Origin of the sequence: Pseudomonas sp. S34 (genome assembly GCF_009866745.1) — a bacterium.
GTDB classification, from domain to species: domain Bacteria; phylum Pseudomonadota; class Gammaproteobacteria; order Pseudomonadales; family Pseudomonadaceae; genus Aquipseudomonas; species Aquipseudomonas jessenii.
This window is the reverse complement of sequence record NZ_CP019398.1, coordinates 4,508,244-4,562,868: the sequence shown is the minus strand read 5'-3', so window position 1 is coordinate 4,562,868 and position 54,625 is coordinate 4,508,244. Positions and strand designations below refer to the sequence as shown.

The window sequence follows — 54,625 nt, the reverse complement described above, 5'->3', positions numbered from 1 at the left end:
CACTGACTGCGCCCAGCAAACCGAACTCGATACGCCGGGCCTTGACCAGCAATTGCCGCTCCGCCCCCAGCGCACGCAACAGCGCGCCCTGGCGAATGCGTTCATCCAGCGTCGCTTGCAGGCCGGAGAACAGCACCGCCATCCCCGCCGCCAACACGAACAACAACACGTACTCCACCGCCAGGGTCACCTGGGCGAGGATGCTGCGCAGTTGCTCCAGCAAGGCTTCGACTTGCAGGATGGTCACCGCCGGGAAGGCGCGGGACAGGTCGACAATCTGTTGGTCGTGACCGGCTGCCAGATAGAAACTGGTCAGGTAGGTCGCTGGCAGATCCTTGAGGGTGCCGGGCTGGAAGATCATGAAGAAGTTCGGCTGGAAGTTGTCCCAGTTGATCTCCCGCAGGCTGGTGACCTTCGCCTCGCGATTGACTCCGCCAACGCTGAATACCAGGTGGTCGCCGAGCTTTATTTTCAAACTCTCGGCGACCTTGCCCTCTACCGACACGCCGGGAACATCGTCCGGCATCTGTTGGTTCCACCAATTGCCGGCCGTGAGTTTGTTGCCCGACGGCAGGTCCGCGGCCCAGGTCAGGCTCAGGTCGCGCTGGATCGCCCGGTCGCCGGCCGATTCCTTGGTGACGATTTGCTGCACAGGCTCGCCGTTGATGCTGATCAAGCGTCCAGGCACTACCGGGTACAGCGTCGCCGATTGCGCCGATACGGTGATCAGGTGATCGGTGAAGGCCTGTTTGTCCGCCGGCAGGATGTTCAGCGCGAAGTAGTTTGGAGCGTTTTTCGGCAGCTGGTTCTGCCAGGTGTCCAGCAACTCGCCGCGCAGCAGCGCAATCAGCGCCATTGACAGCAGAATCAGGCCGAACGCCAGGGACTGGCCTGCGGCAGCGAGCGGATGACGCAGCAGTTGGCCCAGTCCCAGGCGCCAGGGCAAGGACGCACGAGCAAGCATGCGCCGCAGGCTCTTCAACAGCAGCAACAACAAGCCGCCCAGTACCAACGCTGCAATCACGCCGCCGCCGAGCAGGGCAAAGGTCAGCACCAGGTCCAGGCTCAGGCGCCACATGATCAGGGCGAGGGCGCCCAGCGCTGCGCCGTAGACCATCCAGGTGCTGGAAGGGATCGGCAGCATGTCCCGGCGCAGCACGCGCAATGGCGGAACCCGGCCCAGAGCCGCCAGTGGCGGCAAGGCGAATCCGGCCAACGCCACCAGTCCGGTGCCGATCCCGGCAATGGCCGGAAACAGCCCGCCCGGAGGCACGTCGGTCGGCAACAAGTCATGCAGCAGGGCAAACAACCCCAGCTGTGCGAGCCAGCCGAGGAGGGCGCCGCTGATGCTGGCCAGCAGCCCGAGTACAGTCAGTTGCAGGCTGAACAGCACCATGGTTTCCCGACGCGACAACCCGAGGCAGCGCAGCAAGGCACTGGCATCGAACCGTCGGGTGGCGAAGCGGGTTGCCGACAGCGCCACCGCCACGCCGGACAGCAACACCGCCACCAGGCTGGCCATGTTCAGGTAGCGTTCGGCTTTGCCCAGGGCGCCACCGATCTGTCGATTACCGTCGCGGGCGTCTTGCAAGCGCTGGTTGGCGGCAAGCCCCGGTTTGATCAGTTGCCGATACGTCTCGAGTGCCTGAGCGCTGCCTCGCCATAATTCGCGATAGCTGACCCTGCTGCCGGGCTGCACCACGCCGGTGGCTGCAAGGTCGTCGAGGTTGATCAGCACCCGCGGTGTCAGGCTGTAGAAATTGCCGGCGCGATCGGGTTCGTAAGTCAGCACCCGCGCCAGTTTCAGGGTTTTCATGCCGACATCGATGCTGTCGCCGATCTTCAGGTCCAGGGCGGTCAGCAGGCGTGCCTCGACCCAGGCTTCACCGGGTTGCGGTCCGCCACCGACTATTTGCGTGGCAAAGGGGGCGGGCGCGCTTTTCAATTCGCCGCGTAGCGGGTAGGTGTCATCGGCCGCTTTGATGCTGGACAGCTGAATGCTGTTGTCGGTGGCGATGACGCTGGAGAACTCCACCACTTGAGCGTGTTCCAGACCCAGTTCGGTGCCGCTTCTTATCTGTTCGGGGCGCGCAGGCGAACTGCCTTCGAGCAGCAGGTCGGCACCGAGGAATTCGGTAGCGCGCAGCATCATGGCGCCGTTCAGGCGCGCGCCAAAGTAACCGATGGCGGTGCTGGCGGCCACGGCCACCAGCAAGGCGAAAAACAATACGCGCAATTCACCGGCGCGGGCATCGCGCAGCAATTGGCGGATGGCGAGACTGAACAGGCGCAACAGCGGCAGGCGTGCCATCAAGGCTCCAGAGGGGCGACCAGCAGGCCGGCTTCAAGACGGATCAGGCGCCGGCAGCGATGGGCCAGGCGTTCATCGTGAGTCACCAGCACCAGGGTCGTACCGCGCTCCTGGTTGAGCTCGAACAGCAAGTCGCTGATGCGCTCGCCGGTGTGGCTGTCGAGGTTGCCGGTCGGTTCGTCGGCGAACAGCACATCGGGCTCGGCGGCAAACGCTCGGGCAATCGCCACGCGTTGTTGCTCGCCTCCGGAGAGCTGGCGCGGCGAGTGAGTCAGGCGTTGGCCCAGTCCCACCCGTTGCAGCAATTGGGTGGCGCGTTCGCGGGCGTCTTTGCGGCCATCGAGCTCCAGTGGCAACATGACGTTTTCCAGGGCATTGAGACTGTCGAGCAGCTGAAACGATTGAAAGACAAAACCCACGTGCTCGGCGCGGATGCGCGCACGCTGGTCTTCATCGAGGTTGCTCAAGCCTTGCCCGGCGAGTGTGACTTCGCCGCTGCTCGGCAGGTCGAGGCCGGCAAGCAGGCCCAGCAGGGTGGACTTGCCGGAGCCGGAAGCGCCGACGATGGCCAGGCTGTCGCCCTTGTTCAGTTCCAGGCTGAGTTGGTGCAGGATGGTCAGTTCACCTTCCGCGCTGGGAACCACTTTGCTAAGGTCCTTCGCGATGAGAATGCTTGCGCCCATGGAGAGTCCGATGCGTGTCTGGTTTTTGAGTGCTGGCCTGGCCTTGATGTGCATGGCCCAAAACGCAGCGGCGGGTACAGTCCTGATCGTTGGCGATAGTATCAGCGCCGGTTTCGGGCTGGATACCCGGCTGGGGTGGGTGTCGCTGCTTGAGCAACGGCTCAGGCACGAAGGTTTCGACGACAAAGTGATCAATGCGTCCATCAGTGGCGACACCAGTGCCGGAGGCCAGGCGCGCCTGCCCGCGCTGCTTGCAGAGCATAAACCGGAACTGGTGATCCTCGAGTTGGGCGGCAATGATGGTCTGCGCGGGATGTTGCCAACTCAATTGCAACAAAATCTTGCTTCGATGATCGACAGCTCCCGGGCCAGCGGTGCCAAGGTGTTGCTGCTCGGTATGCAATTGCCACCCAATTATGGTGCGCGTTACACCAAGGCGTTCGCCGAGGTCTACAGCACCCTGGCCGAAGAGAAAAAGATCCCGCTGGTGCCGTTTTTCCTCGATGGCGTAGGCGGTCATCCGGACTTGATGCAGGCTGACGGCATACACCCGGCGGCCGGGGCTCAGGACAAGTTGCTGGAAAATGTCTGGCCTACTCTAAAACCACTGTTATGACACTTTTCTAGAAGCAGGCTTTCGGCTAAGGTGGCGCCCCCGATTTGGAGCCCCCGATGCCGCGTCCCGCCTGGTCACTATTTGCCTATCAACTGATCGAGCCTGACGAACAGCTGGATCTGTTCGCCTGCCAGGAAGTGCGGGTGCATCTGGTGACCCGTCAGCTGGAGTTGGGCGGTTCGGCGGACCGGACCCTGTGCGGCAGTCTGTTGCCGGCGCAACCTCGCTGGTCGAGTGTTGATCGCCGGGTGTTTCAGGACCAGCGGCTGTGTTCGTTGTGCCGGGCCATTCTTGAGTCGCAGAAGCGGGGGACGTCGCCGATCTGGCCTGAATTGCGGTTTGAGCTTTGATCTGTCAGGAGTCGTGGCGGCCTTCGAGCCGACCTGTCTTTTGTTGGCCGTGTACATATCCGTTGCTGCGGTAACGGCGGCTTATGGTTTCGCCTTTACGGCCCCTCGCTAAGGCTCGGGGTTCCTTCGCTCCGGTATTCATCAGGGCGCATCGCCTCCGGTCTGCTTCGCGACGACCTCCTCTCGATGTGTTCGACTTCGTCGAACGGCGCTGCGCGCCTGCCCCCTGATGAACACCTCCACTCAGCCTTCCGAGGGGGCGGGTGGATCAAGATCAAAAGCTGCAGGCGAGCTAACGCTCGGCCTGATGAGTGGTGAAGAGCGTGGGGGTACGCGGCCTTGTTTTTGCTCTGCTCTTCTGTGGGAGCGAGCTTGCTCGCGATGGACGTCAACGATAACGCGTGCTGCCTGAATGCCCGCGTTGTCCTGGCGTTTTTCGCGAGCAAGCTCGCTCCTACAGGGAAACGCGTTCAGTTGTGATCAGCCCGGCCAGCAGGCCGCCGCTTTTGCTTTTGATCTTCTTGCCCCGGAGCGAGGCACCGAACGTCAGGGGCAAAAGCCCTTGGTTACTGGGGGCTTTTCCAGGTAACCCGCCTTAAGGGCGGAACCCTCAAAAATCCACACCGCCTGCCCTACAGCCTTCGCGAGCAAGCCCGCTCCCACACGGGATCGAGGATAATATCAATATCGCCTTGCACTGCCTGTAATCGGGCGATCTCCCCGAAATAACGGACTGCAGTGTACAATCGCGTTCTTATACTCTCAGTTGATCATGCATAGGATTTTCCGGATGTTGTCGCGCTTTCCTGCCGTCACCCGCTGCCTGACTCTTGCCGCCCTCTTTGTGGCCGGTCCAGTCGCAGCATTGGAGCTTCCCCTGCCACCGCCCGGTGAGGACATCATCGGCCAGGTGCAGGTGATCAAGGCCAAGTACGAAGATACCTTCGCCGACCTTGGTACCGCCTACGATCTGGGCTACACGGAAATGGTCGCGGCCAACCCGGGTGTCGATGCCTGGTTGCCAGGCGCCGGTACGGAAATCATTCTGCCGACTCGCTTCATCCTGCCACCAGGTCCGCGTGAAGGCATCGTGATCAACCTGGCCGAGTACCGCCTCTACTACTACCCGAAAGGCAAGAACGTGGTGTACACGTTCCCGCTGGGTATCGGTCGTGAAGGCTGGGGCTCGCCGATTGCCCACACCAGCATCACCGCCAAGACACCAAACCCTACCTGGACGCCTCCGGCTTCGATCAAGGCCGAGCACGCAGCAGACGGTGATCCGCTGCCCAACGTCGTGCCGGCCGGCCCTGACAACCCGCTGGGGCCGTTCAAGTTCACCCTGGGCACACCGGGCTACCTGATCCACGGTTCGAACAAGAAGTTCGGTATCGGCATGCGCACCAGCCACGGTTGCTTCCGCATGTTCAACAACAACGTGCTGGAAATGGCGGGCATGGTGCCGGTCGGAACGTCGGTGCGGATCATCAACGACCCGTACAAGTTTGGTCTGAGTGGCGGCAAGGTCTATCTGGAGGCGCATACGCCGCTGGACGACAAGGGCAACCCGTCGGTGGTCGACAAGCACACCGCAGTCATCAATGCGATGCTCAAGCGTGAAGACATCACCAACAACCTGCGTATGAACTGGGATGTGGTGCGTGATGTGGTCGCCGCTGAAGACGGCCTGCCGGTTGAGATCGCTGTGCCGGGCAACGGCGTTGCACCGATGGTATCGAGCATGCCGATCGACCCGCTGCAGTAATGCTGGCAAAGAGCCCGTCGGCGCGGACAGCGTCGACGGGTTTTTTATTGCCTGGAGAAACGCCAGGCAATAAAAAAGCCGACCCAAAAAATGGGTCGGCTTGATAACAATCCCGAAGGATTATTACTTGCGGCTAGCTTTGTCCAGCATGCGCAGAGCACGCTCGTTAGCTTCGTCAGCAGTCTGTTGTGCTTTTTGAGCAGCAGCCAGAGCTTCATCAGCTTTACGGTAAGCTTCGTCTGCACGAGCCTGGGAGCGAGCAGCTGCGTCTTCAGTAGCGGTCAGACGTGCTTCGGTTTCTTTCGATGCGCTGCTGCAACCGGTAGCCAGAACTGCGGCCAGAGCCAGAGCAGAGAATTTCAGAACGTTGTTCATCGTGTTCCCCTTCAAGGACTTTCTATTAAGTAGCTATCTCCTCCGATTGAGGAAAGAGCCGGCGTACATACTACCCATTACTTGTAGTAAGTAAAACTGACGTGACGCAAGAAGCAAAAAAAATTGTAGGCGTTGATTCTTTTTCGAGCAACTTTTAACTGAATTGTTTAAAAAATATCCAGCTACAAGGCCCGTAGCTGAGCGAGCCAATGAGAAAAAGTTCCTGTGGTACAGCGCTGTTTTTCAGTCTGGCTAAAGTCCGCCTACATGGAATCGTCTACACTTTTGTTCGGCTTTTGTGTGGCGCCTCTCAATATCTTTCTCGATGTTCAGGTGACTTTAACAACGGGCGCTCGTCTTAAGTCTCAACATCCGGCAATGTACAGGCTATCGACCCGGAGTGATCTTCGGTCGAGCCAATCCTGCGTGACCCGGAGCAGCACCCGCCAACCCGCACGATGACGAGCGCACCTTGAGCATTTCTGCCAATGGTGCCTACTATTTGTACGTGCTCGGTAGCGCGAGATCGGTGCAGCTCTTCTCGGTGTCCACTCAGGCACGGGGTGGCGTAGATGTTCCTTCGCCGGAAAAACATCGGTAAGGTAGGGGTCGGAATTCCAGACCCGCGAGGAGTAGTGATGAGCGAGGCGTTGTCCATCCACCATGACCAGGCTGGTCATCAGTTCGAGACCAATGTGGACGGTCATCGTGCCTATCTGACCTATATGGATCTGGGGAAACAGACCCTGGATATCTATCGCACCTTCGTGCCCAACGCATTGCGTGGTCGCGGTATTGCGGCAGCCTTGACCGAGAAGGCGCTGGAGTACGCTGACGAAATGGGCTACACCGTCATTCCATCGTGCTCCTACGTCGAGCGCTACATGGAGCGTCACCAGCGGCATGCGGCCAAGCTGAGTCAGTGACCTTCAACAAAACGAACACATAAAAAAACGCCGGGTTCAGCCCGGCGTTTTTTTTGTGTGTGCTTTTTGCACCGCCAAACAGGCGATCAGCTGCGATCGCGTTTAGGCAGCACATCCTTGAGCTTGGTATGCATGCTGCGCAAGGTGTTTTCGGTGGCGGTCCAGTCGATGCAGGCGTCGGTGATCGACACGCCGTATTGCAGGTCGGCGAGGTCTTTCGGGATCGCCTGGGCGCCCCAGTTCAAGTGGCTTTCAACCATCAGGCCGATGATCGACTTGTTGCCTTCGAGGATCTGGTTGGCGACGTTCTCCATCACCAGCGGTTGCAGGGCCGGATCCTTGTTGGAGTTGGCGTGGCTGCAATCGACCATGATGTTCGGCTTGATCTTCGCCTTGTTCAGCGCCTGCTCGCAGAGCGCAACGCTGACCGAATCGTAGTTCGGTTTGCCGTTGCCGCCGCGCAGCACCACGTGACCGTAGGCATTGCCCTTGGTGGTCACGATCGACACGCCACCTTCCTGGTTGATACCCAGGAAACGGTGCGGGCTGGAAACCGATTGCAGGGCGTTGATCGCCACGGTCAGGCCGCCATCTGTGCCGTTCTTGAAGCCGACGGCCGAGGACAGCCCGGAGGCCATTTCACGGTGAGTCTGGGATTCGGTGGTGCGCGCGCCGATGGCCGACCAGCTGATCAGGTCCTGCAAGTATTGCGGGGAGATCGGGTCGAGGGCTTCGGTGGCGGTCGGCAGGCCTTTTTCGGCCAGGTCCAGCAGCAACTGGCGACCGATGTGCAAGCCGTCCTGGATCTTGAACGAGTCGTCCAGATACGGGTCGTTGATCAAGCCTTTCCAGCCGACGGTGGTACGTGGCTTCTCGAAGTACACGCGCATGACCAGATACAGGGTATCGGACACTTCGGCGGCGAGAACTTTCAGGCGCTCGGCATATTCGTGGGCGGCCTTGATGTCGTGGATCGAGCAAGGCCCGATGACGACGAACAGGCGATGGTCGGTGCCATCCAGAATGTTGCGAATGACTTCGCGGCCCTTGGTGACGGTGCGCAGTGCGGCGTCGCTCAGGGGAATATCGCGCTTGAGCTGATCGGGAGTGATCAGTGTCTCGTTGGAGGCGACGTTTAGGTCGTTGATCGGTAAATCAGCCATCGTTTACTCGTCAGGTCACGGGTGCCGGCCGCCAGCGAACCCGCGCGGCGGAGCACAGCAAATTAAGCGCGTCGGGGAGCTGAACCTTAGCGCGTTACACCGTGGCTCGACAATGGGCAGACGCCGGTTTGGTGGGGTTTCGCAGTCAGTTTCCCTGCCGCGAGGGGCAAACCGATCAAGAACGCCTCTATTCCAGCACCGGTTGCGCAAAAGCCTTGCGCACCGAATCGTGAGAGAACTCGTCGGCATGCTCCTGGACCCATTCGAGGGCCAGGGCCTGGATGTCCTGCAAGTCTTCGTGGGCCTCATGCAGGCGGCAGTAGCGTTCGATCTGGCACACCTGTTCGCCCATCCGGGCGCTGAACAGCGTTTGTTCATCGACGAAAGCGATGCCTACCAGATATCCGCGCTTGCGTCGCAGGCACCAGGCGACATAGCCCAGGTAGCGCATGTCCGGGTTCACGGTCGGCATGCGTACTTCCAGCGCCGTGCCGTGACGCCACGCGCGGTGATAATTGCAAGCCATGCCCCCGAGACTGATAGTGTGCAGCTGTCGTCGCGAAAGACACTCAGGTTTCAGCAACGTTAATTCGACGGGCACATCGTCAGGGTGAGGAATGAATCGTCCCATGAACACAGACTCCATGTGTCGGCCATCTGACATTGTTCCTCCCAGTATAGTGGTCGAATTGGAACTGACCGATTTTGACGCCGACCAACGGCTGCTGGCGATGAGCGGTGTATCGCTGGTCATTTTCACCAGTGTCGGCTGCGCCGGTTGCCGTTTTGCCCGCGAGCAATTGCCGACACTCGGCCTGGCAGTCGATCGACTGTGCTGGATCGATGCCGGCAACAACGGCGGGGTGGTCGAGCGTTACCAGGTTTTTCACTTGCCGGCGCTGTTTGTCGTTCGCGACGGTGAATTCTTTGGAGCACTGAAATCGCGCTTGACCCGCACCGAGCTCAATCGGGCCGTGCGCCAGGCGCTGAGTCGAACAGCAGAGGAGTTGCCATGATGGGAGCAGTTGCCAGGCCGACGATCGGCATTATCGGAACCGGCGCAATCGGCGGTTTCTACGGGGTGATGCTGGCGCGTGCCGGTTTTGATGTGCATTTTCTGCTACGCAGCGAGTTCTCCGCGGTGGCCGACCATGGCTTGCGAGTCGATAGCGCGCCCCACGGTGTACTGACGTTGAACCCGGTGCAGGCCTATTCGGACGCGCAAGACATGCCACCCTGCGATTGGCTGCTGGTGGGCGCGAAAACCACCAGCAACGCCGACCTGGCACCTGCCATCCTGCAGGCGGCGGCACCGAACGCCAAGGTACTGCTGTTGCAAAACGGCCTGGACGTCGAAGACAGCCTGCGCGCGTTGCTCCCCGATTCGCTGCATGTGCTTGGAGGGCTCTGCTACATCTGCGTCCATCGCGAGGCGCCGGGTGTCATTACCCATCAGGCGCTGGGCGCGGTGCATGTGGGTTATCACAGCGGTCCTGCCGATGGGCCGGCACGCAGCGCAATTGTCGAGGAGGGCGTCGGGCTGTTTCGCAGCGCCGGCCTCGATTCCCAGGCCATGGCGAATCTGCATCAGGCGCGTTGGCAAAAACTGGTCTGGAATATCCCTTACAACGGTCTCTCGGTTTTGCTGGGGGCGAGCACCACACCGTTGATGGCCGATGCCGACAGCCGCGAGCTGATCAAGGCGCTGATGGCTGAAGTGGTCCAAGGCGCTGTTGCCTGCGGGCACGACGTACCGGCAGGCTATGCCGAGCATTTGTTCATGGTGACCGAAAAGATGCCCGACTACTGGCCGAGCATGTACCACGATTATTTGCACAAGCGACCGCTGGAACTGGCCGCGATCTACGCCCGGCCTTTGGCGGCGGCGAAGGCAGCCGGGTGTGAGATGCCACGCATCGAGGCCTTGTATCGCAGTTTGAGTTTCATTGATCGACGCAACACCTGAGTCGACCGACCTGAGGGGGAAGGGCATGCCAAAGGCAATTGACGACAAGCTGGTGCTGGCGATTTCTTCGCGGGCGCTGTTCGACCTGAGCGAAAGCCACAAGGTCTACCTGTCGAGTGGTGTCGAGGCCTACCGGCAATATCAGATCGAACACGAAGACGAAATCCTCGAGCCCGGCGATGCCTTCCCGCTGGTGCAGAAACTCCTGAACCTCAACAACAGCCTCGGCCGCGCCCGGGTCGAGGTGATTCTGGTGTCGCGCAACAGCGCCGACACCGGGCTGCGGGTGTTCAACTCGATTGACCACTACGGACTGGCCATTTCCCGTGCGGCCTTTGTCGGCGGGCGCAGTCCGTATCCCTACCTCAAGGCCTTTGGCTGCGACCTGTTTCTCTCGACCCACGCCGAAGACGTGCGCAATGCACTGGACGCCGGGTTCGCGGCAGCGACCATTCTGTCGGGCGGTGCCAGTCGTGCGGCCAGCGACGAGTTACGCATTGCCTTCGATGGAGACGCGGTACTGTTTTCCGATGAGTCGGAACGCATTTATCAGGCCGGTGGTCTGGAGGCGTTCCAGGCCAGCGAGCGTGAGGCCGCCCGCGAACCGTTGCGCGGTGGGCCGTTCAAAGGGTTTCTCGCGGCCCTCAACCTGTTGCAGCGTGAGTTCCCGGAGGACACCTGTCCGATCCGTACCGCGCTGGTCACTGCGCGATCGGCGCCGGCCCATGAGCGGGTCATTCGCACGTTGCGCGAATGGGACATCCGTCTCGACGAGTCGCTGTTCCTCGGCGGCCTGACCAAGTCGGCCTTTCTCGAAGCCTTCGCGGCCGACGTGTTTTTCGACGATCAGGCCGGTCACTGCGAGTTGGCCCGAGAAGTCGTCGCCACCGGTCATGTGCCCCATGGCATAAGCAACGAGCAAAAGGTTTAAGCCCACCGTTCAATGCGTTGCGCGGGACGTCGTAGTCGCCAAGGCACTGCTAAGCTGAATCAAATCTCCGCCATGTTGGCAGTCGAGGAGGTCATATGATTCGTTCGATGCTGTATGCCACTGACCTTGGTCTGTACGCGCCCGTGGTGATGCAGCATGCCCTGGAACTGGCCAGGACCTTCAATGCCAGTTTGTATGTCGTGCATGCGGTTGAACCCATGGGGTTGTTTGCCGAATCGGTGCTGCAAAGTTATCTCGATGAACAGGCGCTGAACGAGTTTCACAGCCAGGGCCTCAATACGGTGATTGCCAGTATCGAGCAGCGGGTGCTCGACAGTTTTCGTGAGGAGTTGGGGGATGAAGGGGAGCACGACCTGGAGCGGATTCAGGCAGTACGGGTGCTGCAGGGCGATCCGTCGCAGGTGATTCTGGACCAGGCGCAGAAACTCTCCGTGGATTTGTTGATCGTAGGTAGTCACAGCCATGGTGCTGGTGCGGAAACGCCTCTGGGGCGAACCGCCGCCCGTGTGTTGCAACTGTCCAAGGTGCCGGTCTATCTGGTGCCGCTGGTGCAACGTCGTCGTCAAGGGGATCTCTAGAACACGAATAATGGCAATTTGATAAAAAAGTTCTAGATTTATTCTTCGAGCCATTAATATAGTTATATACCGTCGCTGATGCCCGTGGCGTCTACCTGCTTTGAGGGATTCATATGAAGCTTCAACAATTGCGCTACATCTGGGAAGTGGCGCACCACGACCTCAACGTTTCCGCTACAGCCCAAAGCCTTTACACCTCTCAACCGGGCATCAGCAAGCAGATCCGTCTGCTGGAAGACGAACTGGGCGTCGAGGTTTTTGCCCGTAGCGGCAAGCACCTGACCCGTGTCACCCCGGCCGGCGAGCGCATCATCACCACCGCTGGCGAGATTCTGCGCAAGGTTGAAAGCATCAAGCAGATCGCCCAGGAGTTCTCCAACGAGAAGAAAGGCACTCTGTCGATTGCCACCACTCATACCCAGGCGCGTTATGCGTTGCCGCCGGTGATCAGCAATTTCATCAAGCAATACCCGGACGTGGCCCTGCACATGCATCAGGGATCGCCGATGCAAATCGCCGAAATGGCCGCTGACGGCACCGTGGATTTCGCCATTGCCACCGAAGCGCTCGAGCTGTTCGGTGATCTGGTGATGATGCCGTGCTACCGCTGGAACCGTTGCGTGGTCGTGCCTCAGGGCCACCCGCTGACCAAACTGTCGAAACTGACCCTCGAAGCACTGGCCGAATACCCGATCGTGACGTACGTGTTCGGTTTTACCGGCCGTTCGAAACTCGACGAAGCCTTCAGCCATCGCGGCCTGACGCCGAAAGTGGTGTTCACCGCCGCCGACGCCGACGTGATCAAGACCTATGTTCGCCTGGGTCTGGGCGTAGGCATCGTGGCAAAAATGGCTGTCGACACCAAGCTCGATAGCGACCTGGTGGTACTCGATGCCAGCGAACTGTTCGAGTCCAGCGTAACCAAGATCGGCTTCCGTCGCGGCACCTTCCTGCGGGGGTTCATGTGCGACTTCATCGAGAAGTTCGCGCCGCACCTGACCCGCGAAGTCATGGCCAAGGCCATTCAGTGCCACAACAAGCAGGAACTGGAAGAGCTGTTCGAAGGTGTCGAACTACCCGTTCACTGATAGCGTTTCCTGCCGGTCAAACCACCTCGGTGACAGCGAACTGTTGCCGAGCGCCCGCCACCATGATCTCCACCTCATCGCCCTCGAACTTGCCCAGCAGGCTTTTGCCCAGCGGTGAGCGCGGGGTGATGACGGTGATCAATTGCCCCACCAGATCGACCTTCAACCCTGCTGCATCGGGGGCCAGAAACAGCCATTGTTCGCGCCCCTTTTCGTCCTCCAGCCCCAGCAGCGCGCCCACTTCGATGCCCCGCTGATCGTCATACGGACGCAGGGCGAGGTTCTGGCAGAGGCTCAGTGACTGGCGAATTTCCTCGACCCGCCTGGCTTGCCCGGCCGCGAGATAGGACGCTTCCAGCCCCAGGGTGTCGTACTTGTTCTCGGCGATGTTTTCTTCGTGGGTCGCCGTTTCGTAGGCGGTTTGCGCGGCCCGCTCGGCGATGTCGAGATCGATCCGCAGCCTGTCGAGAATCAGTTGGTGGACGGTTTGCTTATTCATGATCAATCGCAGAGTTGCAGGACGTTGGCGCGGCTTTTTTCGCTGGGTGCAGTCCGGTCCTGTTGCAGCCAGAACTGACAGTTCGGGTTGGCCAGGTTGCGACTGCTGCTGCGTGCCTGATCAAGACGTTGCTGCTGTTCGTTCTTGCGCAGGTTTTCTTCATATTGCTCGAACAGCGGGCTCTGTGGCGGAATGTTCGGCAGCGGTTGAGCCGCTGCGGGTGGTTGGGCCAGCTGCTCAACCGCCGCCGCGACCGGGGCGAGTTGCTCGCTGAAAAGCAGGCGCGACGCGAGCCAGCAGGTCAACACAATGGCAATGAACCCGAGCCACATGCCGAGGGCGATACTGCCGGTCAGTTGCAGGGCGCTGAGGCTGATCGGGAAGGATCGGCGCGGAGTGGGGCGGTGGGGCATGGTTGCCTCCTGGCGAAAGGTCACTGGCGAGTGGCGATTGTCGCATGAAGAATAATCGCCGTCGGCTCTTCTGCACGGGGTAATTTATGCGGACAATCGGCGCCTTTGCCAACGGGAGCCTGGAATGCCTGAAATGAAAACCCGCTGGGATATTTTTTGCACCGTGGTCGACAATTTCGGCGACATCGGCGTGACCTGGCGACTGGCCCGGCAACTGGTGGCCGAACATGGGCTGGCGGTGCGTCTATGGGTCGATGACCTGCGAGCGTTCGAGCGCCTGTGCCCGGAAATCGACATCCATGCTCCCAGGCAGTTGCAGCAAGACGTCGAAGTGCGCCAATGGCCAGCCGAGTGGCAACCGACCGAAGCCGCCGATGTGGTGATTGCTGCATTTGCCTGCCAATTGCCGAGCGCCTATATGGAGGCCATGGCCGAACGGGAGAAGACGCCGCTGTGGATGAACCTGGATTACCTGAGCGCCGAGGACTGGGTCATCGGCTGCCATGGTTTGCCCTCGGTGAAGTACAAAAACGTGCAGAAGTTCTTCTTCTTCCCAGGATTTAAGAAGGGCACCGGCGGACTGCTGCGTGAGCGAGGGTTGCTGGAGCGGCGTCGGCAATTTCAGCAAAACCCGCAGGCTCAAAGAAAATTCCTGCAAGGTTTGGGTGTTGATCCTGCGCCCAGCGCGCAGCTGATCTCATTGTTTGCCTACGAAAACACCGGGCTGGCCAGTTGGCTCGATGCAATGGCCGGCGATTCTACTGCCACTCATTTGCTGGTGCCGGAAGGGCGAATTCTCGGCGACGTCGAGCGTTGGCTCGGTGTGCAGGGTTTGGCGGCCGGTGCCGTGCATGTGCGTGAAGCCTTGACCGTGCAAGTGCTGCCATTCGTCCGGCAGGGCCAATACGACCGGTTGCTGTGGTGCTGCGATTTCAATGCCGTGCGCGGCGAAGATTCCTTTGTGCGCGCCCAATGGGCTGGCCGGCCATTTCTCTGGCACATCTACCGGCAGGAAGAAGATATCCACCTGGACAAGCTCGAAGCCTTCCTCGAACTCTATGTAAAGGGGTTATCTGCGCCTGCGCGGGAGGCGATCAGCGGTCTCTGGCGGGCGTGGAACGCCGGTGAAAAAATGGCCGACCACTGGCAATTCACTCGTAAACACTGGCCAGAGCTGGAAAAACACGCCGAGGCGTGGTGTCTGGAGCAGGCCTTGCAGGCCGATCTTGCCACGGCGCTGGTACAGTTTTATGGAAATTGGATATGATACGCGGCCTAGATTTTTGTAAATCCCATCCAAATTCGGATATTCGCAATGAAAACTGGTAAAGAACTGAAACCCGGGACCGTGATTCGTCTCGAAAACGATCCTTGGCTGGTTCAGAAAGCTGAATTCACCAAGTCCGGTCGTAACAGCGCGATCATGAAGACCAAGCTGAAAAACCTGCTGACCGGTTACAAGACCGAGATCGTTTACAGCGCCGACGACAAACTGGACGACGTAATCCTCGACCGCAAAGAAGCGACCCTGTCCTTCATCAGCGGCGACACCTACACGTTCATGGACACCACCGACTACACCATGTACGAGCTGAACGCTGAAGACATCGAAGCCGTTCTGCCTTTCGTTGAAGAAGGCATGACCGATGTTTGCGAAGCGATCTTCTTCGAAGAGCGTCTGGTTTCCGTAGAGCTGCCGACCACTATCGTGCGTCAGGTTGACTACACCGAAGGTTCCGCTCGCGGCGACACTTCCGGCAAGGTGATGAAGCCTGCCAAACTGAAGAACGGTACCGAGCTGTCGGTTGCTGACTTCATCGAAATCGGCGACATGATCGAGATCGATACCCGCGAAGGCGGTTCCTACAAAGGCCGTGCCAAATAAGCACAGCTTCAGGAATGAAAAAGCCCGACCATTGAGTCGGGCTTTTTTTTTGCCTTCGATTTCGGGGTCAACCAGAAACCCTGTGGGAGCGAGCTTGCTCGCGATGGCGTCCGACCATTCAACAAAGATGTTGCCTGACAGTCCGCTATCGCGAGCAAGCTCGCTCCCACAGTTCTTATTTCAGGTGTTCCTTGAGCTCTTGCGAAGCCTGCAGCATCGCCGAACGCACCGCTGGCACCTGGCTCACCACGTTGAGCAAACCGTAGTCGTGGATCAGGCCGTTGTAGCGAACCGAGGTCACCGGCACACCGGCCTCGTCCAGCTTGCGGGCGTAGGCTTCGCCTTCGTCGCGCAATACGTCGGCCCCGGCGGTCTGCACCAGCGCTGGTGGCAATCCTTTCAACTGGGCGGTGGTTGCGCGCAGTGGCGAGGCGTAGATCTCGTTCCGTTGCTTGGCGTCGGTGGTGTAGTTGTCCCAGAACCACTTCATCATGTTTTTGCTGAGGAAGTGCCCCTCGGCAAACTGGTTGTAGGACGCGGTTTCGAAGTTGGCATCAGTCACCGGCCACAACAGCACCTGAAACTTGATCGCCGGTGTGCCCTTGTCCTTGGCCATCAGCGCAACCACAGCCGCCATGTTGCCGCCGACACTGTTGCCGGCTACCGCCAGGCGCTGGCCGTCGACGTTGATCTCTTTGCCGTGCTCGGCCACCCATCGGGTTGCGGCGTAAGCCTGGTTGATCGCCACCGGGTAATGCGCTTCCGGCGACGGCGTGTAGTTCACGAATACGGCCGCGGCACCCGAACCCGTCACCAGGTCACGCACCAGCCGCTCGTGGGTCGGGAAGTCCCCCAGCACCCAGCCACCGCCGTGGAAGAACATGAACACCGGCAGCTCGCCCTTGACCCCGGCCGGCCGGACGATGGTCAGGCTGATCGGTTGGCCGTCGACTTGAATGGTCTTCTGGCTGACATCGGCTTTTGGCAGCGTCAGCTTCACCCCGGCCTGCGCGCCCACCAGCACGGCGCGGGCCTCGGCGGGCGTCATTTGCTCCATCGGCTTGCCGGTTCCGGCGTTCAGAACGTCGAGGAACGCCTGGGTGTTGTGTTCAACCCCGGTACCTGCGAACGCGTTGCTGATGGACAAGGCGAGAAGGGTACCGGTCAAGACTTTGCTGAAAGTGTTCATGTTCGTTTCCTGTTCGGGCCTGGGTAGTCAGCGCTTAGACGGTTACGTGCAGACGCACATCGACGTTGCCACGGGTGGCGTTGGAGTACGGGCAGACCTGGTGGGCCGCGTCGACCAGTGCTTGTGCATCGGCATGTTCAAGACCCGGCAGGCTGATGTGCAGGTCGATGTCCAGGCCGAAGCCGCCAGGGATCTGGCCGATGCCGACATGAGCGGTGATCGAAGCGTCGTTAGGAATGCTGCGCTTGGTCTGGCTGGCCACGAATTTCAGGGCACCGATGAAGCAGGCGGAGTAGCCGGCAGCGAACAGTTGCTCCGGGTTGGTGGCTGCGCCGCCGGCACCGCCGAGCTCTTTGGGCGTGGCGAGCTTGACGTCGAGGATGTTGTCGCTGGAAACCGCACGACCGTCACGGCCACCGGTGGAAGTTGCGATTGCGGTGTAGAGAGTTTGCATGGTGAAAGCCTCGTTCAGGGTTTGTTTGTTTTGCGCTAAATGTTTGCGCGCTAAGTAAGTGCGAGATGAATGTATCGCGCAAATATTTAGTGCGCAAGATATTTTTCAAGGAAATTTGAAAAAAGACGCAAGGCTGTGAAGTGGTTTAGGTTGAAAGTATTGAACTAGAGCTATCGAGGGGGGATTTTTTCAGCAGAGATTTTTCAGAAGCAGGTGGCGAGCCCGATCTTTCGGTACAGCACAAAACAAATGTGGGAGCGGGCTTGCTCGCGAAGGCGATAGATCAGTCGACTCTTGTGTTGACTGAAACACCGATTTCGCGAGCAAGCCCGCTCCCACAAGGGATTTGTGGTGGATTGGAGACTAGAGGCTGTCTTGCAGGTGGCGACGCAACTCCTGCAACTCCGCTTGCAGTTTTTGCAGGCGCTCCAGGGTCATCCCGCTGGCGCCTAGGATGCATTGGGGAATGTCCCGGGCCTTGTCGCGCAACGCCCGGCCCTGTTCGGTGAGTTCGACGATCACCACCCGCTCATCTTCGCGGCTGCGGGTTCGGCTGAGCAGGCCTTCGGCTTCCAGGCGCTTGAGCAGCGGCGTCAACGAGCCAGGATCGGTCAGCAACCGCGTGCTGATTTCACCTACGGTCAAACCATCCTTTTCCCACAACACCATCATCGCTAGGTATTGCGGGTAGGTCAGGCCCAGCGCTTGCAGCAAGGGTTTGTAGACTTTGGTCATCATCAGCGAAGTGGAATGCAGGGCGAAGCAGGCCTGATTGTCCAGCAGCAGGTTGTCGCAGTTGTCCGGGGTGTTGCGCTCGGTGGTCATGTCGAAGCCTTGATCTGTGATCTGAAGAATCTAGCGGGCGAATCTTTAATGCGCCAGATAATTTTGATCAGTGCCGTTGCAAATGGGTTTGCAGCACCAGATCCCAGGGCGGAATCGGGCTGAAGCGGGTTTTCAGGTACTCCAGCAACAAGCGACTGCGGGAGTTGGGCTGCTGTTCCAGGCGCAAGGCGTAGATGCCGGCGCTTTCCGGTTTCGGCAGACCGCTTTCGCAGAACAGCGGCAGCAACTCACCCCGCAACAAGTATTCGCTGGCCAGCCAGGTCGGCAGGTGCGCGATACCCAGTCCGGCCAATGCGCCGCACACCAGCGCCTCGGCATTGTTGGCGCTCATGCGGATCCGCGCCGGCCGGTGCAAGTGCATTTGCCCGTCGCGCTCGAAACGCCATGCGAAGGGCGGAGCCAGGCCATCCCAGTCGAGTCCGTCGTGTTCAATCAGCTGTGTCGGCTCGGTCGGCACGCCGCGACGCCGCAAATAATCAGGGCTGGCGCAGGCGATACGCACCATGCTCGCCAGTGGCGTGGCCACCAGCCGGGTATCGGCCAGTTGCCCGGCGCGCAGCACCAGATCGACCTTGCCGAGGTTCAGGCCCTGCATGTCGACGAAGCTGTCGATCAAGTGCAGCTGCACATCGAGCCCGGGGTAGAGCATCAGGAAATCGGCAATCACCGGTGCCAGGTGCCGGCGACCAAAGGCTGCCGGCGCATCGATACGAATCAGGCCTTCCGGCGCGCTGCTCAGGGACACCGCCTCGGCCCGGGCCAGGCGCAATTCGGCGACGATCCGCCGTGCGCGCTCGGCAAAGGCCAATCCCGCCGGCGTGGCGCGTACCGCATGCGTGCTGCGCAGGAACAGCTGACTGCCGACCGCGCTTTCCAGGCTGTCGATACGCCGTGCCACGGCCGAAGGGGTCAGCGGATGACGGCGCGAGGCGGCGGAAAAACTGCCGGTTTCCAGCACGTCGAGGAACAAGGCCAGTTGGTCGGTCAGTTGATTGGGGTTCATGGCAGGTTTGTGCTTGTGCGAATTTGGCACAGCCATTGTGCGTTGTTGTGCGTTTCCGTGCCAGAAGCAACTGCGTAGGATCAAAGACCTGACGGCAACGGGGAAAATGCTGTGATTGAGTTCTTGATGTATCTGGTGTTCGGCGCTGCGTTGGGCACGCTCGGCGGTTTGTTTGGCATCGGCGGCGGCCTGATCGCCATTCCGCTGCTGGGCGTGCTGTTCGGGCTCGATCAGCAGATTGCCCAAGGCACCGCGCTGGTGATGGTGGTGCCGAACGTGATGCTGGCGCTGTGGCGGTATCATCAGCGCAACCGGATCGAACTGCGCCACGCGTTACCGCTGGCCATCATGGGGTTCTGCTTCGCCTGGCTCGGGTCGATCTGGGCGGTGGGCATTGATGCGCAAACCATGCGCATAGGCTTTGTTGCGTTTCTGATCGCACTGTCGGCGTACAACCTCGTTCGCATGTTCGCCGCCAGCGCTCCGCCGGCTTCGCAGATGAACTACTCATGGCCCTGGCTGGGCCTGCTTGGCGCTGCATCCGGCACGATGGGCGGGCTGTTCGGCGTGGGTGGCGCAGTGGTGGCGACACCGGTGCTGACCAGCCTGTTCGGCACGAGCCAAGTGGTTGCGCAGGGGCTGTCGTTGGCGCTGGCCTTGCCGAGTACGGGGGTGACGCTGGTGACTTACGCCGCGCACCATCAGGTCAGTTGGGTGATCGGCTTGCCCTTGGCGGTCGGTGGGCTGATGAGCATCAGTTGGGGCGTGAAGGTTGCCCACGCATTGCCGGAGCGGCTGCTGCGCGGGCTGTTTTGCGGGTTCCTGGTGTTCTGTGCGGTGATGCTCGCCTTCAAAGTTTGAAGCCTTCGATGATGTGCTCGGCCAGGCACTCGGTGATGGGTGACGGGTTATGCAGGTTGCGCACGAGCATGATGCTGGCCTCGGGCAGCAGCGGCAGGTCCTGGGCCTCACCAAGGATGCGCATGTCCGCGGTGATCAGGCTTTCAAGTTGCGCCGTGACGGCCAGGCCGGCGCTGACCACGGCCATGATCGCCGACAGGCTGTCGCTGTTGTACGCCACCCGGTAATCGCGCCCCCGGGCATCCAGGGCATTGCAGGCCCACTGGCGGCAGAAGCAATCACTGTTGAACATCGCCAGTGGCAGCGGCGTCTGCTCGTGGGCGCTGTAGCATTGTGCCTCGGCCCAGACAAAGCGTTCCTTGCGCAACAACTGGCCGATTTCGCTGCCCGGTTCACGGGTCACGATGGACAGGTCGAGGTCCTGGCGCATCAGCAGTTGTTTTGAAGATTCGCAGTGCACTTCTATCTGAATCAGCGGGTAAGACTGGGCAAACCGGCGCAGAATCCCCGGGAGGAACCGCATCACATAATCGTCCGGCGTGCCGATACGCACCGTGCCGACCATGTCGGGCTCACGCAACGTATTGAAGACCTCGCTGTGCAGCTTGAGGATGCGTCGCGCATAGCCGAGCAGCACCTGGCCTTCAGCCGTCAGTCGCACCTGCCGCCCGTCGCGCTGGAACAACTGACGCTGCAGCACATCTTCTTCCAGTCGTTTCATCTGCATGCTGACGGCGGACTGGGTGCGGTTGACCAATTCCCCGGCGCGGGTAAAGCCGCCCTGGTCGGCGATGGCGACGAAGGTGCGCAAGACTTCGGTATCGATACTCGGGTAGGCGGACATCCATCAATCTCCGAGATATGTGACATCAGAAACATTCGTTGGATTGATCTTAGACCCGGCGCGAGACTGGAGCCATCCAAACGGAGGGCAACAAGATGAAAGGTCAACATGAGTTCCAAGGATCAGAAAAACACTCGATTCACGTGATATCCGATCTGCTGCACAAGGTCGGCCGCTGGTACGAATTGCATCGCGAGCGCGAATTGCTGGCGAGCTTGAGCGACGAAGCACTCAAGGACATCGGCATGAGCCGTGCGGATGTGGAGAACGAGTCGATCAAGCCGTTCTGGAATGACCCGATGCATAAATGATGAATGCCACGCTACACAAACCCCTTACCGGTGAGGTAGGTTGCGAGCAGACAAGGAGGCACCCATGCCCGCAACGTTGTCCTTTACCCTCAAACAGGCTCGGCGTCTGGCGCTGGCCGCCCAAGGGTTCAACGGGCGGTCGCCGCCAGCGGCGATCAAGGCTGTTGCGCTCAATCGCCTGATCGAACGGCTGGGCATTTTGCAGATCGATTCGGTCAATGCATTGGTGCGCTCGCACTACCTTCCGCTGTTTTCCCGCCTCGGTAACTACTCCTCCGATTTGCTCGACCAGGCTGCCTGGAGTCAGGGCCGGCGTCGTACGTTGTTCGAGTATTGGGGGCATGAAGCCTCGTTGTTGCCACTTTCCATGTTCCCGCTGATGCGCTGGCGCATGCAGCGTGCCAGACGTGGCGAGGACATTTATCAGCAGCTGGCGCGCTTCGGTCGTGAGCAACAGGACACAATTCGCCGGGTGCTGGCGTCTGTCGAGGAGCAGGGCGCGCTGGGGGCCGGCAGCCTGTCGACCCGTCAGGAACGGGCCGGCCCCTGGTGGGACTGGAGCGCGGAAAAGCATGCGCTGGAATGGTTGTTCGCTGCCGGTGAAGTGACCGTTGCCGGACGGCGCGGATTCGAAAGGCTCTACGATCTGCCGGAGCGGGTGATTCCCTCGGCGGTGCTTGCGCACCCCGTCCTGAGTGAAGACGAGGCCCAGCGCGGCCTGTTGCGGCATGCGGCAACGGCCTTGGGGGTCGGTACGGAGAAGGATTTGCGTGACTATTTCCGCTTGAACCCTGCGGACAGTCGTCCACGTTTGGCCGAGTTGGTCGAGGCCGGGGAATTGCTGACCTGCGAAGTGCAGGGCTGGCGACAACCGGCCTATTGTCTGCCCGAGCCAAAAGTGCCGCGTAAAGTCGTGGCCAGTGCCTTGCTCTCGCCGTTCGATTCGCTGATCTGGGAACGCAGCCGGACCGAGCGGCTGTTTGATTTCCGCTATCGGCTGGAGATCTACACGCCGCCGGACAAACGGGTGTACGGCTATTACGTCCTGCCGTTTTTGCACAACGAACGGATTGCCGCACGAGTCGATCTGCGCGCCGAACGGGCGACCGGCCGTTTGGCGGTGCATGCGGTGCATGAGGAGGAGGCGGGGCTGGATGACGAGGGGATGTTGGCGTTGGCGGTCAATCTGCGGCAGATGGCGGATTGGCTGGGGCTGGCACAGATTCAGCTGAATTGCCCGCGGGCGAGTGCGGCGAGGTTGCGGGTGGCATTCTCACAAATTGGCGGTAACTGAGCTGGCCCCATCGCGGGCAAGCCCGCTCCCACAATGACTGCGCCGGTCACAAATAATGTGTTCGACGCGTACCTGTGGGAGCGGGCTTGTCCGCGAATGCGGACTCTCAGGCAACAAAAAAACTACTGACTCACCGCCGGACCTGTTTCAAGGTTTCAGCAATCAAAAACGCCAGCTCCAGCGACTGATCGGCATTCATCCGCGGGTCGCAGTGGGTGTGATAGCGATCCGACAAACCATCCTCGGTGATCGGTCGCGCACCACCGATGCACTCGGTCACGTTCTGCCCGGTCATTTCGATGTGGATACCCCCGGCATAACTGCCTTCGGCTTCGTGTACCTGGAAGAACTGCTTCACCTCGCCGAGGATCTGCGCAAAGTCGCGGGTCTTGTAGCCGCTGCTGGCCTTGATGGTGTTGCCGTGCATCGGGTCCGAACTCCACAGCACCTGCTTGCCTTCGCGCTGGACGGCGCGGATCAGCTGCGGCAAGTGATCGCCGACCTTGTTCGCGCCCATCCGTGCGATCAGGTTCAGGCGGCCCGGGTCGTTGTCCGGGTTGAGCACGTCGATCAGGCGAATCAGGTCGTCCGGGTTCATGCTCGGGCCGACCTTGACCCCGATCGGGTTGTTCACCCCGCGCAGGAATTCGACGTGGGCACCGTCGAGTTGGCGGGTGCGGTCGCCGATCCACAGCATGTGGGCCGAGCAGTCGTAGTAGTCGTTGGTCAGGCTGTCGCGACGCACGAAGGCTTCTTCGTAGTTCAGCAACAGCGCTTCGTGGGCGGTGAAGAAACTGGTTTCGCGCAACTGCGGCGAGCTGTCCATGCCGCAGGCGCGCATGAATGCCAGGGTTTCATCGATACGGTCGGCCAGGTGGCTGTACTTTTCCGCCAGCGCCGAGTTGGCAATGAAGTCCAGGTTCCACTTGTGCACCTGGTGCAGATCGGCAAAACCGCCCTGGGCAAATGCACGCAACAGGTTCAGGGTGGCGGTGGACTGGTGATAGGACTGCAGCAGGCGTTCCGGGTCCGGCACGCGGCTTTTTTCGTCGAAACCGATGCCGTTGACGATGTCGCCACGGTAGGCGGGCAAGGTCACGCCATCGATGGTTTCGTCATTGGCCGAACGGGGCTTGGCGAACTGCCCGGCCATGCGTCCGACCTTGACCACCGGACAGCCGGCGGCAAAGGTCATCACGATCGCCATCTGCAACAACACCTTGAAGGTGTCGCGGATTTTCGCCGCGGAGAATTCGGCGAAGCTTTCGGCGCAGTCGCCACCCTGCAACAGAAACGCGCGGCCCTGGGTCACCTCGGCAAACTGACGGCGCAACTCCCGGGCTTCACCGGCAAACACCAGTGGCGGATAGCTGGCCAGGGTCTGCTCGACCTGCTGCAAATGCGCGGCGTCGGGGTATTGGGGTTGTTGCTGGATCGGCAAGGCGCGCCAGCTGTCGGGGCTCCAGGGTTGGCTCATCATGGTCTCTAGTGTTTTCGCTCGGACCTCCATGTTATCAGCAAATTAGTGCGTGACCTGTTCCCGTCGCTTCGCCGACAATCTCGCCTTTGCCGCTCTCTACAGGCGGTGTTATTGCGTTGCCGGCCCCGGTGACGATCAGGAGATGAAATGACTGAGGAGCGCGTCGAGCATCTGCTCGCCGAGGTACAGGACGAGTTCGGCGTGATTCGTGTGCTGGAAGTGGCCGATTACCGTTTTCTCGAATTCGGTGATGCCATCGAGCAAAGCTGCGTGTTCACTGCCGATCCGAGCTGGCTCGAGTACGACTACACCCGGGCGATGCTGATTGGTGCGCTGTGCCACCAGCAACCGGAAAGTGCGCTTTTTCTCGGCCTCGGTGCCGGGACGCTGACCCAGGCCTGCCTCAAGTTCCTGCCGCTGGAAGATGTCGAAGCCATCGAACTACGCCCGGACGTACCGCGCCTGGCTATTGAATATCTGGGGCTGGATGACGATCCGCGCCTGTACATCCGCGTTGGCGATGCGCTGGAACTGCTGGACACCGCTGAGTCGGCCGACCTGATTTTCGTCGACCTTTATACCGATGTCGGTCCGGGTGTCGGTCATCTGGCCTGGAGCTTCCTGGAAAACTGCCAGAAGCGATTGAATCCGGGTGGCTGGCTGGTCATCAATCAGTGGGCGACCGACGATGGCAAACCCCTGGGCGCCGCCTTGTTGCGCGGTTTGTATCACCGACATTACTGGGAGCTGCCGGTGAAGGAGGGCAACGTGATTCTGATCGTGCCGTCGGAGCTGGACCAGGAACTGGACATGGACGGCCTGATCGCCCGCGCCGAAGCGCTGGCGCCGCGGTTGGGGTACTCGCTGGATTCGTTGATCAAGTGCATTCGTCCGGCGACATGATTAATTGATTGTCTGGACGGGCCCCTTCGCGGGCAAGCCCGCTCCCACAAGTTTTGCGCAAATCCCTGTGGGAGCGGGCTTGCCCGCGAAGGGGCCTTCAAAACCACTGCAAAAGCTAAACCCCTTTGAAGACACCCGGCCGCCGCTCCACCATCGACCGCACACCTTCCTTGACGTCCTCGCTAGCCATCAACTTCTTGACTAGCTGCGGCAACGCCTGTGCCGCCGCGGTTTCCCCTTCATACCGGGCCTGTCGCGCAGACATCAGCGTCGCCTGCACCCCAAGCGGTGCCTGACGGGCGATCCGTTCGGCCAGTTCAATCGCCCGGGGCAGCAAGTCCTCACTGGCCATGACCTCCTGCACCAGACCCAGGTGCAATGCATCACGGGCGTCGAATTCATCACCGGTCAACAACCAGCGCATGGCATTGCCCCAGCCGGCCACTTGATGCAGGCGCAGGGTCGCACCGCCGAACGGGAAGATTCCGCGTTGCACTTCCATCTGCGCGAACCGGGTGTTGCTGGCGCACAGGTTGATGTCGGCGGCCAGCATCAACTCGATGCCGATGGTCAGGCAATAGCCCTGGGCGGCGACGATTACCGGTTTGCTGACCCGGGGACCCGCGAATACCGCCCACGGATCGCAGCCGCCGGGTGGAACCTGCCAGCCATCTGTCAGTGTGACGCTGGCATTGACCAGGTCGAGCCCGGCGGTGAAGTGTTCGCCATGAGCGAACACCACCGCCACCCGCGCCTCACTGTCGGCTTCGAACTCTCCATAGGCCAGGCTCAACGCGTTGAGCAGGTCGAGATCGAAGGCATTGCGCTTGGCCACCCGATCCAGACCGATCAGGAACACATGACCATGCCGTTCGCGGCTGACTCGACTGGAGCTGGGCTGATTCATGGAGCGGTCCTCGGGGTGGGAAAGGCGTGCCAGACCGGCGGTCTGCACGGTAAAGGGTGAACCGTTTTAGCGCCATCACCCGCAAGGCCGGGCCTTTGAAAAATAGACGGCTGACCGATTATTCGCAAAGCCTGTTACACAACGGTGTATCCGGTGGATTTCCGATAAAAAAAGCTCCCTTTTTGGGCGAATTCCGGTATAGTGCGCGCCGGCCTTTAACCGGGCCGCGTTTAGGTAGCGCAATTCCCCGAAGCCAGCTTCGGCTGCACGTCCGCCCAGCGGACTCTTCCTTGACGATTCTTTTCATTCATTCGTTTTCGCAAATCCCCGCCGACAAAGCTGCCAGGGCGACTCTTGAGTCTCAACACGGCATGTGCAGCTTTGGAGCATGGGTCTTTGCGGATGCACTTAGAGGCAGACCCATGACCCAGGAAATCGGCGGCTTCGCCGCTCTTGAACTTCATCCAAATATTGTCGCTGCAGTAGTCGCTACCGGCTATGAAGAGCCTTCGGCCATTCAGCAGCAGTCGATCCCGATCATTCTCGCCGGTCACGATATGATTGGTCAGGCGCAAACCGGTACCGGTAAAACCGCTGCCTTTGCCCTGCCAATTCTGCACCGCATTGATCCGTCCAAGCGCGAGCCGCAAGCTCTGATCCTGGCCCCAACTCGTGAGTTGGCGCTACAAGTTGCAACCGCTTTCGAAACCTACGCCAAGCAAATGCCGGGCGTGACTGTTGTGGCTGTCTACGGCGGCGCGCCGATGGGCCCACAACTGAAAGCAATCCGTAATGGCGCACAAATCGTTGTCGCCACTCCGGGCCGTCTGTGCGACCACCTGCGTCGCGACGAAAAAGTACTGGCGACCGTGAACCACCTGGTTCTCGACGAAGCCGACGAAATGCTCAAGCTGGGCTTCATGGACGACCTGGAAGTCATCTTCAAGGCCATGCCGGAAACCCGTCAGACCGTACTGTTCTCGGCCACCTTGCCTCAATCGATCCGTGCCATCGCCGAACGCCACCTGCGCGATCCGAAGCACGTCAAGATTCAGAGCAAGACCCAGACCGTTACCGCGATCGAGCAGGCTCACCTGCTGGTTCACGCTGACCAGAAGACTTCGGCCGTTCTCAGCTTGCTGGAAGTGGAAGATTTCGACGCCCTGATCATGTTCGTGCGCACCAAGCAAGCGACCCTGGACCTGGCCAGTGCCCTGGAAGCCAAAGGCTACAAAGCCGCTGCGCTGAACGGTGACATCGCCCAGAACCAGCGTGAGCGCGTGATCGACTCCCTCAAGGATGGCCGTCTGGACATCGTTGTGGCGACCGACGTTGCCGCTCGTGGCCTGGACGTTCCGCGCATCACTCACGTGTTCAACGTTGACATGCCGTACGATCCAGAGTCCTACGTTCACCGTATCGGCCGTACCGGCCGTGCCGGTCGCGAAGGTCGTGCACTGCTGCTGGTGACTCCGCGTGAGCGCCGCATGCTGCAAGTGATCGAGCGTGTAACCGGTCAAAAGGTTGCGGAAGTTCGCCTGCCGGACGCTCAAGCCGTTCTGGATGCGCGCATCAAGAAGCTGACCAACAGCCTGTCGCCGCTGGTGGCTGAAGCCGAATCGACCCACGGTGATCTGCTCGATCGCCTGACCGCCGACATCGGTTGCAGCCCGCGTGCCCTGGCCGCAGCCCTGCTGCGCAAGGCTACCAACGGTCAAGCGCTGAACCTGGCCGCTATCGAGAAAGAGCGTCCACTGGTGCCGAACAATGCACCACGTGGCGATCGTCCAGAGCGTTCCGGTGATCGTCCTGAGCGTGGTGACCGCGAGCGTCGCGCTCCGATGCCACTGGGCGAAGGTCGTGCACGTTGCCGTACCGCGCTGGGCGCGCGTGACGGTATCGCCGCCAAGAACCTGCTGGGCGCCATCCTCAACGAAGGTGGCCTGGCGCGTGAAGCGATCGGTCGCATCCAGGTGCGTGACAGCTTCAGCCTCGTCGAGCTGCCGGAAGATGGTCTGGAGAAGTTGCTGACCAAGCTGAAGGACACTCGCGTTGCCGGTAAGCAGTTGAAGCTGCGTCGCTACCGCGAAGATTGATCCGCTCTCGGGCTGATTGATCGAACATGAAAAATCCCCGACTGGTTCGGGGATTTTTTTTGCCTGCAGTTCAAGCCCGGCTGAAGAGTGGCGGTGCCCCCTTCGCGAGCAAGCCCGCTCCCACAGGCGACCGCGTTACTTCAGAAAGAATGCGATCAAATGTGGGAGCGGGCTTGCTCGCGAAGCGGTCTGTCTGTCAGCCGAAACGGTAAATATCCATGCCCAGCGCTCCCATGGTGAACCCTTGGTGAGCAACGCTGAACTGCCCGCCAGCGGCGCGGGCAAAGTACAACGGCAATAAGTGCTCATCACTCGGATGATTGCGTACAGCGTTTGGCGCCTGCGCGCGATAGTCGTGCAGCGCGGCTTCGTCGTTCGCTGCGAGTTTGTCGATCATCCAGTCGCGAAACGCCAGGGCCCAGGGCTCAACGCTCTCGGGGCCGGCATGCCAGTCCAGTTCCCGCAGGTTGTGAGTGATGCTGCCGGAGCCGATCAGCAGGACGCCATGCTCGCGCAGGCTGGCCAGCGCGTGGCCAACACGGGTCTGCAGGGCAGGACCGCCACGGGTGGGCAATGAAACCTGGACAATCGGGATGTCTGCCAGCGGATACATCAGCGATAAAGGCACCCAGACGCCATGGTCGAAAGGCCGATTGCTGTCGATACGTGCAGCAAAGCCAGCGGTTTTCAATAATTCGGCAACCTCGGCGGCGAGTCGTGGGTCGCCGGGAGCCGGGTACTGGACTTCGAACAGGGCTTTGGGGAAGCCCCCGAAGTCATGCCAGGTTTCCGGTTGTGGATTACCGCTGACCAGCAGCTCATTGCTTTCCCAGTGCGCGGAAACAATCACGATGGCCTTGGGCTTCGGTATCTCGGCGGCCAGACGGGCAAGTGCCGGCCCGCTGGCGCCGGGTTCCAGGGCGAGCATGGGGGAGCCGTGGGATATGTACAGGCTGGGGAACATGAATGAGCTCCTGAGAGTTAAGATGCAACATCTTCAGTCAGATCATTAATCTAAATCTAATATAAGTTTTAGAGTGTTTTGATCGAATTTTCGGGGTTATTTATGCAGCCGGAGTTTTGGCACAAGAAATGGGCGGCGAACCAGATCGGCTTTCATCTGCCGCAGGTGAACCCTCATCTGAAGCGGTTCTGGCCGGCGTTAAGCCTTGAAGAAGGCACACGCGTGTTGGTGCCGTTATGTGGAAAAAGCCTGGATTTGCTATGGCTCGCCCATCAAGGCCATGAGGTCTTGGGGGTCGAACTGTCGGAAAAAGCCATCGAGGAGTTTTTCAGCGAACATGGCTTTGATCCGGCCATCAGCGAGCAGGGGCCGTTCAAGGTTTATCGGGCAGGTTCCATTGAGCTGTGGTGTGGCGATTTCTTCGAGCTGACGGCAGGCGATGTGGCCGACTGCTCCGCGCTTTATGATCGCGCGGCGTTGATCGCGCTGCCGGCGGAAATGCGAGAGCGCTACGCCGCCCATTTGAAGCGGATATTGCCGAAGGAGTCCCATGGCCTGGTGATTACCCTGGACTATGACCAGGCGCAAATGCCCGGCCCGCCGTTTGCTGTGCTCGATGATGAGGTGCGGCGGTTGTTCGGGGACTCATGGGCGCTGAAGATCCTGGAAGATCAGGATGTGTTGAGCGAGAGCGGGAAATTCCTGGAGGCGGGTGTCACGCGGCTTGAGGAGCGGGTGTATCGGGTTTCCAGCCGGTAGGAGCGGTTAGCTGCACTGGCTCCTTCGCGAGCAAGCCCGCTCCCACATTTGACCGCGATCCTCTGTGGGAGCGGGCTTGCTCGCGAAGAGGTCCTAAAAAACACCGAAATATTCCAACAGACAAAAAAAGGCCCGCATCGCTGCGGGCCTTTTGCTTTGCTGTGGAGTGTATCAGCCGCGACGACGAGCCAGAGCGTCGATGCGCTCTTCCAGCGGCGGGTGGCTCATGAACATGCGAGCGAAGCCTTGCTTGATGCCACCGTTGATGCCGAAGGCGTTCAGGGTGTCGGGCATGTGCACCGGCAGCCCTTGTTCCGCCCGCAGGCGTTGCAGGGCGCCAATCATCGCGGCGGTGCCGGCCAGGTTTGCACCGGCTTCGTCGGCACGGAATTCACGCTTGCGCGAGAACCACATGACGATGGCGCTGGCCAGGATGCCCAGAACCAGTTCGGCGAAGATGGTCGCCACGTAGTAGGCAATACCCTGGCCTTCTTCGTTCTTGAAGATCACCTTGTCGACGAAATTGCCGATGATCCGTGCGAAGAACATCACGAAGGTGTTCACCACGCCCTGGATCAACGCCAGGGTGACCATGTCGCCATTGGCCACGTGACCGATTTCGTGGGCCAGGACGGCTTTCACTTCATCCGGCGAGAAGCGCTCGAGCAATCCCTGGCTGACCGCGACCAATGCGTCGTTCTTGTTCCAGCCGGTGGCGAAGGCGTTCGCCTCGTAGGCCGGGAAGATACCGACTTCGGGCATCTTGATCCCGGCTTCGCGAGACAGTTGCTCGACGGTTTGCAGCAGCCATTGCTCGTGACGGGTGCGTGGCTGGGTGATGATCTGGGTGCTGGTGCTCATCTTCGCCATCCACTTGGAGATGAACAGCGAGAACAGCGAACCTGCGAAACCAAAGACCGCACAGAAGATCAGCAGCTGATTGAGGTTAAGGTCAACCCCATTGGCCGCCATGAACCCGTTGAAGCCGAAAAGGCTCAGGGTGATGCTGGCAATCAGCACGACCGCCAGGTTAGTGGCCAAGAACAGCAGGATGCGCATCATGGTTGTAGAAATCTCCTCATGCTAAAGATGTGGCGTACTGCGGGGTATATAAGGTGCTGCACCGGGGTATTCAACCGGGTGACTATTTCAAACTGTGTCCTACGGCAACAGTCTAGCTGCTTGCAGGGCATTTCCGACAAGTATGCGGGAAGTGTTTGTCAGTCAATTCATGTCGAAGGCCCCGCCTTTGTTAGGCGCGAGCAGGCAAGGCGCGATCCGGCAGCGGTCAAGGCGACTGTCAGTGGCGCAATGCAAACAAATGTTGCCGGATGAATCACCGTGCGACGTTCGGGAACGCCGCACGGTGACAGATCGCTTACTGGCGGTAGGACTTGAGGAAGCCGCCAATACGTCCGATGGCCATCTCCAGGTCATCGACACGGGGCAGGGTCACGACGCGGAAGTGGTCTGGCCATGGCCAGTTGAAAGCGGTGCCTTGAACCACCAGAAGCTTCTCGGAGAGCAGCAGGTCGAGGACGAACTTTTCGTCGTTATGGATCGGGCAGACCTTGGGGTCGATCCGCGGGAATGCATACAGCGCCCCCATCGGCTTGACGCAGCTCACGCCCGGAATGTCGTTGAGCAACTCCCAGGTGCGGTTGCGTTGCTCCAGCAGGCGGCCCTGGGGCAGCACCAGGTCATTGATGCTCTGATAGCCACCCAGGGCGGTCTGGATCGCATGCTGGCTCGGCACGTTGGCACACAGGCGCATATTGGCCAGCATATCGATGCCTTCGATGTAGCTCTGGGCGTGGTGTTTCGGGCCGGAGATGGCGATCCAGCCGGAACGGAAACCGGCCACGCGATAGGACTTGGACAGGCCGTTGAAGGTCAGGCAGAGCAGGTCCGGCGCCAGGGAGGCGGTGCAGATGTGCACGGCGTCATCATAGAGGATCTTGTCGTAGATCTCGTCGGAGAACACCACCAGATTGTGCTGGCGAGCCAGTTCCAGCATGCCCAGCAGGACTTCTTTGGAGTACACCGCGCCGGTCGGGTTGTTCGGGTTGATGATCACCAGGGCTTTGGTGTTAGGGGTGATCTTGGCCTTGATGTCGGCCAGGTCTGGCCACCAGTTGGCTTGCTCGTCGCACAGGTAATGCACCGGGTTACCGCCCGATAGGCTCACCGCTGCGGTCCACAACGGATAGTCCGGCGCTGGCACCAGCACTTCGTCGCCGTTGTTGAGCAGGGCCTGCATCGACATCACGATCAGTTCGGAAACGCCGTTGCCCAGGTAGATGTCTTCAATGCCGACGCCTTCCACCTGCTTTTGCTGGTAGTACTGCATGACGGCCTTGCGCGCACTGAACAGGCCCTTGGAATCGCTGTAGCCCTGGGCGGTCGGCAGGTTGCGGATCACGTCCTGGAGGATTTCATCCGGTGCTTCGAAACCAAAGGGCGCCGGGTTGCCGATGTTCAGCTTGAGGATGCGATGGCCTTCCTCTTCCAGGCGCTTGGCGTGCTTGAGCACCGGGCCGCGAATGTCGTAGCAGACGTTGGCGAGCTTGTTCGATTTGCTGACCTGCATGGCGATGTGTTCCCGAAAATGAACGATCCAGACGGCGTTTGGGCAGCCGTGCTGGGAATCCTGCGTATTCACACAGGCCTGACGCCTTGAGATGCAGCACCCATATTTCCGTTTGAATGCGCGTGGTCTGGCTGCCAGACTGGCGTTTGACGAGGCGCAATCATACGTGCCGCCCGATCCGTGGAAAAGGTACAGATCGGGCTTTTTCAGCCGCTGAGGTGTGATGATGGAAAAGTTGGAAAAAACCCTGGAAGAATGGAAGGCGATGCTCGACCCGGAGCAGTACAACGTGTGTCGCCTCAAAGGCACCGAACGACCGTTTTCCGGCAAGTACAACGCCACTAGGACCGACGGGATCTACCACTGCATCTGCTGTAACGAGCCGCTGTTCGACTCCAAAACCAAGTTCGACTCGGGTTGCGGCTGGCCGAGCTTCTACGCGCCTATCGGCGACAGCGCCATGACCGAAATCCGTGATGTCAGCCACGGCATGATCCGCACCGAAGTTGTCTGCGCCAAATGCGACGCGCACCTGGGGCACGTTTTTCCCGACGGCCCGCGGCCAACGGGCCTGCGTTACTGCATCAATTCGGTGTGCCTGGACCTGGTGCCGCGCGTGTAATGGGAGCCCTGTAGGAGCGAGCTTGCTCGCAATGGTCGTCAACGATAACGCGGGAAGCCTGGTGCCCCGAGTTGTTCTCTGGTCCATCGCGAGCAAGCGCGCTCCTACGGTGGATTGGCGTTCGATAATTTAAATTGCACGCAATTCAATTGCTCGCTATTTTGTTGTTTCTTCCATTCAATCGGAACCTCAAACATGAGCGACAACCTGCTGAGCATTCCTTGCACCACGATCAAGGGTGAGCAAAAGACCCTGGCGGATTTCGCCGGCAAGGCCGTGTTGGTGGTCAACACGGCCAGCAAGTGCGGTTTCACTCCGCAGTACAAAGGCCTGGAAGAGCTGTGGCAGACCTACAAGGACCAGGGCCTGGTGGTGCTCGGCTTTCCCTGCAACCAGTTCGGCAAGCAAGAGCCGGGCAATGAAGGGGCGATCTCCGAGTTTTGCGAGCTGAACTTCGGTGTCAGCTTCCCTCTGTTCAAAAAGATCGACGTCAATGGTGCCGATGCCCATCCGCTGTTCGTGCAATTGAAAAAGCGCGCACCGGGGGTGCTGGGTTCCCAGGGCATCAAGTGGAACTTCACCAAGTTCCTGATCGGCAAGGACGGGCAACTGGTCAAGCGCTTCGCTCCGGCGACCAAGCCGCAGGACCTGACCCGCGAGATCGAAGCCCTGCTCAAATGAACACCTTGTCAGTCGATTCCCTGAAGCTCGACAGCCAGTTGTGCTTCAAACTGTACGCGGCATCCCGGGCGGTGATTCGCGGCTACAAGCCAATGCTCGATCAGTTGGGCCTGACTTACCCTCAGTACCTGGCGATGCTCGTTTTATGGGAGTGGCAGGAAGCGACCCCGGAGCAACCGACCGTCAAGGCATTGGGCGAGCGTTTGGCTCTGGATTCCGGCACGCTGACACCTTTGCTCAAGCGCCTGGAACAACTGCAACTGGTGCAGCGTCAGCGTTCGGCGCGCGATGAACGTGAAGTGCACTTGAGCCTGTCGCCAGCCGGCACGGCCTTGCGCGAACAGGTTGGGCCACTCAAGGCGCGCCTGTTGTGCGACAGCGGGGTCGATCTGAATCGTCTCAACGAATTGCGCGATGGCCTCGATCACCTGTTGGGGCAGATCAAGGCGCTGTCATAGCGGGGATCCACAGGTCCAGCAGGGCGGCCAGTTCTTCGCGTCGGAAGGGTTTGGCCAGGTAGTCGCTCATGCCCGCGGCACGACAGCGTTCACGCTCCTCCGACATGGCGTTGGCCGTCAGGGCAACGATGGGCAGTTGGGGCCAGCGTCCGCTGCGGCGGATTTGCCGGCTGGCTTCATAACCGTCCATTACCGGCATGTTGCAGTCCATCAGCACCAGGTCGAAATCCCGTTGCTCGAGTTGATCCAGTGCCTCGCCACCATGAGCGGCGGTGGTGACCTCGCAACCGAGTTTGCCGAGCATGCCCTTGGCCACCAACTGGTTGACCGGGTTGTCCTCCACTAACAGCACGCGCCCGCGGCGTTGCGGGCATTGTGTGTCGAGTCGAGCCTCGTTGACCGGATGGGTTTGCGGTTGCAGGATCCTGCGCAACGTTTGAAGTAGCATACTGCGGGCCAAAGGGCGGGCCTGCTGTTGCAAGGGGGCGAGTGCGTTGACCTCTTCGCTGGGCATGAAGTTGCCATACGCGGTGATCAGCAGGATCGGCGCGCTGAGGGTGGGGCGCAAGCTGAACAGGCATTCGGGGCAGTCGGTGATGAGCACGTCGGCTGCCAGGCCAAGCAATGGGTCATCCATGGAACGCCGTTCATAGTCCAGCCCCCAGACAGGCAACAGGCTGTTCAACAGTTCCCCCAGTCCGCTGCTGGCGGCCGTGATGGCAATGACTTTGCCCCTGAGTGAAACAGCTGGCATTGCACGGGTATGGCTGGGCAATGGCAACTCCGCGCAGAACTGGCTGCCAAAACCCGCCTCGGAGCTGATGGTCAGGCGCCCCTGCATGGCCTCGCAAAGGTTATAGGTCAGGGCCAGGCCCAGCCCGGTGCCGCCAAATTGACGGGTAATACCGGCACCGGCCTGGGTGAAAGGCTGGAGGATCTTGACCTGGGCCTCCTGAGGGATGCCGATGCCGGTGTCGCAGACTTCGATCCTGACGCCGTCGCCGAACGTCGACAGGCGCACGTCGACCCGCCCGAAACGGGTGAACTTGAGGGCGTTGGACAGCAGGTTACTGACGATCTGCCGCACCCGGGTCGGATCGCCGAGCACCAGTGCCGGGAAATGCGGATCGATCAGGCAGGTCAGTTCGACGCTCGGGGCGGCGTTCTGCGACAACAGGTTGGCGGTGTCTTCGATCAGCGAACCCAGGTCGAAGGGGATGTGTTCGAGTTCGAGTTGACCGGCATCGAACTTCGACAAATCGAGAATATCGTTGAGCAATTCCACCAGCACTTTGCCCGAGTCATGGGCGATCGACAGTTGCTGCTGTTGTTCGGCATTGAGCGGCCCGTCGAGGGATAGCGCGATCATCCCGAGCAAGCCATTGAGGGGCGTGCGGATTTCATGGCTCATGTTGGCCAGGAACACCGAACGGGCTTCGGCCATATCGAGGGCGGTACTGCGGGCGACTTCCAGTTCCTCGTTGGATTGGCTCAGCCGGTCGTTGATCGCCTTCAGTTCGGCTGTGCGGGCCGAGACGATGTTTTCCAGTTGGCCCAGGTACTCGGTCAGGCGGTTTTCCGCGTTGCGCCGCTGCTGGATTTCGGTGGCGATGTTCCTGAATTGCTGGTTGGCAACCTTGACCAGCACGCCGATCTCATCGTTGGCGTGCCCGGCGGGACACTCCAGCGAGGTCGGCTCGGTGCTGCTCGGGTCGCGACCGCTGAGTTCACGGATGACCCGCACCAGGGGTTTGGTCAGCATCACATAGAACAGCGCCAGCAGGATGCCGGACAGCAGCAGGCTGCGGGCGAAGCCATTGAGCAGGGTCACTTCGGCCCGGCGCAGGAACCGGTTGCCGAAGGCGTAAGTATCGACTTTCAGGCGCAGCGTACCCAGGGATTCGTTGGGTAAATGATCCAGGTAAAGCCGGTCTTCGAATTGTCGGCTGGCGCCGAACAGGAAGTCACTGAGCATCCGGTAACCGTTTTCCACACCGGGTCGCTTGACGTTGGCCAGTACGGTGCCGTTGTTGTCGATCAGCTTTGCGCTAATGATCGCTGGCGAGCGCAGCAGGCCCAGGGTCAGTTCCTTGGCGAGTTCTGCGTCGATGTTGTAGGCGATTCGCGAGGCCGGGTTGTGGCTGATTTCCAGCAATGAAAGGATTTCACGATTGATGGAGGCGTCTTCACTGGCATAATCGATGCCTATTTGCAGCAGGCTGAGCAGCGTGCCCAGAATGAAACCGACCAGCACGGTAAGCCGGGCTTGCTTGAATGACAGCCGGTTGGTGAATTTGATGTCCATGGGGGGGTGAACCACTTCCGTTTCCTTTCGCTGCTCAAGCATAGTCGATCATGCCTGCCTGCTGATGTTCTCGCGAGGGCTGTACCGCGGGGGTAGCCGCTTGTGTGACGCTGTGTTTCGTCGCTGTATCACCATCATTACTGTGAACGTGCCCGAGGAGAAGTCGTGGATTCCCGATTGAATGCTTTTCTTGAACGCGCCGATGCCGTTCTGGCCCGTATCGAGCCGTTGCTGCCGGCGCCACGGCCAGCCATCGACTGGACGCAATGCCTGGCCGCGCGCTGGCAGCGTGAGTCGCGCGGCGGTTATCTGATGCCGCTGGAGGTCAGCCTCGACATGCGTTTGTCGGACCTGATCGGCGTCGACCGGCAAGTCGAGCAGCTTGGGCGCAATACCCGGCAATTCCTTGACGGCATGCCGGCCAACCATGCCTTGCTCTGGGGTTCGCGCGGCACCGGCAAGTCGTCGCTGGTGCGCGCTTTGCTGGCCGAGCACGCTCAAGCCGGTTTGCGCTTGATCGAGATTGAACGCGATCACCTGGCAGACCTGCCGCGGGTGGTCGAACAGATCGGCAAACTGCCCCAGCGTTTCGTGCTGTTTTGCGATGATCTCTCGTTCGAGTCGGGCGAAGGGGATTACCGAGTGCTCAAGAGCGTCCTTGATGGCTCGCTGGAACAGGCGCCGGACAACGTTTTGTTGTACGCCACGTCCAACCGTCGCCACCTGGTGCCGGAAAAGGAAAGTGACAACGAAAACTGGAAACGGGTCGACGGCGAACTGCATCCAAGCGAGGCGGTGGAAGACAAGATCGCACTGTCGGATCGCTTCGGCCTGTGGCTGTCGTTCTATCCGTTTACCCAGGAACACTTCCTCGACGTCGTCGAGCACTGGATCGGCCAGTTGGCCGGCAAGGCCGGACTGGCGTGGCAGCGCACCGAAGAGCTGGACATTCTGGCGGTACGCTGGGCCACCGGCCGAGGCAACCGCAATGGGCGTTGCGCTTATCAATTTGCCCGTTACTGGGTCGGGCTGAAACTGTTGGAGCACAAGGCATGATCGATTTACAAAAGAGCGGCCAGGGCCTCGAAGGCTACGGCATGCTACATGCGCAGCTGGAATCATTGCTGGCGGACGAGCGGGACTTCATCGCCAATGCCGCACAGTTCTCGGCGTTTCTGTTCAATCAACTCGATGATTTGAACTGGGCCGGTTTCTACCTCAACCGTAATGAAGAACTGGTGCTGGGCCCGTTTCAGGGGCAAATCGCTTGCGTGCGGATTCCGTTCGGTCGTGGCGTTTGCGGGGCGGCGGCAGCCACCCTGCAGACTCAACGAGTCGAAGATGTGCACGCGTTTCCCGGTCACATTGCCTGCGACAGCGCCTCGAACAGCGAACTGGTGGTGCCGTTGGTCAAGGACGGCCGATTGATCGGTGTGCTCGACCTCGACAGTCCGAAACTCGCGCGTTTCACCGCGCAGGACCAGGCTGGAATCGAACAGCTGGCGGCGATTTTCCTGCGCCTGACCGACTGCTGATCAAGACGCCAGGCCGGCCTTGGTCAGCAGGCCCGACGCGTCCACCGCATCGATCTGCTCAGGGGCCAGGAAGCGCCTGGCGTACTGCAAATAGACCTGTGCCTTGATGAACAGCCCGAACAGCTCCGGGTCGATGTGGGCATCACGGCACATGAACGCCATGATGCCCAGCGCCTCGCTCAAGGTCTTGGCTTTTTTGTAGGGGCGGTCGGCGGCCGTCAACGCTTCGAAAATATCGGCAATCGCCATCATCCGCGCCGGCAAGCTCATTTCTTCTCGCTTCAAGCGTTTCGGATACCCGGTGCCGTCCATTTTTTCGTGGTGCCCGCCGGCTATTTCCGCGACGCTGCGCAAGTGCTCGGGGAACGGCAGATGGTTGAGCATCAGAATCGTCTGAACGATGTGGTTATTGATGACATAACGCTCCTCGCTCGTCAGGGTGCCCCGGACAATGCTCAGGTTGTACAACTCGCCCCGGTTGTATTTGTGGGGCGGAACGTCGAGCTTGAAGCCCAGGGGATTGTCTTGTGGTATCGGTTCGTTTTCGCTGCGTTCGAACAGGTGCTCGGGTTTGTCCGCCAGTAACGGTTCGCTGACGGGCAGGTTGGGGGCGGGCGTTCGGGCCTGACGCCGGTTTTCTTCCCAGGACACGCCCAGCCGGTCATCCAGGGTCCGGGTCCAGGTTCGTTCAGCCAGGCGGCGCAGGCGTTGCAGGTCTGCGTCGGCCATGGCTTCGCCGCCGAGGTTGCAGCGGGCAACGAAGGCGAAATCGTCATCGAGCCCGGCCAGGCTGGCATTGCGCAGTTCCGCCAACGGTTGCTCGTCACCGCCCAGGGCAATGCCCCGCCAGTAGCTGATCCAGGCATCGCACTTGAGTACCTCGAAGCGGGTACGGATTTCGTGGATACGATCGGTCAGGGTTTCCAGCTTCGTGGCTTTGTCGACGACATATTCCGGAGTGGTGACCTTGCCGCAATCGTGCAGCCAGGCGGCGATGTGCAGTGCCTCCCATTCATCTTCGGTCGGCTGATAGGCGCTGAAGGCGGGCTCCTGGCTCGCTGCCGCCGCTTGGGCGAGCATCAGGGTCAGTTCCGGCACGCGCTGGCAATGGCCGCCGGTGTAGGGGCTTTTGGCGTCGATGGCGCCGGCCAGCAGTTGAATGAAGGCGTCCAGCAGCTGTTTTTGCCGGGTTTGCAGGCGCTGGCTTTCGATGCACACGGCAGCCGCGCCGGACACCGCCTGGAGAAACGCAATGCGGTCCGGCCGCAGCTTGTCCAGATCGCTCTGCTCGCCGCTGTCGGCCAAGAGCAACACCAGCAGACCCACGGTTTCGTTGTGGCGATTGTGCAGGCGGATCCCGATCAGATGGACCCGAGGACTTTCCAGTGCGAGCAGGATTTTCTGCAGATCACCCGCCTGCTCGAACCCCAGGTTGCTGACGACATTGTCGACGTTGGCCAACTGGTGCAGCCATGGGGGGCTTTGCGGGTTCTCGAGCGAGTGTCCGCGGATGTCGAAGGCTTGCAGGTTTTCGGTGGTGTTATTGATGACCAGTCCGTGGGGTTCCATGTGCGAGCCATCACCTTCGCGCAGATAGATCAGGCCGGCCTGGGCCTGGCCGATTTTCACGGTTTCAAACAACACCCGTTCCAGCAGCGGGGCGAAACGGGTTTCGGCGCTGAGGCTGTCAGTGATCTGGAAGAAGCTCGCCAGGGTGTCTTTCATTCGTGCCATCGACACACTCAACTGGTCGACTTCGAGCACCGGCGAGCGACGAGAAAGCGGAAAATTGAAATCGAAACTGCGAATCGCATCGGCCTCCTGCACCAGGGCGCGCAAGGGTTTGACCAGGATTCTTGATGTCAGCCAACCCAGCGGCACGCATAACAGCAAGGTTGCCAGGGTAATGAGCGCACCCTGCCAGCGCATCCGGTAAGCGTCGACGAGCAACTCGTCTTCCGGTACCAGCAGCGCCAATTGCAGGCCTTGGGGGCCGCCTTCCTGCATGCTGCTGCGGGCCACGATCCACTGACGGCCGTTGGCGTTCAGGCGACTGCCCCGAGGGGGACTGTTGAGCAATGCGTCCAGGCCGGGGCTCAGGTCCGCCGCCTTGACCAGGCGGGACGTCTGATCATCGATGATCAGCTTGCGGCTGTCGGGGTAGGCAATGGCATTGCCTTCGGCGTCGAACAGCACGATTTCGGTACTGGGGGTCACGACGTGCTTGGCCAGGGTCGCGCTGAGTTCGGCCAGAGTCAGGTCGGCGGCCAGGATTGCCTTGTCGCCGCTGCGGCGTGCCAGCGTCGTGCCGATGTTGTGGGTGGAAAAGAAGATATAGGGTTCGGTCGTGATCTGGTCGTTGTCGCCGCGGGCGCTGATAAACCAGGCGCGGTTGCGTGGGTCGTACGTGTCGTTCAGGTTGTCCTGACGGCTGACAAGTGCCAGGTTCCGGTCGAAAAACAACGACTGGGAGTGGGGCTGGCCGCTGCTGTCGTGCTCGATGCTCCAGACTTGGAAAACCGCCGTGTCCGGAGCCTTGACCAGGGCTTTGACCTCCGGGGTGCGCAGCGGGCGGACCATGAAGAAGTCACCATTGTCGTAGCCCAGGTACAGTGAAGTCAGGTTGGGGTTGTCCTCGAGTGACTGGCTGAACGGTTCGAGCAGTGCCAGGCGCTGTTCCAGATCAGGGGACTGGCCCGCCGGGTTGAGTGCCAGCAGGCTCAACAGATGACGAATGGGGTCATAGATAGCGTGCAGGTCCAGGCGGACATCCTGCTCAATGCGGTTGAAGAGTTTTTCGCTGCTGGACAAGATGATCTGTGTGGTTTGCCGGTAGTTGAAAAGCCCCAGCACCGCCCCGGTCAGCAACAGCAAAAAGGTGAACATCACGCTGATATGGACATGCAGCGGAAACCGGCGTGGATCCGTGCGCAGTGGGTCAGGCATTGCGGGTTTCTCCATGATGGTCAACACACCGCTGAGGGACCAAGCATAGTTAAGGCTCTGGCAGTTTGCCTTCGTCGTAATGCTCGATCTGACGTAGCAACGCGTCCTCCAGTTCGAGCATGGTGCGCTCCATGGATTTGCAGCATCCGACCACTTTTTCGCGATCGGAATCCTCATGGCAGGCGGCTTCGAGTGCCTCGCAGCGATCGATCAGGCGGGAGGCCTGTACTATCCGGGCTGCGCCTTTGATTTTGTGGGCAATGTCCTGCAGCGCTTGCGTATCCCCAGAGCTGGATAGCGACAGCAGCGTTGGCAGATCCTGACGGTTGCTGTTCACCAACTCGTTCAGCAATCGTCGGTTCAATATGGGGTTGCCCCCGGTCAGCAGTTTCAACCCGTGAAGGCTGAACGCCGGGGCTACATGGGTTGGTTCAATGCCTTGCACCCATTGACTCAAGGCTCCGAGGCTGAGGGGTTTGAACAGGCAGTCGTCCATTCCGGCCTGTTTGCAGCGTTGTATTTCTTCCGGTTGGGCGTTGGCGGTAAAGCCGAGAACGGTGCAGGGAGGACGATGGAGTTGTCGCTCATGCTGGCGAATGGCACGGGCAAGCTCATAACCGTTCATGACCGGCATGTTGCAATCGGCGATCACCAGATCAAAAGGCTGGTCCTTCCATGCCTCCAATCCCTCCTGTCCATCGGCCGCGACGGTAAATCGATGCCCAAGAAACTCCAGTTGCTGGCACGTGAGCAATCGATTGGCCGAGTGATCGTCGACTACCAGAACATTCAATGGGCTTGTGGCGACGACGACTTGGGTTTCGACCGCATGGGCCGACTGTTGCAGCGGCAACGTTTCCAGCTGCAGCAACACCTCCACTTGGGTACCGATGCCCGGCTCGCTGCGCAATTGCAGGCTGCCGCCCATCATCTCGCAGAGATTGCGACTGATCACCAGCCCCAGCCCTGCGCCTCCCCTGGCCGATTGCATGGCGTGGTCGGCCTGAGCGAAGGGTTCGAACAGGCGTTGTTGATCCTGTTCGCTGATCCCGATACCACTGTCGTGAACCTGCACCCGCATCTGCACATGCTCAGGTTGCGTTGCCGGGTGCAGGTCGACAATGACCCGGACCTGGCCTTGCTCGGTAAACTTGATGGCATTGCTGATCAGGTTGGACAGCACCTGTTTGAAGCGCAATGGGTCCAGCAACACATCGAAGGTCGGGTTCGCCGATGAAAACTCCAGCAGCAGCTCGAGTTCCTTCTGTCGGGCCAGACCTTCGAAAATCCGCACGACCGAGGTCACAAGTTCACCAAGGTCAACCCGCTCCGGAGTCAGGCTCAAACGTCCTGATTCGATTCTGGCGATGTCGAGGATGTCGCCGATCAATTCCAGCAACCCTTTCGCCGAGTTGTACGCGACATCGATGGCTGGACGCTCCGGGTGCTGATGATCAAGACGCTTGAGTGTCAGTTCAAGCATGCCGATGATTGCATTCATCGGCGTGCGGATCTCATGGCTCATCGTGGCCAGAAACGTGCTTTTGGCCCGGTTGGCGTTATCGGCGCGTTCTTTCGCGCAACGCAGATCATCGAGCAGTTGCCGCCGTTCGCTGATGTCGATCCAGCCACCGATAATGCCTTGCACTTTTGCGCTGGAATCCCGATAGGGAAGAATCCAGTGATAGATCGTCAGCCGCCGGCCACCAATGTGCAGCTCGCGATCGACGATCAACGGTCTGCCCTCGGCCACCACGCGCTGGTAGTCGGCCTGGTACTCCCTGGCTTCGAACACATTGCTCATCGATCCCTGCATGACGCTTTTGCCAATGACATCTTCACGCCGGGCGCAGAACGCTTGCAGGTAACTGTCGTTGCAACTTTGCAGCAGCCCCTGGCGATCACGTACGTAGATCGGATGGGGCGTGCCATTGACCAGCGATCGCATGAACTCGAACTGGTCGTTCAGTGCACGCTCGGCGGCCTTGCGCTGCTTGATCTGGCGTCGCATGTAGTCGTTCCACGCAATGGAAATCAGCAATAGCACGCCGGCACCGATGACGATTTGGTAGAACAGTCTTTGATAGTTGCGCCAGGTGCTTTGCGAGGACGCCGAATAGCCGCGCCAGCGACTGTTGATGATGCCCAGTTCTTCCGGCGAGATGCTCAGCAATGCCTTGTCGAGAATGGCGTTCAGCTCTTTGGCGCCCCGAGCGGTGGCAAGGGAAAACGCTGCCTGCTCGGTGCCGATGGTGGTGCTGATTTGCAATGTGTGCTCGAACAGCCGCGAGGAAATAAAGTAATTGGCAATGACCAGTGAGTTCACCGCACCCTCTGCCTGGCCTTCGGCGAGTAACTCCACGGCGCTGAAGGTGTCCGGGGTTTCGATCAAATTGATTCGGGGAAACTCTCTGCGCAGGTAATTGATGATTGGATTGCCGCGGGCAATGGCCAGGCGCTTGTCCTGTAACTGCGCGAGGTTGGTCGAGCTGTCGGCGGCTTTGCGGGTCAGCAGGACGTAGGAATTTTCCAGAAAGGGGCGGGTAAAGTTCAGCTGGGTTTGACGCTCGGCACTGGGGAGCAACGCGGCGATCACATCTACCTTGTTGTCCTTGATCTGTTTGATCATCTCGTCATCGCTTCGACTGCTCCGGATATCGAAGCGCAAGCCGGTACGCAGCCTGATAAGCTCAAGCAAATCTGCGGTGACCCCGCGAAAATTGCCATTGCTATCGAAAAATGTCAGTGGCGCAAAGGCTTCGTTGACGACAACGCGTACAACCGGGTGGTGGCTCAGCCAGCGTTCTTCGCGGTCAGTGAGTTGCAGCTTTTGATCGGTCAGCAGAATGTCGCTACCGGCGCTCCAGCGTTTGGCGATGTTTTCTCGTTCACTGGAGGGGATGGCCGTGATCATGGCGTTGATGATGCCGAGCAGCTCAGGGTTGTTCCGGTTGACGGCGAAGCTGAAGCCAAAGGCTTCATGTTTGCCGAAGTTGGCCATGCGGATGTTGTTCAGATACCCCTTGTTGATCATGTAGTGAGTTGAAATGGTGTCACCGAGAAACACGTCCGCCTGATCGAAAGCAACGGCATTGATCGCATTCTGGTAGGACGGATAAGACGTGATGATCGCCTTCGGATACAACGCCTTGACTTCGGCCAGCGGCAAGTAGTGATACACCATGCTAAGGCGCAATCCGGCCAGGCCATCGGTGAGGGATCGTGTTTCCCCTTCGCGGGTGACCAATACGGGTTGGTCGACGGCATAGGGTATGGACAGTGCAATGTCGGCGTTGCCAGCTTCGAATCCATTGGCGGTGCCGAGCAGATCGACTTCGCCATTTTCCAGCGCAGAGATCGCGGCCCCTCGGGAATCGAAACGCTGAACCGTGACGGGCAGACCGGTTACTTTTTCCAGGAGACCGGCGTAATCGGCGGTAAAACCTTCATAGTCCTGACCACTGGTGGTCAGGTCGAATGGGGGATAGTCCGGGGCCGACGTACCGAGCGTCAGTTGGTTTTTTTGTTTTATCCATTGTCGCTGGGATTCATCCAGCCGAACCTCCAGCGCTCCGACCTTCGAGCGGCTGAGCAGCGTGTAGTTTTCATTGCCCGGTGCCCCGAACAACGAGGTGCTCACGCATAGACCTGCGGTCAATTGAATCAGATAGACCTTCAAACGTCTGGGCATCCAGGTTCTCACACGAGTGCGTTACGTTTTGCCATCTCGATCAGTTCAACCAGGGATTTGGCTTTGAGTTTCTGCATGAGGCGCTTTTTGTAGGTGCTCACGGTCTTGTTGCTCAGAAACATGCCCTTGGCGATTTCCTTGTTTGTGCGGCCTTGGGCAAAAAGTTGCAAGACCATCAGTTCCCGGTCGTTTACGGATTTGAACAGTTCCAGTTCCATGCAGCGTGTTTCATCTCCGCGGATGGGGTTCAAAGCCTCGCTCGGAAAATAGTTGTAACCTGCAAATACCGCTTTTATGGCGCTGACCAGTTCACTGATGTCCTCTTGTTTGCAGACATAGCCGGATGCACCCGATTGCATGCAACGAATACCGAAAAGTGTCGGGCATTGTGCTGTCAATACCAGGGTTTTAAGAGGGGTGCTCATTGCATTGAATCGGGATAGCACTTCCAGGCCATCCAGTTTTGGAATGCTGATGTCGAGAATGACCAGGTCCGGCATGCATTCGCGAACCATCTGCATGGCATCGACCCCATTGTCAGTTTCGCCGACGACTTTGTAACCTTCATGTTCCAGTAACATTCGAACGGCAAGGCGGATAACCGGGTGATCGTCGACAATAAAAACGGAGTTCATAATCAAGTCCCATGCGAGCTCAAATAAAGCGCGCACCATAGCTCAGATACTTGGAGGGACGCATGAACTGACCAGTCTGTAGCAGCAATATAGGAAAAATCCTACATATGAAAAAGAATGGGACTACGTATTAACTAGGTTTCTTATTAGGAAGGCTGAAAGAAGTCCAACATTCGGGTGTGCTTTAAATGGAAGTTGTTTGTAAGCTTTTCAATGTGTGGTTGTCCGTTTTTATATGTTTTTTTTTCTATAGTGGTGCTGAGGTCAACAAGTCTCTAAATTCAGATTGTTTCAGCGGTTTTATCAAGTAACCCAATAATGGCAGCCCCTGTTCAGAGGCCGTTTTTTCAAGCTCATCCAGTTCAGATGTCGTCAGGCTACTGAGAATGATCGCCTGCCTGATCAACCCTCGCTGGCTGGCGAACCGGACCAGATCGAGTCCCGTCAGGTCGGGCAGGCATTGATCGCATAAAAGGATGTCGAACGGTTGGTCGGCCCCGAGCAGTTGCTGCAGGGCGCCTTTGGCGCTGTCGGTGGTCGTCAGCCGGGTGAAGCCATAACTTTCCAGCAGGCATTGAGTGGCTATCAGTTGGAAGGGATGGTCTTCCACCACGAGGATGCGTAGATCGTCTTCGGCCATGGCGCGCACTTCATCTGTCGAACGGAAGGGAGGGCGATTGTTTCGCGAGGGTACCGGGCAAGCGATCAGTTTGCTCGCCATGTGCTGTAGGGCGATTCGACGAAACTTGAGTGCAGTTGGATGCTGAAGGGGGTATCAGCCATAACGAATGCCGTAATGGCTGATCAATCGATACACCTCAGTGGCTGGCGCGGCCGGTCATTTCCAAGGCCATGTCACTGGCATAGCTGTCGGTCATTCCGGCGATGAAATCAATCATGCGCAAAAACGAAGTGTGCAACGGGCCGTGAGGATCGGGTGCATTGTTGCCCAGCAGGTCAAGGATGCGGCGGCTCTTGAACGACGGTGTACGCCCATTGTGCTGCTCCAGCGCGGCACCGCAAAAGGCGTTGAGCAGGATTTCCAGCGTGGTGTAGGCGCCGATCTCATGCAGGGTCTTGCGCTTGTCCTGGAAGATTTTCTTGCGGGCCATGTCCTTGGCATTGAGCACGCAACGCTTGGCGGGGCCGTGCATGTGTTCCACCAGATCGCCGGGCAGAGTACCGGCCAGCAGCGCATCCTGTTGCTCGACGAAGGCGCGGGCCGCGGCATTGGTCAAGTGCTCGATGGCTTTACCGCGCAGGATAGCCAGTTTGCGTCGGCGCGAATCGTCGGGACCGAGCTGGCGATAGGTCTCCGGCAAGTCATCGCCCACCAGGCCTAACAGCAGGGATTCGACTTCGGCGTATTCCAGCAACTCCATTTCCAGGCCGTCTTCCAGGTCGATCAGCGCATAGCAGATGTCGTCGGCGGCCTCCATCAGGTACACCAGCGGGTGCCGCGCCCAGCGTTGCTCCTCCAGTTGTGGCAGGCCGAGTTTATGGGCGATCTGCTCCAGCAGTGGCAGCTCGCTCTGATAACAGCCGAACTTGTGTTTCTTGTAGCCCAGCGAGTCGGCGTGCCTGGCCGTCCATGGATACTTCAGGTACGTGCCCAGCGTTGCATAGGTCAGGCGGGTGCCGCCGTCGAACTGGTGATACTCAAGTTGGGTGAGTACCCGAAAGCCTTGGGCATTGCCTTCGAAATTCAGGAAGTCATTGCGCTCGGCTTCACTCATTGCATCCAGCCAGCCACGGCCGGCGGCTTGCTGGAACCAATGGCGGATCGCGTCTTCACCGGAATGGCCGAACGGCGGGTTGCCGATGTCGTGTGCCAGGCAGGCCGATTGCACCACCATCCCCAGATCGCTGGGTTCGCACCATTCGGGCAGGGTCCTGCGGATGGTTTCGCCGACGCGCATGCCCAGTGAGCGACCCACACAACTGACTTCCAGCGAGTGGGTCAGGCGCGTATGAATGTGATCGTTGCTGGACACCGGATGGACCTGGGTCTTGCGCCCGAGACGGCGGAAAGCTCCCGAGAAAATGATGCGGTCGTGGTCTTTGTGAAAAGGACTGCGGCCGAGTTCTTCCGGGCTGTGCAAAGGTTTTCCGAGGCGTTCGCGGGTAAGCAGGGTATGCCAATCCAAGGCGGGTCACTCCGTCAGGTGTCTGATGGCCTAGCTTCCCGTTTCGCGCCATGACCTGCAAGCGGAACTACAACCCGGCGGCGTTGATATCGAGGCCTCCTTGCAAGATCATTTTCTGGAGGGTGCCTGTTGACCGGGTAGGCGCACAGGATTGCACCCCTCGATTGAGGAGCGCATCCCGTCGACTTTGCAAGCATGCAGCCAGAAAGAAACTGATCAGTCTTTGCGCGAAGAGCCCTGCATGATCAGTTTGATCAGCGGCCCCAGTGTGGTGCCGAGGTGGATCAGCCGGGTCAGACTGCTGAGGCCACCCCCGTTTTTCGCACCCTTGCCGGTCAGAAAGCCCAGCAAGGTGACGGCGGCCACGCCCCAGAGTGGCGCGTGCTTGATGCCGAAGCCGTCCTGCAGGTTTTGCGTCATCCCGCGCACCCGTTGCAAGGGCTGCAGCAGTTGCGAGGATTCGTGGCGGATTTCCTGGCGGTGCATTTCCATGCGCAGGCGGATCAGGGCCTTGCGCATTTCCGTGCGTGAGCTGTTTTGTGGCAATTCAGGCAGGTTCATGGCAGCAGGCGCTCCCGATCGTTGGCCAGCTCTTCCAGGGTGCCATGGAAGGGCGAGGACTCATCGAAAATCGCCGCTCTCAAGCGCATTCCACAGAATATGGCGGCGAGGGAGTAGAACACACAGAGCCCGATGATGGCGGTCAGGCGATACGTGTCCCAGAACACGATAAGCACCAGCGTCGACAGCCCCACCAACAGCAGCAACGCAAACACCAGCGCCAGGCCCGCAAACAGCAAGAGGCTGACGGTGCGGGCTTTTTGTTCCTGCAGTTCGATGCCGAACAGCTCGACATGGCTGTGCAGCAACCCAAGGAAGGCAGCACCCAGGCGCCGCGATGAGGAGCTGGTTCCCGTCACGGACGGGCCGGATTCGCCGATCGACATATCAGCGCCGGCTGGCCAGCAGGCCGATCAGGAAACCCACGCCGGCCGCGATCCCGACGGATTGCCAAGGGTTGGCCTGGACATAGTCTTCCGTGGCGGTGACAGCAGCCTTGCCGCGTTCGCGCAGGGAGTCTTCGGTCAGCTTCAGGGTTTCACGGGCACGCAAGAGACTTTCGTGGATCTGCTCGCGCAACTCGTCGGCCTGATCGCCGGCCAGGGTCGCGGTGTGCTCCAGCAAGCGTTCGGTGTCACTGACCAGTGTCTGAAAGTCGTTCATCAGGATTTCTTGAGCAGTCTTTGCCTGGGGGCGGGCCATGGTGGATCTCCTTAAGTGGCTTTCTGATGGGTTCGAGTATGAGCCTTCGACGAAGGTTCAGTACAAATGACTGGTACAACTTTTGCTGAGTCGTGGTGCGCCGGTCCGCACCATTGCGCTATTGCCGGGCATGATTTCAGTAAAACCGTAGGACCAACAATCAAAAACTCGCGTAAACGTCCGGGGCGCGTTTTTCCTGGACGGCGTCCGTGCGCCAAAGTGGTTCAACGAGATCAGTGCGCTGATGTCTTGAAGCTGCAACTTGGTGCATGGCCAGTCATCGCGAACTGCTTTGGTGCTTTTTTCTGCCATAAGGTCTGCCCATCCCATGGAAAACCTGCAAAGCGCTGTGGACACCCTGGTCCATAGCTCCAACACGCTGTTCATTCTGATCGGTGCGGTCATGGTTCTGGCCATGCACGCCGGTTTCGCCTTTCTCGAAGTCGGAACCGTGCGACAGAAAAACCAGGTCAATGCGTTGTCGAAAATCCTCAGCGACTTCGCCGTTTCGACACTGGCCTACTTCTTTATAGGCTATTGGATTTCCTATGGCGTGACGTTCATGCAACCAGCGGCGGTGCTCAATGCCGACCATGGTTATGGCCTGGTGAAGTTTTTCTTCCTGCTGACCTTTGCCGCGGCGATCCCGGCGATCATTTCCGGAGGCATCGCCGAGCGCGCCCGGTTTGTTCCCCAGTTGTGTGCAACCGCATTGATCGTCGCGTTCATCTATCCGTTCTTCGAAGGCATTGTCTGGAACGGCAACCTGGGTCTGCAAGCCTGGTTGCTGGAGCGCTTTGGCGCCGGTTTCCATGACTTCGCAGGATCGGTGGTGGTGCATGCCATGGGCGGTTGGCTGGCACTGGCGGCGGTGTTGTTGCTCGGACCGCGTAATGGCCGCTATCGCGACGGTCGGCTGGTCGCGTTCGCGCCATCGAGCATCCCGTTTCTGGCACTGGGCTCGTGGATCCTGATTGTTGGCTGGTTCGGCTTCAACGTCATGAGCGCGCAAACCCTGCAAGGTGTCAGCGGACTGGTGGCGGTGAATTCGTTGATGGCCATGGTTGGCGGTACGGTGGCGGCGCTGATTGTCGGGCGCAATGACCCCGGCTTTCTGCACAACGGCCCGTTGGCGGGGCTCGTGGCAATCTGTGCCGGTTCCGACCTGATGCATCCTGTGGGCGCGCTGGTCACCGGTGCCGTCGCGGGGGCGCTGTTTGTCTGGTGCTTTACCGCGGCCCAAGGCAAATGGCACATCGACGATGTGTTGGGTGTGTGGCCGTTGCATGGTTTGTGCGGCGTGTGGGGCGGCATCGCCTGCGGCATTTTCGGCCAGACCGCTTTGGGCGGGTTGGGCGGGGTCAGCCTGATCAGCCAGTTGATCGGCACTGTGCTGGGCATCACTGTGGCGCTGGCCGGCGGGTTTGCGGTGTATGGCGTGATCAAGGTGCTGCATGGATTGCGCCTGAGTCAGGAAGAGGAGTATTACGGCGCGGACCTGTCGATCCACAAGATCGGCGCCGTGAGCCAGGACTGACTCAGGTCTTTTCATGGCCTGCGGCATCATGGCAGGGGCCGCAATGGCTCGACGGTTTTTCGGGGCAGGCCTAGAATGATCACTTCATTTTCTGGTTGAGCGCTCATGCTTCCCGAATGTCAGCTGTTCGGCACCCTTGGATGCCATCTCTGTGAAGTAGCCGAAGCCATGTTGATGGAATTCGTCGAGCGCGGCCTGCTGGTGGAGCTGGTGGATATCGCTGACGATGAAACATGGTTCGCAGCCTACAGTCTGCGAATTCCGGTGTTGCGGCGAGTCGATACCGGTGCTGAACTGGGCTGGCCTTTCAGTGCCGATCAGGTGGTGGCGTTCCTGGGTTGAGCGGTTTTTGCGTTCGTGGCGTGTCCCGCCTGTCGAACTTTACGATTGATCCCCTTGGCTTATTCGGCGTTGATCGGATACTGTATGCGTATACAGTTATTCGAAGTGCCTGTCTTGCCGTTCCTGATTTTCGGGAGTGAGCAGGCAAGCCCGGGCGTGAGAGGGATGAATCGTGGTCAATGTCGAACAGTTGAAGAATAGCGTGAACCGGATGTCCGCGGACGTCGTGCGCGAGGCTGTCCTTGAGTTGCGCCTGGATGGTCTGGTGACCGAGGGGAAAACGCCCTTCAACAAAACGCATTTCAATACCTGTTTCGCAGAAATCGAAGCCTTGTTTCAACGCGCGGGTTATCACCGGCAACTCGATGTCGTGGGTTATCAGGGATTGTTGTACGCCCTGTATGATCCCGCCCGCTGGGAGGCGGTCGATGTACTGCGCTGGCTCAAGGAGTACACCGAAGCGGCGGCGCGCGCGCAGATCACGGCTTGAGGAATCTTAGGGGGCGTTCTCAATTAGTTTTCACGCCGCGCCGGGCCTGCTGTTGTGCAGGGCAAGGCGCGAGAAGCGTGGTTTGGTCATTCCAAATAAGCTTCGAGCAACGCAGCCCAGCACAACAGCAGGCCCGGCCCTTCGGGTTGTGCCTTAAAACGGGCCAGGCTGCGTTGCAGGCCTTGGAAAGGGAACAACCATTTCCAGCAGCCTGCGCCTTGCCTGGCCCGCTTTAAGGCGACAACGCGACGGGAAAACTAATTGAGAACGCCCCCTAGGTTCATTCCCCTTGCTGTTGGATAATGCCGCTCTGCACTGAGGTTAGAGCTTTCGTATGTCCACTTCTTCTTTTTCCGCGGCACACAGTCAGGCCAGTACGCTCTACTTGCCACCTGGCCCGTGGCAGACCGTTGTCGATTGCCTGTGCGAGCATTTCAGCGCCATCGGTCGTGAACAATGGCTGGACAGAATTGCCCGTGGCCGGGTCCTCGATGGGCAGGGCATGCCGATTGCCCTCGACCTGGCCTACAGGGAAGGTTTGCGGATTCATTACTTTCGCGAAGTGCCGGATGAAAAACCGATCCCGGTGATCGAGTCGATTCTGTACGCGGATGAGCATCTGGTGGTCGCCGACAAGCCGCATTTCCTGCCGGTGACCCCGGCTGGCGAATACGTCGAACAAACGCTGCTCCGGCGCTTGATCCGTCGCCTGGACAATCCGCACCTGGTGCCATTGCATCGCATCGACCGGCACACCGCGGGGCTGGTGCTGTTTTCCTCCAATCCGCAGAGTCGTTCGGCTTATCAGTCGTTGTTTCCAGCCCGGCAGATCGAAAAGCGCTACGAGGCCATCGCAAGGGCGCTGCCCGGCCTGGCTTTTCCGTTGGTGCATAAAAGCCGACTGGTCGATGGCGAACCGTTCTTCCGCATGCAGGAAGGCCCGGGGGCCAGCAATACCGAGACGGCGGTCGAAGTCAGGGAGAAACAGGGGGAGCTCTGGCGTTATGGTCTTTACCCGGTGACGGGCAAGAAACATCAACTACGGGTACATATGGCGGCGTTGGGAGCCGCTATCTGCAACGACCCGTTTTACCCCGAGGTGCTCAAGGATGCGCAGGATGACTACGCCAATCCTTTGAAGTTGCTGGCTCAGGGGCTGAAGTTTATCGATCCGGTCACGGGCCAGGCGCGTGAGTTCGAGAGTGAACTCACCCTGCAATGGTGATCGGGAAGCGATCCTGAAGCGCTGTTCTCCAGGCATGAAAAAGCCCGCATCAAGCGGGCTTTTCTGTATCCGGCGGCGTCGGGATTACAGCTCCTTGACGGTCCGAACCTGATCTTTGTTGATGCGGGTCTGCTTGCCGTCGAGCTGTTCGAATTCGTAGAAACCGGAATCCTTGTCGAATTGCGGCGTGTCGACGGCCTGGATTTCGCGACCGTCATTCAAGGTGATCACTGTAGGCGATGCACAACCGGCGAGGGTGGCAAGGCCCAGTGCGAGCATGAAAGTGGCGAGGGTCCGTTGAGTCATGAGTTGTGTCTCCGAATAAGAATTCTGTGGTTGCTGAACTTGAGACGTGCAGCGTCCGCGCAAGTTCCTGATCGATATCAGTCTGACACAGTGTCATGACCGCTTAAAAGTTCCGGCGTGTTGAGATTTGCCAGCCGAGGGTCGTTGTCGGGGCATTGCAGCGCGGTCGCGCCGAGATTGCGCATCAACCGGCCAGGGCTGCGCTCACCCTCGTTCCAGGCATTTTCGAATGCTGCCCTGTGTAGCACGGGAATCACACACAACAACGGCTCCCAGTGGTGATCATGCCGCACCATCAGCGGCTTGTCCGGATGCAGGTTGGCGGCCTCGCGCATATTGCCGATCAGCGCCGCATCAATGCCCGGAACGTCACAGGGCATGACCAGCAGATGGGTATGGCGAGCAGCTTTCAGGCCTGCGCGAATACCGGCCAGCGGCCCGGGGAAGTCACCTTCATCATCGTGGACCAACTGGTCGGCGTAGGGGGCGTACTTCTCAGGGTTACGATTGCAGGAGATGATCAGGTCATCGGTCAGCGGGCGGGTCTTGCGATGCAGATGCACAATCAGCGGTTCGCCGTGCCAGTCCAGCAACCCTTTATCCCGCCCACCCATACGTTGGCCGCGGCCGCCCGCCAGGAGCAGAATGGAGCAGGGTGGCAATTGTGAATTCGTGGTCATGGCAAGCCTCCATGGGGGCGGCGAAAAAACGGAGCGCTGTGATATAACACCGGGCTGTTTCTCCTACAACTGGACGAGCCTATGAAAGCCAAGGCTGATGTACCTTTCGCACCGCTGAATATTGCAGTGCTGACTGTCAGCGATACCCGTACGCTGGAAACCGACACCTCAGGTCAGGTCTTTGTCGATGGCTTGACCGCTGCCGGTCATTACCTGGCCGCCCGGGTGTTGCTCAAAGATGACCTCTACAAAATTCGCGCGCAAGTCGCCAACTGGATTGCCGACGATGTCGTGCAGGTGGTGCTGATCACCGGCGGCACCGGTTTTACCGGACGTGACAGCACGCCGGAAGCCGTCGCGTGCCTGCTGGACAAACTGGTCGATGGATTTGGCGAGCTGTTCCGTCAGATCTCGGTTGCCGATATCGGTACCTCGACCGTTCAGTCCCGGGCGTTGGCCGGTCTGGCCAACGGCACGCTGGTTTGCTGCTTGCCGGGCTCGACCAATGCCGTGCGCACCGCTTGGGACGGCATTTTGGCCGAGCAGCTGGATGCGCGGCATCGGCCGTGCAATTTCGTGCCTCATTTGAAACAGGCCGCGCCTTGTGAATCCCGTGGGTAAGCCTGGCAAGTCTGGCAGCCTGATGCCTGTCGAGCAGGCGTTGGCGCGCTTGCTGGAAATGGCCGAGGCCTCAAGGATTGTCGAGCGTGAACGCTTGCCGTTGGCGCAGGTACAGGGACGTGTACTGGCGCAAGATCTGGTATCGACGCTTGATCTGCCGCCCTGGCCCAACAGTGCCATGGATGGTTATGCCTTGCGCAGGGTCGACTGGACGGGAGAGCCGTTGCCGGTCAGTCAGAAGGTGTTTGCCGGCCAGGCCCCCGATCCGTTGCAGCCAGGAACCTGTGCGCGCATTTTCACCGGGGCGCCTGTTCCCGCCGGTGCCGATTGCGTCGAGATGCAGGAGAACGCCGAGGTTCAAGCCGATGAGCGAGTACGTTTCACTCAAGCCTTGACCCAAGGCCAGAACATCCGTCCGCAAGGCCAGGAAACCACTGTCGGCGAGCTGATTCTGCCAGCAGGTACGCAGATGGGGCCGATCGAGCAAGGATTGGCTGCCTCCCTGGGATGCGCTGAGCTGGAGGTGGTTCGAAAGGTGCGCGTGGCGGTGCTGTCTACCGGCGACGAGTTGATTGAGCCGGGGCAGACGCTGGGACCAGGACAGATCTACAACAGCAACCGGGTGTTGTTGTGCAGCTGGTTGCAGCGTTTGGGGTGTGAGGTCGTCGACGCGGGAATCCTGCCGGACAATCTGGAAACCACTCGCACCCGATTAGGTGAGTTGAAAGATGTCGACCTGATCCTCTCGACCGGTGGCGTATCGGTGGGGGAAGCCGATTTTCTGGGTATCGCCTTGCGCGAGGAGGGCGAACTGACGCTTTGGAAACTCGCCATCAAGCCCGGTAAACCGCTGACGTTCGGGCATTTTCGCGGTGTGCCGGTGATTGGCTTGCCGGGCAATCCCGCATCGACCCTCGTGACCTTTGCCTTGTTGACCAGGCCCTATCTCTTGCGTCGTCAGGGGGTAATGGACGTTGAGCCGCTGAAGGTGCAGGTGCCGGCAGGGTTTGACTGGCTCCAGCCAGGCAATCGGCGTGAGTATTTGCGCGGACGGCTGGAAAGCGGCAGGG

General features: G+C 59.7%; 56 protein-coding genes (2 of these 56 only partly in view). 28 read left to right on the top strand and 28 right to left on the bottom strand.

The genetic code is table 11. The features are described 5' to 3' along the window. Together PspS34_RS20235 and PspS34_RS20230 are read right to left on the bottom strand one after the other, a co-directional pair. A protein-coding gene (locus tag PspS34_RS20235; protein ID WP_159390284.1) for an ABC transporter permease crosses the window boundary here: on the bottom strand, positions 1-2,311 show its 5' portion. The gene continues 194 nt to the left of window position 1, outside the view; only the first 2,311 of its 2,505 coding nucleotides appear in the window; it begins with the start codon at positions 2,309-2,311; its stop codon lies off the left edge, out of view. Beyond that, complete coding sequence (locus PspS34_RS20230; protein ID WP_046043370.1) at positions 2,311-2,994, bottom strand: ABC transporter ATP-binding protein; 684 nt, start codon at positions 2,992-2,994, stop codon at positions 2,311-2,313. The genes PspS34_RS20235 and PspS34_RS20230 overlap by 1 nt, the downstream gene beginning before the upstream one ends. A gap of 10 nt (positions 2,995-3,004) precedes the next feature. Between PspS34_RS20230 and PspS34_RS20225 the strand changes: the two genes are divergently transcribed. The 3 genes from PspS34_RS20225 (at position 3,005) to PspS34_RS20215 (ending at position 5,725) form a co-directional block, all read left to right on the top strand. Then, entirely contained in the window at positions 3,005-3,610 is a 606-nt protein-coding gene (locus PspS34_RS20225; protein ID WP_159390283.1) for an arylesterase, read from the top strand. Between the two features lie 56 nt (positions 3,611-3,666). Continuing rightward, complete coding sequence (locus PspS34_RS20220; protein WP_003226812.1) at positions 3,667-3,960, top strand: hypothetical protein; 294 nt, start codon at positions 3,667-3,669, stop codon at positions 3,958-3,960. A 790-nt stretch (positions 3,961-4,750) separates the two neighbouring features. After that, positions 4,751-5,725, top strand: coding sequence for a L,D-transpeptidase family protein (locus PspS34_RS20215; protein WP_154860249.1), 975 nt, complete (start codon positions 4,751-4,753; stop codon positions 5,723-5,725). A gap of 123 nt (positions 5,726-5,848) precedes the next feature. Here the strand turns inward: PspS34_RS20215 and oprI are convergent, their stop codons facing one another. After that, the gene (gene oprI / locus PspS34_RS20210; RefSeq protein ID WP_003199355.1) at positions 5,849-6,100 is read right to left on the bottom strand and encodes an outer membrane lipoprotei OprI; all 252 of its coding nucleotides are present in this window, start codon (positions 6,098-6,100) and stop codon (positions 5,849-5,851) included. A 638-nt stretch (positions 6,101-6,738) separates the two neighbouring features. On the opposite strand from oprI, the gene PspS34_RS20205 reads away from it, so the two are divergent. Continuing rightward, entirely contained in the window at positions 6,739-7,026 is a 288-nt protein-coding gene (locus PspS34_RS20205; protein WP_007973562.1) for a GNAT family N-acetyltransferase, read from the top strand. A gap of 86 nt (positions 7,027-7,112) precedes the next feature. Here PspS34_RS20205 and PspS34_RS20200 read toward each other — a convergent pair whose 3' ends face one another. Both PspS34_RS20200 and PspS34_RS20195 read right to left on the bottom strand, forming a co-directional pair. Beyond that, positions 7,113-8,189, bottom strand: a complete 1,077-nt coding sequence (locus PspS34_RS20200; protein ID WP_154947048.1) for a 3-deoxy-7-phosphoheptulonate synthase — start codon at positions 8,187-8,189, stop codon at positions 7,113-7,115. Between the two features lie 187 nt (positions 8,190-8,376). After that, on the bottom strand, positions 8,377-8,820 hold the full coding sequence (locus tag PspS34_RS20195; RefSeq protein WP_079246728.1) for a PilZ domain-containing protein: 444 nt from the start codon (positions 8,818-8,820) through the stop codon (positions 8,377-8,379). On the opposite strand from PspS34_RS20195, the gene PspS34_RS20190 reads away from it, so the two are divergent. The 5 genes from PspS34_RS20190 (at position 8,819) to cysB (ending at position 12,773) form a co-directional block, all read left to right on the top strand. Continuing rightward, on the top strand, positions 8,819-9,205 hold the full coding sequence (locus PspS34_RS20190; RefSeq protein WP_154947047.1) for a thioredoxin: 387 nt from the start codon (positions 8,819-8,821) through the stop codon (positions 9,203-9,205). The two genes, PspS34_RS20195 and PspS34_RS20190, sit on opposite strands and share 2 nt — an antisense overlap. Beyond that, positions 9,202-10,155: a putative 2-dehydropantoate 2-reductase gene (locus tag PspS34_RS20185; protein ID WP_154947046.1), complete on the top strand. Its 954-nt coding sequence runs from the start codon at positions 9,202-9,204 to the stop codon at positions 10,153-10,155. Before PspS34_RS20190 ends, PspS34_RS20185 begins: the two co-directional genes overlap by 4 nt. Before the next feature lie 25 nt (positions 10,156-10,180). Beyond that, positions 10,181-11,086 (top strand): 5'-nucleotidase, encoded by a 906-nt coding sequence (locus PspS34_RS20180; protein WP_046043378.1) that lies wholly within the window; start codon positions 10,181-10,183, stop codon positions 11,084-11,086. A gap of 95 nt (positions 11,087-11,181) precedes the next feature. Then, entirely contained in the window at positions 11,182-11,685 is a 504-nt protein-coding gene (locus PspS34_RS20175) for a universal stress protein (RefSeq protein WP_057713811.1), read from the top strand. A gap of 113 nt (positions 11,686-11,798) precedes the next feature. Next, positions 11,799-12,773 (top strand): HTH-type transcriptional regulator CysB, encoded by a 975-nt coding sequence (gene cysB / locus PspS34_RS20170; RefSeq protein ID WP_015094029.1) that lies wholly within the window; start codon positions 11,799-11,801, stop codon positions 12,771-12,773. A gap of 16 nt (positions 12,774-12,789) precedes the next feature. Here the strand turns inward: cysB and PspS34_RS20165 are convergent, their stop codons facing one another. Next, positions 12,790-13,272, bottom strand: coding sequence for a GreA/GreB family elongation factor (locus tag PspS34_RS20165; protein ID WP_057713812.1), 483 nt, complete (start codon positions 13,270-13,272; stop codon positions 12,790-12,792). Positions 13,273-13,274: 2 nt separating this feature from the next. After that, entirely contained in the window at positions 13,275-13,685 is a 411-nt protein-coding gene (locus PspS34_RS20160; RefSeq protein ID WP_154947045.1) for a hypothetical protein, read from the bottom strand. Between the two features lie 124 nt (positions 13,686-13,809). On the opposite strand from PspS34_RS20160, the gene earP reads away from it, so the two are divergent. Together earP and PspS34_RS20150 are read left to right on the top strand one after the other, a co-directional pair. Further along, positions 13,810-14,952 (top strand): elongation factor P maturation arginine rhamnosyltransferase EarP, encoded by a 1,143-nt coding sequence (gene earP, locus PspS34_RS20155; protein WP_154947044.1) that lies wholly within the window; start codon positions 13,810-13,812, stop codon positions 14,950-14,952. Positions 14,953-15,000: 48 nt separating this feature from the next. Beyond that, positions 15,001-15,570: an elongation factor P gene (locus tag PspS34_RS20150; RefSeq protein ID WP_007943632.1), complete on the top strand. Its 570-nt coding sequence runs from the start codon at positions 15,001-15,003 to the stop codon at positions 15,568-15,570. A gap of 175 nt (positions 15,571-15,745) precedes the next feature. Here PspS34_RS20150 and PspS34_RS20145 read toward each other — a convergent pair whose 3' ends face one another. From PspS34_RS20145 to PspS34_RS20130, 4 genes are all read right to left on the bottom strand, one after another. Then, positions 15,746-16,759: an alpha/beta hydrolase gene (locus tag PspS34_RS20145; RefSeq protein ID WP_154947043.1), complete on the bottom strand. Its 1,014-nt coding sequence runs from the start codon at positions 16,757-16,759 to the stop codon at positions 15,746-15,748. A 34-nt stretch (positions 16,760-16,793) separates the two neighbouring features. Further along, positions 16,794-17,213: an organic hydroperoxide resistance protein gene (locus tag PspS34_RS20140; RefSeq protein WP_154947042.1), complete on the bottom strand. Its 420-nt coding sequence runs from the start codon at positions 17,211-17,213 to the stop codon at positions 16,794-16,796. Between the two features lie 363 nt (positions 17,214-17,576). Continuing rightward, positions 17,577-18,038 carry a MarR family transcriptional regulator gene (locus PspS34_RS20135; protein WP_154947041.1) on the bottom strand — a complete coding sequence of 154 codons (462 nt, stop codon included), beginning with the start codon at positions 18,036-18,038 and terminating at the stop codon, positions 17,577-17,579. Between the two features lie 67 nt (positions 18,039-18,105). Beyond that, entirely contained in the window at positions 18,106-19,062 is a 957-nt protein-coding gene (locus PspS34_RS20130; RefSeq protein WP_154947040.1) for a LysR family transcriptional regulator, read from the bottom strand. Between the two features lie 111 nt (positions 19,063-19,173). On the opposite strand from PspS34_RS20130, the gene PspS34_RS20125 reads away from it, so the two are divergent. Continuing rightward, positions 19,174-19,923 carry a sulfite exporter TauE/SafE family protein gene (locus PspS34_RS20125; protein WP_154947039.1) on the top strand — a complete coding sequence of 250 codons (750 nt, stop codon included), beginning with the start codon at positions 19,174-19,176 and terminating at the stop codon, positions 19,921-19,923. Here PspS34_RS20125 and PspS34_RS20120 read toward each other — a convergent pair. After that, positions 19,913-20,767 (bottom strand): LysR substrate-binding domain-containing protein, encoded by an 855-nt coding sequence (locus tag PspS34_RS20120; protein WP_057713818.1) that lies wholly within the window; start codon positions 20,765-20,767, stop codon positions 19,913-19,915. The two genes, PspS34_RS20125 and PspS34_RS20120, sit on opposite strands and share 11 nt — an antisense overlap. A 95-nt stretch (positions 20,768-20,862) precedes the next feature. Here PspS34_RS20120 and PspS34_RS20115 point away from each other — a divergent pair, with 95 nt between their 5' ends. Next, a complete protein-coding gene (locus PspS34_RS20115) occupies positions 20,863-21,078 on the top strand; it encodes a DUF1127 domain-containing protein (RefSeq protein ID WP_008049076.1) in 216 nt (71 codons plus the stop codon). Between the two features lie 64 nt (positions 21,079-21,142). Continuing rightward, positions 21,143-22,372 (top strand): winged helix-turn-helix domain-containing protein, encoded by a 1,230-nt coding sequence (locus PspS34_RS20110; RefSeq protein ID WP_154947038.1) that lies wholly within the window; start codon positions 21,143-21,145, stop codon positions 22,370-22,372. A 130-nt stretch (positions 22,373-22,502) separates the two neighbouring features. Here the strand turns inward: PspS34_RS20110 and PspS34_RS20105 are convergent, their stop codons facing one another. Then, complete coding sequence (locus tag PspS34_RS20105; RefSeq protein ID WP_008017196.1) at positions 22,503-23,849, bottom strand: 3-deoxy-7-phosphoheptulonate synthase class II; 1,347 nt, start codon at positions 23,847-23,849, stop codon at positions 22,503-22,505. Between the two features lie 150 nt (positions 23,850-23,999). On the opposite strand from PspS34_RS20105, the gene PspS34_RS20100 reads away from it, so the two are divergent. Beyond that, the gene (locus PspS34_RS20100) at positions 24,000-24,755 is read left to right on the top strand and encodes a spermidine synthase (RefSeq protein WP_057713821.1); all 756 of its coding nucleotides are present in this window, start codon (positions 24,000-24,002) and stop codon (positions 24,753-24,755) included. Between the two features lie 115 nt (positions 24,756-24,870). Here PspS34_RS20100 and PspS34_RS20095 read toward each other — a convergent pair whose 3' ends face one another. Beyond that, positions 24,871-25,662 (bottom strand): crotonase/enoyl-CoA hydratase family protein, encoded by a 792-nt coding sequence (locus PspS34_RS20095; RefSeq protein WP_150812294.1) that lies wholly within the window; start codon positions 25,660-25,662, stop codon positions 24,871-24,873. Between the two features lie 422 nt (positions 25,663-26,084). Here PspS34_RS20095 and PspS34_RS20090 point away from each other — a divergent pair, with 422 nt between their 5' ends. Further along, positions 26,085-27,758, top strand: coding sequence for a DEAD/DEAH box helicase (locus tag PspS34_RS20090; protein ID WP_007973525.1), 1,674 nt, complete (start codon positions 26,085-26,087; stop codon positions 27,756-27,758). A 196-nt stretch (positions 27,759-27,954) separates the two neighbouring features. Here the strand turns inward: PspS34_RS20090 and PspS34_RS20085 are convergent, their stop codons facing one another. Continuing rightward, positions 27,955-28,722, bottom strand: coding sequence for a class III extradiol ring-cleavage dioxygenase (locus PspS34_RS20085; RefSeq protein WP_150812295.1), 768 nt, complete (start codon positions 28,720-28,722; stop codon positions 27,955-27,957). Positions 28,723-28,824: 102 nt separating this feature from the next. Between PspS34_RS20085 and PspS34_RS20080 the strand changes: the two genes are divergently transcribed. Continuing rightward, entirely contained in the window at positions 28,825-29,481 is a 657-nt protein-coding gene (locus PspS34_RS20080) for a thiopurine S-methyltransferase (RefSeq protein WP_057713824.1), read from the top strand. 171 nt (positions 29,482-29,652) lie between these two features. Here PspS34_RS20080 and htpX read toward each other — a convergent pair whose 3' ends face one another. Both htpX and PspS34_RS20070 read right to left on the bottom strand, forming a co-directional pair. Further along, positions 29,653-30,543, bottom strand: coding sequence for a protease HtpX (htpX, locus tag PspS34_RS20075; RefSeq protein WP_007973520.1), 891 nt, complete (start codon positions 30,541-30,543; stop codon positions 29,653-29,655). A 316-nt stretch (positions 30,544-30,859) separates the two neighbouring features. Then, entirely contained in the window at positions 30,860-32,071 is a 1,212-nt protein-coding gene (locus PspS34_RS20070; protein WP_007973513.1) for a pyridoxal phosphate-dependent aminotransferase, read from the bottom strand. A gap of 226 nt (positions 32,072-32,297) precedes the next feature. Between PspS34_RS20070 and msrB the strand changes: the two genes are divergently transcribed. The 3 genes from msrB to PspS34_RS20055 all read left to right on the top strand — a co-directional run bounded on the left by msrB (position 32,298) and on the right by PspS34_RS20055 (position 33,832). Further along, the gene (msrB, locus tag PspS34_RS20065; protein ID WP_154947036.1) at positions 32,298-32,693 is read left to right on the top strand and encodes a peptide-methionine (R)-S-oxide reductase MsrB; all 396 of its coding nucleotides are present in this window, start codon (positions 32,298-32,300) and stop codon (positions 32,691-32,693) included. A 195-nt stretch (positions 32,694-32,888) separates the two neighbouring features. Then, the gene (locus tag PspS34_RS20060; protein ID WP_056727098.1) at positions 32,889-33,374 is read left to right on the top strand and encodes a glutathione peroxidase; all 486 of its coding nucleotides are present in this window, start codon (positions 32,889-32,891) and stop codon (positions 33,372-33,374) included. Then, a complete protein-coding gene (locus tag PspS34_RS20055; protein WP_057713825.1) occupies positions 33,371-33,832 on the top strand; it encodes a MarR family transcriptional regulator in 462 nt (153 codons plus the stop codon). The genes PspS34_RS20060 and PspS34_RS20055 overlap by 4 nt, the downstream gene beginning before the upstream one ends. Here the strand turns inward: PspS34_RS20055 and PspS34_RS20050 are convergent. Further along, the gene (locus PspS34_RS20050) at positions 33,816-36,137 is read right to left on the bottom strand and encodes a response regulator (RefSeq protein WP_275113789.1); all 2,322 of its coding nucleotides are present in this window, start codon (positions 36,135-36,137) and stop codon (positions 33,816-33,818) included. The genes PspS34_RS20055 and PspS34_RS20050 overlap by 17 nt on opposite strands. Positions 36,138-36,302: 165 nt before the next feature. Between PspS34_RS20050 and PspS34_RS20045 the strand changes: the two genes are divergently transcribed. Continuing rightward, positions 36,303-37,193, top strand: coding sequence for an ATP-binding protein (locus PspS34_RS20045; RefSeq protein WP_150756002.1), 891 nt, complete (start codon positions 36,303-36,305; stop codon positions 37,191-37,193). Beyond that, on the top strand, positions 37,190-37,672 hold the full coding sequence (locus PspS34_RS20040; RefSeq protein WP_057713828.1) for a GAF domain-containing protein: 483 nt from the start codon (positions 37,190-37,192) through the stop codon (positions 37,670-37,672). Before PspS34_RS20045 ends, PspS34_RS20040 begins: the two co-directional genes overlap by 4 nt. On the opposite strand, the gene PspS34_RS20035 is transcribed toward PspS34_RS20040, so the two are convergent. From PspS34_RS20035 to PspS34_RS20000, 8 genes are all read right to left on the bottom strand, one after another. After that, complete coding sequence (locus tag PspS34_RS20035) at positions 37,673-40,618, bottom strand: HD domain-containing phosphohydrolase (RefSeq protein ID WP_154947034.1); 2,946 nt, start codon at positions 40,616-40,618, stop codon at positions 37,673-37,675. It abuts the gene before it with no gap. A 49-nt stretch (positions 40,619-40,667) separates the two neighbouring features. Further along, positions 40,668-44,309, bottom strand: a complete 3,642-nt coding sequence (locus PspS34_RS20030; protein WP_154947033.1) for a transporter substrate-binding domain-containing protein — start codon at positions 44,307-44,309, stop codon at positions 40,668-40,670. Positions 44,310-44,317: 8 nt separating this feature from the next. After that, on the bottom strand, positions 44,318-44,944 hold the full coding sequence (locus tag PspS34_RS20025) for a response regulator transcription factor (protein ID WP_057713831.1): 627 nt from the start codon (positions 44,942-44,944) through the stop codon (positions 44,318-44,320). Positions 44,945-45,191: 247 nt separating this feature from the next. Continuing rightward, a complete protein-coding gene (locus PspS34_RS20020; protein WP_150812301.1) occupies positions 45,192-45,584 on the bottom strand; it encodes a response regulator in 393 nt (130 codons plus the stop codon). 178 nt (positions 45,585-45,762) lie between these two features. Then, the gene (locus PspS34_RS20015; RefSeq protein WP_008049102.1) at positions 45,763-47,091 is read right to left on the bottom strand and encodes a deoxyguanosinetriphosphate triphosphohydrolase; all 1,329 of its coding nucleotides are present in this window, start codon (positions 47,089-47,091) and stop codon (positions 45,763-45,765) included. 216 nt (positions 47,092-47,307) lie between these two features. Then, positions 47,308-47,652: a hypothetical protein gene (locus tag PspS34_RS20010; protein ID WP_154947032.1), complete on the bottom strand. Its 345-nt coding sequence runs from the start codon at positions 47,650-47,652 to the stop codon at positions 47,308-47,310. Next, entirely contained in the window at positions 47,649-48,038 is a 390-nt protein-coding gene (locus tag PspS34_RS20005; RefSeq protein WP_057713835.1) for a phage holin family protein, read from the bottom strand. Before PspS34_RS20005 ends, PspS34_RS20010 begins: the two co-directional genes overlap by 4 nt. Before the next feature lies 1 nt (position 48,039). After that, positions 48,040-48,354, bottom strand: a complete 315-nt coding sequence (locus PspS34_RS20000; RefSeq protein WP_057713836.1) for a YqjD family protein — start codon at positions 48,352-48,354, stop codon at positions 48,040-48,042. Positions 48,355-48,682: 328 nt separating this feature from the next. On the opposite strand from PspS34_RS20000, the gene PspS34_RS19995 reads away from it, so the two are divergent. The 4 genes from PspS34_RS19995 to PspS34_RS19980 all read left to right on the top strand — a co-directional run bounded on the left by PspS34_RS19995 (position 48,683) and on the right by PspS34_RS19980 (position 51,948). Next, positions 48,683-49,891, top strand: a complete 1,209-nt coding sequence (locus PspS34_RS19995; protein ID WP_154947031.1) for an ammonium transporter — start codon at positions 48,683-48,685, stop codon at positions 49,889-49,891. Positions 49,892-49,996: 105 nt separating this feature from the next. Further along, a complete protein-coding gene (locus tag PspS34_RS19990) occupies positions 49,997-50,233 on the top strand; it encodes a glutaredoxin family protein (RefSeq protein WP_057713838.1) in 237 nt (78 codons plus the stop codon). Positions 50,234-50,405: 172 nt separating this feature from the next. Continuing rightward, positions 50,406-50,723 carry a transcriptional regulator gene (locus tag PspS34_RS19985; protein ID WP_102672095.1) on the top strand — a complete coding sequence of 106 codons (318 nt, stop codon included), beginning with the start codon at positions 50,406-50,408 and terminating at the stop codon, positions 50,721-50,723. A 334-nt stretch (positions 50,724-51,057) separates the two neighbouring features. Further along, positions 51,058-51,948 (top strand): pseudouridine synthase, encoded by an 891-nt coding sequence (locus PspS34_RS19980; RefSeq protein WP_154947030.1) that lies wholly within the window; start codon positions 51,058-51,060, stop codon positions 51,946-51,948. Between the two features lie 84 nt (positions 51,949-52,032). Here the strand turns inward: PspS34_RS19980 and PspS34_RS19975 are convergent, their stop codons facing one another. Both PspS34_RS19975 and mobA read right to left on the bottom strand, forming a co-directional pair. Next, positions 52,033-52,254, bottom strand: a complete 222-nt coding sequence (locus PspS34_RS19975; protein ID WP_007994800.1) for a YgdI/YgdR family lipoprotein — start codon at positions 52,252-52,254, stop codon at positions 52,033-52,035. 77 nt (positions 52,255-52,331) lie between these two features. After that, complete coding sequence (gene mobA / locus PspS34_RS19970) at positions 52,332-52,934, bottom strand: molybdenum cofactor guanylyltransferase MobA (protein ID WP_057713841.1); 603 nt, start codon at positions 52,932-52,934, stop codon at positions 52,332-52,334. A gap of 81 nt (positions 52,935-53,015) precedes the next feature. Between mobA and moaB the strand changes: the two genes are divergently transcribed. Further along, the gene (moaB, locus tag PspS34_RS19965; protein WP_154860229.1) at positions 53,016-53,555 is read left to right on the top strand and encodes a molybdenum cofactor biosynthesis protein B; all 540 of its coding nucleotides are present in this window, start codon (positions 53,016-53,018) and stop codon (positions 53,553-53,555) included. Continuing rightward, a protein-coding gene (gene glp, locus PspS34_RS19960) for a gephyrin-like molybdotransferase Glp (protein WP_150812304.1) crosses the window boundary here: on the top strand, positions 53,539-54,625 show its 5' portion. 140 nt of this gene lie beyond the right edge of the window; the window shows 1,087 of its 1,227 coding nt (coding positions 1-1,087); the start codon lies at positions 53,539-53,541; its stop codon lies off the right edge, out of view. Before moaB ends, glp begins: the two co-directional genes overlap by 17 nt.

Excerpts from the sequence above, each read along its gene's own strand:
- PspS34_RS20230 (WP_046043370.1), bottom strand. The coding sequence starts at position 2,994 with ATGGGCGCAAGCATTCTCATCGCGAAGGACCTTAGCAAAGTGGTTCCC.
- PspS34_RS20225 (WP_159390283.1), top strand. The coding sequence starts at position 3,005 with ATGCGTGTCTGGTTTTTGAGTGCTGGCCTGGCCTTGATGTGCATGGCC.
- PspS34_RS20220 (WP_003226812.1), top strand. The coding sequence starts at position 3,667 with ATGCCGCGTCCCGCCTGGTCACTATTTGCCTATCAACTGATCGAGCCT.
- PspS34_RS20215 (WP_154860249.1), top strand. The coding sequence starts at position 4,751 with ATGTTGTCGCGCTTTCCTGCCGTCACCCGCTGCCTGACTCTTGCCGCC.
- oprI (WP_003199355.1), bottom strand. The coding sequence starts at position 6,100 with ATGAACAACGTTCTGAAATTCTCTGCTCTGGCTCTGGCCGCAGTTCTG.
- PspS34_RS20205 (WP_007973562.1), top strand. The coding sequence starts at position 6,739 with ATGAGCGAGGCGTTGTCCATCCACCATGACCAGGCTGGTCATCAGTTC.
- PspS34_RS20200 (WP_154947048.1), bottom strand. The coding sequence starts at position 8,189 with ATGGCTGATTTACCGATCAACGACCTAAACGTCGCCTCCAACGAGACA.
- PspS34_RS20190 (WP_154947047.1), top strand. The coding sequence starts at position 8,819 with ATGAACACAGACTCCATGTGTCGGCCATCTGACATTGTTCCTCCCAGT.
- PspS34_RS20195 (WP_079246728.1), bottom strand. The coding sequence starts at position 8,820 with ATGGGACGATTCATTCCTCACCCTGACGATGTGCCCGTCGAATTAACG.
- PspS34_RS20185 (WP_154947046.1), top strand. The coding sequence starts at position 9,202 with ATGATGGGAGCAGTTGCCAGGCCGACGATCGGCATTATCGGAACCGGC.
- PspS34_RS20180 (WP_046043378.1), top strand. The coding sequence starts at position 10,181 with ATGCCAAAGGCAATTGACGACAAGCTGGTGCTGGCGATTTCTTCGCGG.
- PspS34_RS20175 (WP_057713811.1), top strand. The coding sequence starts at position 11,182 with ATGATTCGTTCGATGCTGTATGCCACTGACCTTGGTCTGTACGCGCCC.
- cysB (WP_015094029.1), top strand. The coding sequence starts at position 11,799 with ATGAAGCTTCAACAATTGCGCTACATCTGGGAAGTGGCGCACCACGAC.
- PspS34_RS20165 (WP_057713812.1), bottom strand. The coding sequence starts at position 13,272 with ATGAATAAGCAAACCGTCCACCAACTGATTCTCGACAGGCTGCGGATC.
- PspS34_RS20160 (WP_154947045.1), bottom strand. The coding sequence starts at position 13,685 with ATGCCCCACCGCCCCACTCCGCGCCGATCCTTCCCGATCAGCCTCAGC.
- earP (WP_154947044.1), top strand. The coding sequence starts at position 13,810 with ATGCCTGAAATGAAAACCCGCTGGGATATTTTTTGCACCGTGGTCGAC.
- PspS34_RS20150 (WP_007943632.1), top strand. The coding sequence starts at position 15,001 with ATGAAAACTGGTAAAGAACTGAAACCCGGGACCGTGATTCGTCTCGAA.
- PspS34_RS20145 (WP_154947043.1), bottom strand. The coding sequence starts at position 16,759 with ATGAACACTTTCAGCAAAGTCTTGACCGGTACCCTTCTCGCCTTGTCC.
- PspS34_RS20140 (WP_154947042.1), bottom strand. The coding sequence starts at position 17,213 with ATGCAAACTCTCTACACCGCAATCGCAACTTCCACCGGTGGCCGTGAC.
- PspS34_RS20135 (WP_154947041.1), bottom strand. The coding sequence starts at position 18,038 with ATGACCACCGAGCGCAACACCCCGGACAACTGCGACAACCTGCTGCTG.
- PspS34_RS20130 (WP_154947040.1), bottom strand. The coding sequence starts at position 19,062 with ATGAACCCCAATCAACTGACCGACCAACTGGCCTTGTTCCTCGACGTG.
- PspS34_RS20120 (WP_057713818.1), bottom strand. The coding sequence starts at position 20,767 with ATGTCCGCCTACCCGAGTATCGATACCGAAGTCTTGCGCACCTTCGTC.
- PspS34_RS20115 (WP_008049076.1), top strand. The coding sequence starts at position 20,863 with ATGAAAGGTCAACATGAGTTCCAAGGATCAGAAAAACACTCGATTCAC.
- PspS34_RS20110 (WP_154947038.1), top strand. The coding sequence starts at position 21,143 with ATGCCCGCAACGTTGTCCTTTACCCTCAAACAGGCTCGGCGTCTGGCG.
- PspS34_RS20105 (WP_008017196.1), bottom strand. The coding sequence starts at position 23,849 with ATGAGCCAACCCTGGAGCCCCGACAGCTGGCGCGCCTTGCCGATCCAG.
- PspS34_RS20100 (WP_057713821.1), top strand. The coding sequence starts at position 24,000 with ATGACTGAGGAGCGCGTCGAGCATCTGCTCGCCGAGGTACAGGACGAG.
- PspS34_RS20095 (WP_150812294.1), bottom strand. The coding sequence starts at position 25,662 with ATGAATCAGCCCAGCTCCAGTCGAGTCAGCCGCGAACGGCATGGTCAT.
- PspS34_RS20090 (WP_007973525.1), top strand. The coding sequence starts at position 26,085 with ATGACCCAGGAAATCGGCGGCTTCGCCGCTCTTGAACTTCATCCAAAT.
- PspS34_RS20085 (WP_150812295.1), bottom strand. The coding sequence starts at position 28,722 with ATGTTCCCCAGCCTGTACATATCCCACGGCTCCCCCATGCTCGCCCTG.
- PspS34_RS20080 (WP_057713824.1), top strand. The coding sequence starts at position 28,825 with ATGCAGCCGGAGTTTTGGCACAAGAAATGGGCGGCGAACCAGATCGGC.
- htpX (WP_007973520.1), bottom strand. The coding sequence starts at position 30,543 with ATGATGCGCATCCTGCTGTTCTTGGCCACTAACCTGGCGGTCGTGCTG.
- PspS34_RS20070 (WP_007973513.1), bottom strand. The coding sequence starts at position 32,071 with ATGCAGGTCAGCAAATCGAACAAGCTCGCCAACGTCTGCTACGACATT.
- msrB (WP_154947036.1), top strand. The coding sequence starts at position 32,298 with ATGGAAAAGTTGGAAAAAACCCTGGAAGAATGGAAGGCGATGCTCGAC.
- PspS34_RS20060 (WP_056727098.1), top strand. The coding sequence starts at position 32,889 with ATGAGCGACAACCTGCTGAGCATTCCTTGCACCACGATCAAGGGTGAG.
- PspS34_RS20055 (WP_057713825.1), top strand. The coding sequence starts at position 33,371 with ATGAACACCTTGTCAGTCGATTCCCTGAAGCTCGACAGCCAGTTGTGC.
- PspS34_RS20050 (WP_275113789.1), bottom strand. The coding sequence starts at position 36,137 with ATGGACATCAAATTCACCAACCGGCTGTCATTCAAGCAAGCCCGGCTT.
- PspS34_RS20040 (WP_057713828.1), top strand. The coding sequence starts at position 37,190 with ATGATCGATTTACAAAAGAGCGGCCAGGGCCTCGAAGGCTACGGCATG.
- PspS34_RS20035 (WP_154947034.1), bottom strand. The coding sequence starts at position 40,618 with ATGCCTGACCCACTGCGCACGGATCCACGCCGGTTTCCGCTGCATGTC.
- PspS34_RS20030 (WP_154947033.1), bottom strand. The coding sequence starts at position 44,309 with ATGCCCAGACGTTTGAAGGTCTATCTGATTCAATTGACCGCAGGTCTA.
- PspS34_RS20025 (WP_057713831.1), bottom strand. The coding sequence starts at position 44,944 with ATGAACTCCGTTTTTATTGTCGACGATCACCCGGTTATCCGCCTTGCC.
- PspS34_RS20020 (WP_150812301.1), bottom strand. The coding sequence starts at position 45,584 with ATGGCCGAAGACGATCTACGCATCCTCGTGGTGGAAGACCATCCCTTC.
- PspS34_RS20010 (WP_154947032.1), bottom strand. The coding sequence starts at position 47,652 with ATGAACCTGCCTGAATTGCCACAAAACAGCTCACGCACGGAAATGCGC.
- PspS34_RS20005 (WP_057713835.1), bottom strand. The coding sequence starts at position 48,038 with ATGTCGATCGGCGAATCCGGCCCGTCCGTGACGGGAACCAGCTCCTCA.
- PspS34_RS20000 (WP_057713836.1), bottom strand. The coding sequence starts at position 48,354 with ATGGCCCGCCCCCAGGCAAAGACTGCTCAAGAAATCCTGATGAACGAC.
- PspS34_RS19995 (WP_154947031.1), top strand. The coding sequence starts at position 48,683 with ATGGAAAACCTGCAAAGCGCTGTGGACACCCTGGTCCATAGCTCCAAC.
- PspS34_RS19990 (WP_057713838.1), top strand. The coding sequence starts at position 49,997 with ATGCTTCCCGAATGTCAGCTGTTCGGCACCCTTGGATGCCATCTCTGT.
- PspS34_RS19980 (WP_154947030.1), top strand. The coding sequence starts at position 51,058 with ATGTCCACTTCTTCTTTTTCCGCGGCACACAGTCAGGCCAGTACGCTC.
- PspS34_RS19975 (WP_007994800.1), bottom strand. The coding sequence starts at position 52,254 with ATGACTCAACGGACCCTCGCCACTTTCATGCTCGCACTGGGCCTTGCC.
- mobA (WP_057713841.1), bottom strand. The coding sequence starts at position 52,934 with ATGACCACGAATTCACAATTGCCACCCTGCTCCATTCTGCTCCTGGCG.
- moaB (WP_154860229.1), top strand. The coding sequence starts at position 53,016 with ATGAAAGCCAAGGCTGATGTACCTTTCGCACCGCTGAATATTGCAGTG.